Below are 56,209 nucleotides of genomic sequence, written 5' to 3'. Positions count from 1 at the left end.
CGTCCCGGCGGCCATCGCCTCCATGGCCTCCGGCCGGACGCCGGGGTCGAGTCGCGCCGTCATCGCAAGACTCCGCCCTGATCGTGCCGGGCGGAGGATATGCCCAGCTCGACCTTGCCCTTGGGGCGCAGCGAGGCGGCCCACCCCGTGACGAACGGCCCCGGCGTGCGCACCGACATCCGGAACCGGCTGAGGATGCCCGCGACCACGAGCGGCGCCTCGACGTAGAACAGGGGTTCGCCCAGGCACCTGTGCGGCCCGCCGCCGAAGGGGAAGTAGGCGTACCTGTGCCTGCGCTCCTCGCTCTCGGCCCTGCCGGGCGCGAACCGCTCGGGGTCGAACTCGTCCGGACGCTCCCAGAACTCCGCAAGCCGCTGGGTGGCGTACGGGGTTACCAGCACCGTCGAGCCGGCCTTGATCCGCACGCCGCCGATCTCCGCGTCCTCCATGACCATGCGGGGGAGCAGCCAGCCCGCCGGGTACAGGCGCAGGGTCTCCTGAAGGACCATGCGGGTGTAGGTGAGGTGGGGGATGTGCTCCGGACGGGCCGGCCCCGCGCCCACCACCGCGTCGATCTCCGCCTGGAGCCTGGCCTCGACGTCCGGGTGCTCGTCCAGCAGCAGCCACAGCCAGGTGAGGACCATCGCGGTGGTCTCCGACGACGCGGCGTACACGCTGACCAGGGCGTCGCGGATCTGTTTCTCGGTGAGCCTGCCGCCGTTCTCGTCGACGGACCGGCAGAGCACGGAGATGACGTCGACGTTGTCGTCGGGGTCGGTCATCGCCTTTCTCGCCACGGGGAAGACCACGTCGTCGATCGCCCTGACGGCCTTCAGGAAGGCCCGGTCACCGGGTATCCGCATGAAATACGGCATGAACGGCATGAGAATCCGGTAGACGAGCGAGTGGGATGCCTGTTCGAAGGCGGGGATGATGCGCTCCCCGTCCTCCCGGTTCAGCTTGTCCCCGAACAGCACCCGGTTGACGATGTAGCTGAGGATCCTGGACATCTCCGTGGCCGCGTCGAAGTTGCGCCCCGACTGGACATACCCGTCCCACTCCTGGACGCGCCCGGCGACGCGCCTGGACACCTCCTCGGCGATCGTGGCGACGTACCGCGTGGTGAACAGCGGCTGCAGGACCTTCCGGCTGTTCTGCCAGTGCTCGCCGTCGCTCATGATGCTGTGCCCGAAGAGCCGCTCCAGCGGGCGCCAGAACATCCCCAGGCGCTGGTAGTTCGTCCATCCGACGCGCATCACCTGCTGGACGTGGTCGGGATGGGTGACCAGGTAGGGGCGGAACGGCCCCAACTCCAGCCGGACGACCTCCCCGCCGGCCTCCCGGGCGAACTCGGCGAGCGCGCCCGCCGGTTCGCGGACCAGCTTCGGCAGAGCTCGGTGTATCGGGATGGACCTCGCTCGGCGACCGGGATGCACGTCGATGGACATAGGCAAACGTCTCCCACCTCACGTGATGTGAATTCGCGCAGCATGAGACAACCGCCCGCGCGGGTGAGCGCGGCGGTGTTCGGAAACGGGGACGTCCCACATGTCCCGTTCCCGCCCGGTGCGCGGATAACTACTGGTCAACCAACAGATCAGGATCGGCCGACCGACAATCCCTCTAGGGCGCTCCGGGTCTCCTCACCTGTCCCATTACCTGATTTACACACTAAAGCGCATCACATCACAGCATTAGTAAATCTTCACATGAAGTATCACATGACCTACCAGAAGTGATCAAGCTCGTATTCGACATAAACCTTACCGGTTCCGGACACAGGCCTCGTTAACCTGCGCTTAACACGGTTGCGTAAATGGTGGATCGGCCTCTCGTCAACGCTGTCACCCGAGGTCACCCAGGGTTACCAGAGGCCCGTGCCCGGAGCCGTCAGTTGCCCCTGCCGAAGGCCGCGAGGATGCGGTCGGCGGCCAGCGAGGGAGTGACCTCACCCTCGGCGACCTCGCGTTCCAGCTCGGTGATGATCGCCGCGACCTCGGGGTGCTCGCGGAGCCGGGCGAGCAGCCGGTCGGTGACCATGGCCCAGGTCCAGCGGACCTGCTGGCGGCGGCGGCGCTCGGCCAGCTCCCCCGAGGCCTCCAGCGCGTCACGGTGCCTGACGACCTGGTGCCAGACCTCCTCCAGGCCGTTACCGGTCATCCCGCTGCAGGTGAGCACCGGAGGCGTCCGCTCCGCGCCCAGCAGGCGGAGCGCTCCGGCGAGTTCCCTGGCGGCCCTGCGCGCGTCCAGCTCGTGGGAGCTGCCCTCGGCACCGTCGGCCTTGTTGATCGCGATCACGTCGGCCAGCTCCAGCACGCCCTTCTTGATGCCCTGGAGCTGGTCGCCCGTCCTGGCCAGGGTGAGCAGCAGGAAGGTGTCGACCATGTCGGCGACGGTGGTCTCCGACTGGCCGACGCCGACGGTCTCCACCAGGACGACGTCGTACCCGGCCGCCTCCACCACGACCATCGCCTCGCGGGTCGCCCTGGCCACCCCGCCCAGGGTGCCCGAGGTGGGCGAGGGGCGGATGAAGGCGGCCGGGTCGACCGCCAGGCGGGACATCCTGGTCTTGTCGCCCAGGATGCTCCCGCCGGTACGGGTCGAGGACGGGTCGACGGCGAGCACCGCCACCCGGTGGCCCTCCCCGGTCAGCCGCGTGCCGAGCGCGTCGACGAACGTGGACTTGCCGACGCCGGGCACGCCGGTGATGCCGACCCTGCGCGCCGCGCCGGCCAGCGGGGTCAGCTCGACCAGCAGCCGCTGGGCCAGCTCCCTGTGGTCGGCCCTGGAGGACTCCACCAGTGTGATCGCCCGCGCGATCCACACCCTGGAGCCCTCCTTCACCCCCTGGACGTACTCGTCAAGCGTTCGCGTCATGACCCAGCCGGGTGAGCAGGTCCGCCAGCAGGCCCCTGGCCGCGTCGGCGATGACGGTGCCGGGCGGGAAGATCGCGCTCGCGCCCGCGGCGCGCAGCTCGTCGAAGTCGCCCGGCGGGATGACACCGCCGACCACGATCATGACGTCCTCCGCGCCCAGCTCGGCCAGCGCCTCGCGGAGCGCCGGTACGAGCGTGAGGTGGCCGGCGGCCAGTGAGTTCACGCCGACCACGTGCACGTCCGCCTCGACCGCCTGCCGGGCGACCTCCTCGGGCGTCTGGAACAGCGGGCCGACGTCCACGTCGAAGCCGAGGTCGGCGAAGGCCGTGGCGATCACCTTCTGGCCCCGGTCGTGACCGTCCTGGCCCATCTTCGCCACCAGGATTCGGGGGCGGCGGCCCTCCAGCCGCTCGAACTCGGCGCACGCCTCGCGGACCGTGTCCACGCCGGATCCCACCTCCTCGCGATACACGCCGGTGATCGTACGGATCTGTGCCGCGTGCCGCCCGAACACCCGCTCCAGGGCGTCGGAGATCTCCCCGACCGTGGCCATGGCACGGGCCGCCTCGATCGCCAGCGCGAGCAGGTTCCCGTCGCCCGCGGCCCCCTTGGTGAGTGCCGTCAGTGCCTCCTCCACCCGCCCGGGGTCGCGCTCGGCGCGCAGGCGGCGCAGCTTGTCGAGCTGCTGGGCGCGTACGGAGGTGTTGTCGACCTTGAGCACCTCGATGGGCTCGTCGGCGTCGGGCCGGTACTTGTTGACGCCGATGACCGGCTGGCGCCCGGAGTCGATGCGCGCCTGGGTACGGGCGGCGGCCTCCTCGATGCGGAGCTTGGGCAGCCCGGCGTCGATGGCCTTCGCCATGCCCCCGGCGGCCTCCACCTCCTCGATGTGGGCCCATGCCCTGGCCGCCAGCTCGTGGGTGAGCCGCTCGACGTAGTAGGAACCGCCCCAGGGGTCGATCACCCGGCAGGTGCCCGACTCCTGCTGGAGCAGCAGCTGGGTGTTGCGGGCGATCCGCGCGGAGAAGTCGGTGGGCAGGGCCAGTGCCTCGTCCAGCGCGTTGGTGTGCAGCGACTGGGTGTGGCCCTGGGTTGCGGCCATCGCCTCGACGCAGGTGCGGACGACGTTGTTGTAGACGTCCTGGGCGGTGAGCGACCAGCCGGAGGTCTGCGAGTGGGTCCGCAGCGAGAGCGACTTGGGGTTCTTGGCTCCGAACCCGGACACCAGCCGCGACCAGAGCAGCCGGGCGGCCCGCAGCTTGGCGACCTCCATGAAGAAGTTCATGCCGATGCACCAGAAGAACGACAGGCGCGGCGCGAACCTGTCGATGTCCATACCCGCCTCGACACCCGCCCGCAGGTACTCCACCCCGTCGGCGAGGGTGTAGGCGAGCTCCAGGTCACACGTGGCCCCGGCCTCTTGGATGTGGTATCCGGAGATCGAGATCGAGTTGAACTTCGGCATCCTCTCGCTGGTGTACGCGAAGATGTCGGAGATGATCCGCATCGAGGGGACCGGCGGGTAGATGTAGGTGTTGCGGACCATGAACTCCTTGAGGATGTCGTTCTGGATGGTCCCGGCGAGCTGCTCGGGCGCCACCCCCTGCTCCTCGGCGGCCACGACGTAGAGCGCGAGCACCGGCAGCACCGCGCCGTTCATGGTCATCGACACGCTCATCTTGTCGAGGGGGATGCCGTCGAACAGCTGCCGCATGTCGTAGATGGAGTCGATGGCCACGCCTGCCATACCGACGTCCCCGGCGACGCGCGGGTGGTCGGAGTCGTAGCCCCGGTGGGTCGCCAGGTCGAAGGCGACCGACAGTCCCTTCTGCCCGGCTGCCAGGTTACGCCGGTAGAAGGCGTTGGACTCGGCCGCGGTGGAGAAACCGGCGTACTGCCGGATGGTCCACGGCTGGTTGACGTACATGGTCGGGTACGGGCCGCGCAGATAGGGCGCGGCGCCCGGGTAGGTCTCCAGGAAGTCGAGACCGTCGGTGTCAGCGGCGGTGTAGAGCGGCTTGACGTCGATCCCCTCGGGCGTCTCCCACACCGGGCCACGAGGTCCGTCCCCCGCGGCGGGGCCGGGCACCGCCGGTCGCGCACCGAGTTCGATCTCGGAGAAGTCGGGAATCATCGAGCCACCCCCAGGTCGTCGAAGGTCGTCCGGAGCGCGCCGAGCGCGTCGCACCCGGTGTAGAGGTTGGCGTCCACGCCCTCGAACCCGCCCTTTCCTGCCAGCCAGATCCTGCGCGCCCCCGCACCCCTCAGCGCGGCGGCCACCGCCTCGGCGTGTTCGGCGTACAGCCGGTCGCTGGAGCACAGGCACGCGACCTCGGTGCCGGAGGCGGAGAACGCGGCGGCGATCTCCGCGGGGTCCGTCATGGCGCCACCGGCCACGGTGGCGATGCCGCCCGCCTGGAACAGGTTGGCCGCGAACGACGCCCTGGCGGTGTGCGCGGCCACCGGGCCGATGGTCGCCAGGAAGACCTTCGGCCGGCTCGCCTGGGCGTCGGCCAGGTCGCGCAACGCCTCGAACTCCTGCGCGTAGTGCACCCCGGTACTCCCGGTGGACCGGGCCTGCCTGACCAGGGGCCGCTCGGCGAGGTCGGGGAACTCGCTGACGCCGGTGATCGGGTCGAGGCGCCTGGCGATGTCGGCCGAGCGTCGCTCCCAGGTGGCGGCGAGCCGTCCGGCGACGAGCGCGGAGCCTTCGGCCGCCCCGACGCCCCCGGCGCGCTCGATCTCCTGGAACCACTCCCAGGCTCTGGAGGCCAGGTCCTCGGTGAGCCGTTCGACGTACCAGGAGCCGCCGGCCGGGTCGATCACCCGGGCCACACCGGCCTCCTCGACGAGCAGCGACTGGGTGTTGCGCGCGATACGGCGGGCGAAGGCGTCCGGCAGGCCGAGGCGGGCGTCGAAGGGCTGGACGGTCACCGCGTCGGCCCCGCCGGTCCCGGCCGCGAAACAGGCGAGCGTGGTGCGGAGCATGTTCACCCACGGATCGCGGGCGGTCATCATGACCGAGCTGGTCACCGCGTGCTGCCGCTGTCCCTCGTCGGGGGCGCCGCACACCTCGGCGACACGCGCCCAGAGCCTGCGGGCGGCCCGGAGCTTGGCGATGGTGAGGAACTGGTCGGCGGTGGCCGCGTACCGGAACTCCAGCTGCCCGAACGCCTCGGGCACGGTCAGGCCAGCGCCGGTCAGGGTACGCAGCGCGGCGACTCCGGCGGCGAGGGAGCAACCGAGCTCCTCGGCGTCACCGCCTCCCGCGTCGTGATAGACGGTGGCGTCCACCGTGACGGCCCTGAGGCCGGGGTGGTCCCGAACGCAGCGGCGGGCCAGCTCGATCGCGGTCTCCGCGTCGGCGAGCGCGTCGGCTCCCAGGTTCCCCTTCAGCGTGCCGGCCTTCTCACCCGCCAGCCCGAGGAGCACCTCGGCCGCCTCGCGGGTCCGCTTGCCCGCGTCGAGCGTGACCGAGATCAGCTCCAGGTGGACCCGCTCCAGGGCCCGCGGCAGGTCCTCGGGGTCGAGGGTGAGCCACAGTGAGGTGACGCCGTTCTCCAGGTCCGTGAGGATCGCCTCGGAATCGGGCACCTCGTGGCGCTGCCGCACCTCCCAGCCCCCCTCGGGGGCGGAGCCCCTGATGTAGGGGGCGGAGCCGGGAAGGCCGGGATCGCCGGGCAGATCGGACGCGTCGTAGAGCGGTGCGATCGTCACACCGTCATAGGTGGTGGAGGCCAACGCCTCCTCCGGGGAACCGGTCTCGACCCCGGACTTGCGCAATACCCCGAGCGCCAGCTCCCGCCACCGCTCACGCGTGGTCGGTGGGAACTCGGCGGCCGGTCGGGGTTCCTCAGGCGACACCGTCATGCACCGGATACTAAAGGTTGCCGTTTTTCGAACTCCCATCGGGCTCCGGACAAACATCAACAGGAGGGCCGTCGGAAGGAGCCGAAGGGGGATTCCCGGACCATGCGGAAGAATCCTTACGCAGCAGCCCGAGGTAGCCGTACGAGAAGGCGACCAGCACGTCGACCGCCTCCTCCAGGTCGGGGTAGCGCCCGTCGATGTGGCCGATCGCCATCGCGTTGGTCAGCGCGCCGATCCCGTCGGCGATCATCTCCAGGCGGCGCCTGTCGCTCTCCCGCTCGATCGGGAAGCCGAACGAGGCCAGGTCCGCGACCAGGTGTGCCCGGTAGGCGGCGGCGGTCTCGACGGCGAACTCCTGGAGCGGCGACGACGGGTCGTGCCGGGTGCGCAGGCCGAGGCGGAAGAGCGCGGGGTGCCCGCAGATGGCCTCCAGCGGTATCCGGAAGGCCTCGCGGTGGCGCTCCCTGTCGTCGGGTGCCTCACGGGCCCTGCGCCGCGCCTCGCGCATCGCCCCCCGCAGCCGCTCCCCCGCCTGTTCTCCGAGCGCCCGCAGCAACTCCTGCCTGTCCTTGAAGTGCACGTAGAAGCTGGACTGGGCGATCCCCGCCGCCTTTGAGACCTTGACGGTGGTCAGCCCTGCCTCACCCTCCTTGTCGAGGATCGCGAACGCGGCGCGGATGAGGCGACGCCTGGTCAGATCCTTGGCCTCGCTCCTGCTCAGGGGTGTGCTCGCCACTGTCGCCTCAACTGCCGCCTCGCTTTCCACTCACCGATAATCCTACCGGCGAACCTCCACTCACACCCAGCGCAAACAATCCCCCTCAGAGGCTTGTGCGATTTTTCACCGATAGCGCTATCGGTGAATCACTCTTGGGAGCCTACCTGGAGGAGATGCGCGTGAAACGCCTGACGCTTTCCACGGCGTGGCTCGCCTCGCTGACACCGGCGCTGACACCGGTGCCGGCCGCCTGTAGCGGCGAGCGGCCCCCGCACCCTCGGACAAGGCTCCGGCGGCGGATCGGTCCCGGCCAGTGGGTGGCCTGTCACTATCCGCAGGCCCCCGTGCGGCAGGAGCCACTGGTCAGCTGACGGGTTCCTGCCAGGCCGCGTCCCAGGTGGCGCGGTCGACGGCACCGGTGACGGGCAGCCCCTTCTCCTTCTGGAACTTCTTGCAGACATCACTGGAGGCGGGACCGTACAGACCGTCGACGTCGATGTTCCAGCCCCGGTCGCGCATCCGCCGCTGCCAGGTGCGGACGTCCGCACCCTCCATGATCGGCGGCTGCTTGAGCGTGCGGCCGGGAAAGGAGGGGTGCGGTTCCGGCGGGTTGGTGGTCCCGCCGCCGGGACGGGGGGCGCCCCGCTTGACCCACGCGTACAGGGGCTCGCCGGGGCAGCTGGTCGAGTAGCCGTCCCGGTGGCCCTTGATCTCCTTACCCGCCCCGCCCTTGTCCCTGAGGTATTCGACGGCGTCGAGGATGCCGTGCAGGATGCCGTCGGTCGGCTTGGTGAGCCCCGACGAGCCGACCAGGCCGAGCACCGCGTAATGGTCGCTGTTGAGACCGGCGCCGTTGGCGGCCGGCACACGATTCGGCCCCCGGCCCTCGAAGACCTTCCGATGCGGACAGACCAGCATGGAATAACCAACGTCAATCCAGCCATTGCCGTCCATGTGGTGATTCTGGATGGATTTCACCAGGGCAACGCATTTGGCGTGGTCGTTCACGATATCCGGGCTGACCTGGCCGCCCGTGTAGTGGACCTTCACTCCCCGGGTGGAACTGAGCCTGCTGTAGGAACCGCGCGGCTGGCGAGCGCCCCACTCTCGGCGAGTAACAAGATCGATGGCCACGGAACGTCTCCACTGTCTGAGTGATACTGCCCTACCGGAGCGTAATGGTTGATACGACACCGTATGGTGCTGTTAATCAACTGATCTATCGTCGTATCGTCATCTGGGAACGTTCCGGTTGGTCGTCGGGCAGCGAAACAGCCATCCCCCTGACCGCAGCCGGGCACCCTAAACCAGAAAAGCGCCCGCGGGCCTCTCCTCCCCGCGGCACCTCCCGCTCCGGGCGGGCATGGATGGCCTTGCCCTCATCGTCGCGGCCTCCTCACCCCTGATCGCCCTCGGCTTCGACACCGGCCGCGTTCCCGGCACCGTGTGGCCCAGGCCCAAGGACAACGCCCTGACCTGCACCTCGAAGGACGTTCCCGGCCTGGTCACCGAGACCGGCGACCGGGCCGGGAACCGAACACGCCCTGGCCGGTCATGATGCCGACCACGACCACCACCGCTCCCAGCGGCTGGTTCCACGTCAGCGCCTCGCCCAGGACGAGCACCCCGAGGACGACACCCACCAGCGGGGTCAGGTACGTCACCGTCGAGGCGGCCGTCGCCCCCCAACGGGCGATGACCGTGGTGTTCCAGATGTAGGCGAGCCCCGTGCCCAGGATGCCCAGGGCGGCCATGCTCGCCACGACGGGCAGGTCCAGGCGCACGGGACCGCCTGCCAGCAGCGGGCTCAGCGCGAGCATGACCAGGGCCGCCACGCTGATCTGGGCGGCGGCGATCGTGGGGGCGTCGTAGCCGTAGGAGACCACGAAGCGCCGCGTGTAGGCGAAGGCCAGGCCGTAGCAGAACGTCGCCCCCAGGCAGGCCGCCTGCGCCCACCCGGGGCCGGCGGCCCCGGTCAGGTTCCACGGGGCCAGGACGACGACGACACCGGCCGCACCCAGCAGCAGACCGAGCACCCCCGCCGCCCCCAGGCGCTCCTGCCGGAGCGCGGCCAGGGTCACGAACATCGTCATCAGCGGCGTCGTGGCGTTGTAGATGCTGGAGAGTCCCGAGGGGATGTACTGCCCGGCCCAGGCGAACAGCAGGAACGGCACCACGCACAGCAGCAGTGCGACCACCCCCAGATGCGCCCAGAGCCTCGCCTGCCTCGGCCACCGCCGGCGGGTGACCAACATGATCACGTTGAGCGTGAGCGCTCCCAGCGCGAGACGGCCCAGCACCGTCTGAACGGGAGACAGCCCGGTGAGAGCGACCTTGATGAACAGGAAGCTGGCCCCCCAGGTCAGGGCCAGCGCGAGGTATTGGGCAAGCACGGACCGGCTCGCCGGGGACGGTACGGCGTCGATCGCCCGCACCTGTGGAGATGCTGAGGAGGTTCCTTCACGGGTCACCGGAGCAGTCTCACCAGGCCCAGGTCATGTGTCCAATGAGTTATCCCGGCAGTGTGATGAGATGTCCTCATGAGTGCCACGGTCGCGCAGCTCCGAGTCTTCACCGCCGTGATCACGAACGGCGGATTCGGCGTGGCCGCCGAGGAGCTGGGCATGTCCCAGTCGGCGGTCTCCCACGCGCTCGCCGCGCTCGAGCGCGCTCTCGGCGCACCGCTGGTGCTGCGGCACGGAGGCGTGGGGCCCACGGCCCTGGGGGCGACGATCCTGCCGCACGCCCAGGCGGCGCTCGCCTCGGTCGCCGCCATCGACGAGGCCGTCTCCGCACATCTGGGGCAGCACACCGGAATCGTCCGCGTCGCCGCCCCGCCCACGGTCTGCTGCGGGCTGCTCCCCCAGCTCATGCGGACGTGGCGCGCGGAGCTCCCCGGTGTCGAGGTGCAGGTCTTCGAGGGCGACGACGACGAGCTGTCCCCCTGGCTGGAGACCGGAGTCGTCGACGCCGCGATCCTCGTCGATCCGGTGCCCCCGCCTCCCGCGCATGTGGTGGTGGGCCGCGACGCCTTCCACGCGGTGGTCCGCGCCGACCACCCCCTGGCCGGTCAGGAACACATCACGATGGCCGAGCTGGTGGAGGATCCGCTGCTCGTCTCCAAGGGGGGCTGCGAGCCGCAGACCCGCATCCTGTGTTCCCTGGCGGGCGTCCCCTACGCTCCGGCCCAGCATGTGCGCGAGCTCGGCACGCTCATCGGCATGATCGCCGCGGGTATCGGCGTCTCGACGGTTCCCGACCTCGGCCGCGGTCTTCTCACCCCCGGGCTCATCATGATCCCGCTGAAGCCGTCCCTGACCCGCGCCCTCGTCCTCACCGGCCCGCTGACCCGCCCGCCGAGCCCCCTGGTCGACGCCCTGCTCCGCACCGCCCCCGAGGCTCCCGCGCCGCCGGCGGCCCCCTGAGCCGGCCCCCTTGCGAAAACCCATCGACCGGCGGACGCCCCAAGAGGATCATTACCGCCATGTCCGTACTCAAGGAGGTCCACTTCTCCCCGGAGCCCCGCCCGGTGGAGCTGCCGATGAGGATCTGGCTCGACGACGCCGACTCCGCGGTGGATGTGATCGACGCCCTCGCGCTGTCGCCGTTCGCCACCGGGGTCCAGCCGTGGTCGTGCACCGCGAACCTGGAGCGGGTCCGCCCCGACGCCTCCCTCGCCCCCTCCTCCGGGACGCTCCTCCGGGCGGCGACGGAGAAGGACGGCCGTGACTCGCGGCTGCTGTGCGGGGAGGGCTGGACGCTGCGCGTGGTCCGCCACCGCAACCGCGCCGCCACGGTCAGCGTGACCGCGGTCGACGAGGAACTGGCCCGCTCGGTGATCGACGAGATCATCAAGGACGCCGAGGAGCCCGCTCCCGAGAGCGACCACGTCGAGATGGGCTTCTGGTGGCAGGGACCCCACGGCAGCCGCCGCTCGGAGAAGCCGATCACCGCCTCCCCCTGGGCGGAGATCTCCGGCAACTACGCCAGGTCGGTCGGCGAGCGGCTGTCGCGGCTGATGTCCGTCACCGCCTCCGACGCGCACGGCAGGCTGGTCCTGCTGCACGGCCCGCCGGGCACCGGCAAGACAACGCTGCTGCGCACGCTCGCCCACGAGTGGCGGTCGTGGTGCCAGGTCGACTGCGTACTCGACCCGGAACGGCTGTTCCACTCCCCCGGCTACCTCATGGAGGTCGCGGTCGGCTTTGACGACGACGACGGTAAGCGGTGGCGGCTTCTGGTGCTGGAGGACTGCGACGAGCTGATCAGATCCGGCGCCAAGGAGGCCACGGGACAGGGCCTGTCACGCCTGCTCAACCTGACCGACGGGCTCCTCGGCCAGGGCCGTGACGTCCTGGTGGCCATCACCACCAACGAGGACCTGGCCCGTCTCCACCCGGCCGTCACCCGCCCGGGCCGCTGCCTCGCCCAGATCGAGATCGGTCCTCTCCCCTACGACGAGGCCGCCCACTGGCTCGGCGGCACCGAAGGGCTCTCTCCGGCCGGTGCGACCCTCGCCGAGCTCTTCGCGCTCCGCGACGGCGCGTTCAGCCGCACGGCCGTCCCCGAGAACACCGGCCTCTACCTCTGACCTCCCGCCGTGCGGGAGGTCAGAGGTAGACCGGCGGGCCCGGCACGTCCATCCGTAACCAGACGACGTGACAGGCCGCGGCGGCGCACCGCCCCGTCCGTCCGGGGCGAGACGGTGTGAGGCTCGGCGGCGCACGGTTCCCACCCGTGCGGAACGGAACGGGACGAGCCGCGACGACACGCCCGCCCCTGAGGGAACGGGCAATGCCCGCATCACTCTCCGGCCGTTACGCGAACAATTCGGGGAACACCGCTTGTTGGTCCGCCCGGACGATGGAACGGGCCAATGGCGGTCAAGGGGCAAACGGGGTCCGCGGCTCCCGCTCGCTCACAATGCGAGACGCCCGAAATCATGCGGTCCGCGCGGCACGCCTTGCCTCACCCGAGAGTGTCGGGACCACGCCCCAATGTGATCGACCATGTGTCGGTGACCACCTTCGAACGCATCCGGATCTAGCCGGCCGGCAAAACCGGGGACACCCGGCCCGCATTCCAGAGCGCGAGGAAGTCATTTGTCCTACGGAAATCCTGCAACACGTTCGGTGACAGACACCGGGCATGCGTGAATTGTCCGACGAACCTCCGGAGCGGGTCCCACAGCGCCCCTCCGCCGCCGTCCCCCTCCCGGCGGACCCGGTCCGCTCGCCGCTCCCTGCCGGGATCTCATCCCGGCAGCTGCCCCGACCAGCGAAAACGGGACGGAGGACACACCCGCACACCGGGAGGACAGCACGGCCGACACGATGGAGCCCTCGAAACGAACGACAGTGGAACGATGGCCCCGAACGCCCCCAAGTGGCCGAAGTCGATTTTTTCACGGCGACCAGGGTGGAAACCACCCGGAGGTCACGAAACTCCAAAGCGCTCGGACACCTCCATCCAGAAAACCCGCCGGGGCAACCGACAGATCCCGGGATACAAGACACCAAGGGGATCCCGGCGCCGCCGTCGTTTTTAATCCCTCGCCGGCGGGAAGCATTTCCCAATGACGTGGAGACGCCGGAGTTCAGCCTTGGGTAATTAACCTGAGCAAGTGGATCTCCGGCGGACAGGGTTTCCCGGCGCGACAGCGAAAGGAGAGGCTAGAGTTTTACTACCGGGGAAGAGACGCGGGAGCCATCGTCGGCCGGGTTCACAGCCGCACACTCTGGCGCCAAGATTAAGGAGTGACACAATGGCACGTCAGCAAGTCGTCACGTTCACCGATGACATCACCGGGAAGCGGGCGGACGAGACCGTCTCGTTCGGCCTGGACGGGACCGCCTACGAGATCGACCTGAGCGCGAAGAACGCCACAAAACTCCGCGAGGCCCTTAAGCCCTTCCAGTCCGCCGCCCGCAAGGCGAGCACCTCCCTGGGCCGCAAGGGCCGGGCGAAGGGTTCCGGCGGCAGCCGCGAGCGGAGCGCCGAGATCCGGGCGTGGGCGAAGTCCCACGGAATCGAGGTGAGTGAGCGCGGGCGCATCGGGGGAAAGGTCGCCGCGGCCTTCGCGGCGGGCGACCCCAGCGTGGCCAAGGCGGCGACCAAGAAGGCCCCGCAGACCACATCCGGCCAGTAGCGGCCAGGCTCCCGGCCCCTCCTGGAGGTAGCGGCGTCACAGCCGACCGGGAGTACATGAAGCGAACCTCGAGGTGCCCCTCCCGCTCCGGAGGGGTATGCACCCTTGGTCCTGTATTTGGGCCATAGTCTCCGGGGGGCGTTCTTCGATGAGTGAGGTCACACAGATCTGCTCGGACCTGATCAGATTCGACACCACCAATCCCGGCCCCGGCGAACGTCCGGCGGCCGAGCACGTCGCCACCCTGTTGTCGGAGGCCGGCATCGAACCGGTGGTGTTCGAGTCGGCCAGGCACAGGACCAGCGTGGTCGCCAGGATCCCCGGCGACTCACCCGACGCCCTGCTGATCCACGGCCATCTCGACGTGGTCCCCGCCCACGCCTCCGACTGGCAGGTTCATCCGTTCTCCGGGGAGGTCTCCGGCGGCTGCGTCTGGGGCCGGGGCGCGGTCGACATGAAGGGCACCCTGGCCATGACGCTCACCCTGGTCCGCGAGTGGGCACGGCGCGGGGTACGGCCTGGGCGGGACGTGGTGCTGGCGTTCCTCGCCGACGAGGAGGCCACCGGCGAGTACGGCGCGCGATACGCGGTGCGACACCACCGCGAGCTGTTCGACGGCTGTACCGAGGCGATCAGCGAGTCCGGCGGTTACAGCGTCGAGGCTCCCGGAGCACGGATCTACCCGGTCGCGGTGGGCGAGCGCGGCACCGCCTGGATGAGACTCACCGCGACCGGCGTCGCGGGCCACGGCTCCCGCCCGCCGGTGGACAACGCGGTGGCCGAGCTCTGCCACGCCATGTCCCGGATCGCCTCTCACCGCTGGCCGGTGCGGCTGACGCCCGAGGTGGCGACGCTGATCGAGAGCCTGTCGGACATCCTCGGCGAGCGCATCGACCTCGACCGGCTGGAGGAGGAGGCCGAACGGCTCGGCCGGATCGGCTCCCTGTTCGGGGCACAGATCCGGAACTCGGCGAACCCGACGATGCTCCAGGCGGGCTACAAGGTCAACGTGGTTCCCGGAACCGCCGTGGGCCACGTCGACGGGCGGTTCCTGCCGGGGGGCCGGGAGGAGTTCCTGGAGACGATCGACCGCCTGCTCGGCCCCCGGGTGAGGAGGGAGTTCGTCAACCTGGAGGAGGCCCCCTCCGCCCCGATGGACTCGCCCTTCTTCGAGCGGCTCGGCGCGGCCCTGGTGGCCGAGGACCCGGCGGCGCGACCGGTGCCGTACGTGATGTCCGGCGGCACGGACGCCAAGTCCTTCGCGAGGCTCGGCATCAGGGGTTACGGCTTCGCCCCGCTGATGCTCACCCCGGAACTCGACTACTTCGGCATGTTCCACGGCGTGGACGAGCGCGTTCCCGTCGAGGGCCTGGAGTTCGGCGTCCGCGTCCTGGATCGCCTCCTCGCCTCCCCCGCGGCTGGCAGCACCAATACCGGATAAAACAGGGCGCTCCCCATCACGATCGAGCCCTGCCGGGTACTTCCGAATACATGCCGGACACGGCCCGCCTGAAACTGGGGCATCATGGCTCACGTGCCGACTCTCATATACCCCTCGGTGACCGGCCGATCTCCTGACGAGACGCGAACGCTGGTGCGGCGCCATCCCACTCCCCTCGGGAATGCCATCGAACCATCCCGCGCGAGCGATGGGCGGGCATCCGGCACCGCCCCGGAAAGTGGTGCGGATCGGGAGCGTCGAGGTGAATGAGAACGGCACGGGGCTGCCCGCCTGGCACGAGGGCGGCACCCCCCCGTCGGGCACCCGGCCGGACCTGCCGGGGACGCGACCGGACTCGGCCACCGGCCTGCGTGCAGCCGACGGCAAGGTCGCTGCAAGCGCTCCACCCGATGATGACGAGGTGACGCGCGACGGAGGCGACCAGGCGATGGGCCGGACAGTGACCGAGGAGCGCAGGACCGGACTGATGGACCGCCTGCGCAAGGATCTGAGAAACCCCCTGTTCCTACAGGGCTACGCATTGATGATCAATACCGGGATCACCGCCGTGCTGGGCCTCGGCTACTGGTTCCTCGCCACGCACCTGTACACCGCCGCCGCGTTCGGTGAGGGCCAGGCCGTGATCAGCGCGATGCGGCTGTTCGCCTCTCTGACCGGGCTCGCCTTCGCGGGCGCGCTGGCCAGGTTCATCCCGGTGGCCGGCCGCCGCACCGCCGAGTTCGTCCTGCGCGGCTACGCGATCGCCGGGGCCACCGGCCTGGTGGCGGCGTTGGGGTTCCTGCTGACGTTGCCGGTGTGGGGGGCGGTCTACGCCGACCTCGCCGGGTTCGGCCCCGGACTGTTCTTCCTCGTCTCGGTTCTCGTCTGGACGATCTTCACCCTCCAGGACGTGACCCTGGCCGGGCTGCGCAAGGCCGTCTGGGTGCCGGTCAACAGCCTGGCGTTCGGCCTGGTCAAAATGGGCATGCTCGCCGCGCTCGCGGTCGCGCTGCCGGAGGGCGGCCTCTTCGGCGGGATCTTCGTCTCGTGGATCGTGCCGACGGCCATGGCGCTGATCCCGATCAGCTGGTTCATCTTCGGCGTCATCATCCCCAAGCACGTCAAGAACACCGAGGAGAGCGCCGCGAACCCGCCGCGCCTGCGCGAGGTGGGGCGTTTCCTGGCCGGAGACTTCCCCGGCGCGTTCTCCATCCTGCTGATCCTCTATCTGGTCCCGGTCATCATCGCGGGCTGGCTCGACGACGCGCCGACGTTCGGCTACTTCTCGATAGCCCACACGCTGGGCTCCATGATCGGGCTGCTGGCGGCCAACATGGCGGTGTCTCTGACGGTCGAGGGGTCCTTCAACGCCGCCCGGCTGGCGCAGAGCGTGCGCAACGCGCTGCGCCGCACCTTCCTGATCGTCGGACCGGTCATCACGGTGGTCGTGGTCGGCGCGCCCCTGATCCTGAGCGTGTTCGGCCCCGGGTTCGCCGAGGCGGGCACGCCGCTGCTCCGCCTGATGGCGATCGCCGTGCTCCCCCAGACGGTGATCGAGATCTGCCTCAGCATGCTGCGCGCGCAGAGCGAGGCCCGCAAGCTCGCACTCATCCAAGTCGGAATGGCGGTGCTGGTCCTCACCTCAATCGCCCTGCTGTTCCCCCTCTTCGGGATCGCCGCGGTGGGCTACGCGATGCTCGGCAGCCAGCTCCTGGTCGCGCTACTGATCCTCCCGAACATCCGCAGAGTGATCAACCACGGCAAGGCGTCCCAGGTTGTCGCAGGTTAGGGACGGCGTGGCTCTGTTTGCAGTCTTGATCTCGCACGTGATAAACGGTCTCCAGTGACTCCTGAGCACATTGTGGCGAAGCGGACAGGCCGCCGCTGTCTTCCACTGCCCTCCAACCGTCTGGGCCTGTATCTGGCCCTGCGGCACTGGTGCAGCCCCGGCCAGCGGTTGCTGATGTCGCCGCTGTCGGCCGACGAGATCCTCTTTCTCGTGCTCGCCGCCGGGCTGCGCCCGGTCATCGCCCCGCTCTCCTCCGACGACGGCAACATCGATGCGGGCGCCGTCGACCTCGACACGGTCGACGCGGTGCTGACCACCAACCTGTACGGCCTGCCGGACCGGGTGACGGCGTTCACGGGCAAGATCCTGATCGAGGACGTCGCGCACGCGATGGAGACGAGCGTGCACGGCAGGCCGCTGGGCACCTTCGGGGTGGCGGGCGTGTTCAGCCTGTCCAAGCACGCCGGAGCGGGTTCCGGCGGGGTGATCGCGGTCGAGCACCTGGAGGACCTGCGCACCCTGGAGCGCGACCGTGACCGGCTGCTGCAGCCGGGTGCCTTCAGGAAGGAGATCCACAGCGTGCTGACCTCGGTGGGCCGGCACGCCGCGCTGCGCCTGAACATGGTCCGCCCGGCGCTGAGGGCGATGCGCGCGTTCGGCATGGAGGAGGAGCGCGAGGGCTACCGGATCGCCCCGCGCCCGGCGGATCTGGTCAGGGCGCTGGAGTACGCACCGCAGCTACCGGCGTTCGACTCCTGGGTCCAGGCCGACCTGCACGACTACCGGGCCAGGCGCGGCCACCTCTCAAGCTGGTACCAGTCGAGGCGCCTGCGGACGCTGCCCAGGCAGCGGTCGCGGCGGATCGCCGGCGTCTCGGCGCTGGCCGCGCTGCCCAGCGTGGCGCCGGCCGTCCACCGGCACCTGGATCAACCGCTGTTCCGGGTCCCGCTGCTGGTCTCGGGCCGGGACGAGGCCATCGCCGAGCTGGAGCGACACGGGGTCGCCACCGGATACCTCTACGACCCGCCGTACGACAGCTACCTGCCGGGGTTCACCAGTCCCTCGCCGGAGCCCGAGATCGCGCACTGGTGGGGCCGGCACGTGCTGCCGGTCGATCCGCTCTACGCCCACCGCGCCCTGCCGGTCGTCGAACGGCTCGTCCCGGCCATCCCACCCACCCCTCCCCGGGTTCCCCCGGTGCTGCCGAGTCCGACCGTCTCCGATATCGCTTAGTAGGTAAGTCAATATTTAGGTAGATTTACTGCATTGGGCGGCGGCAGGGGGATCGCTGCCCGGTTCCAGGACGGTTCCCGCGCTCCGTGACACACGCCACCCATGTCCATGGGCCGGTCGGATCGCGCGTGCTCCACCCCGAGGACGACGTTCAGTTCCTCAGCCCGGGCTTCGAGAAAGGATCACCTCCTCGTGAACGGTAGGTTGACGCGCACTGTAGGCACGGTCGCCGGTCACCCCGGCGCGGCGGGAGGGGCTGCATGAGGGTCAACGTCATCCGGCCGGCGGAGCTGGGCCCGGATGAGGTCGCGGCCTGGCGCGAGATGCAACGCTCCAGCGCGCACCTTGCCAACCCCTTCCTCAGCCCGGACTTCACGATCGCGATGGGTGAGGTCCACACCGAAGCGCGGGTGGCGGTGATCACCGAGTCGGACGGGCCCGTCGGGTTCTTCCCCTTCGAGCGGCACGGCGGCGGGGTGGGCGCCGCCCTGGGCGGATGGGTCTCGCTCTCCCAGGGCGTGGTCCACGTGCCCGGCGCCGAATTCGACTCCAACACCCTGCTCAAGGAGTGCGGGCTGAGCGTGTGGGAGTTCGGCTGCATGGTCGATCACCAGCCCTGGTTCCAGCCGTTCGAGACGCTCAGGCAGGAGGCCGTGGTCCTCGACTTCACCGACGGCTACCCGGCCTTCCTCGACGAGCTGCGCGAACGCTCTCCGAAGTTCGTCAAGAGCACCCTGTACAAGAAACGGAAGCTGGGCCGCGACACGGGCGAGATCACCTCCGAGTTCGCGGTGCGCGACGCGGAGCAGTTCCGGCTGCTGCGGGAGTGGAAATCGGCCCAGTACCAGCGGATGGGCCGCCCCGACCGCTTCGCCAAGTCATGGGTCGTGGAGCTGACCGAGCGCCTGCACGCCGTCGACACCCCCGACTTCGCCGGGCCGCTGTCCATGCTGTACGCGGACGGCAGGCCCGTCGCGGGCCACTTCGGGCTGCGCACCGGCACGATGATGATCGGCTGGTTCCCCGCGTACGACCCCGACTACGCCAAGTACTCCCCCGGCCTGATCCAGCACCTGCATATGGTCGAGGCCGCCGCGAAGATCGGTGTCAGCTCGCTGGACCTCGGCATCAGTAACGGCTCGGAGTACAAGGACGCACTGTGCAGCAGGACGGTTCCAGTCACCGAGGGCATCGCGCGCCGCCGTTCGGCCGGCGCGGCGGCGCACTGGCTACGCACCACACCGGTCCGCCGCGTGCGGCGGTTCATCCTTGACAGCCCGGCCCTGTACGGCGCCGCCGACAGGGCCATGAAACGGTACGGGCGGCTGCGCACCCGGGGGAAGGCCCAGTGAGCGGGCAGAACGGCGGCCGCGAGCTTGAGGCGGCCATGCGAGACCGGATCGGCCAGGAGTGCCTGCACGTGCCCTCCGCCAGGTTCGGTCTGCTCCTGGCGCTGCGTCACTGGTTCGAACGCGGCGACCGGGTGCTCATCTCACCGACGAACTGCGAGACCGTGCTGTTCGTCGTGCTGGCCGCCGGGCTGGAACCGGTGATGGCGCCGGTCTCCTGGCGCGACGGCAACATCGACGTCCCCAACATCGACTGGAGCGGCCTGGCCGGTGTCGTCACCACGCACCTGTACGGCCAGCCCGACCGGGTGACCGAGCTGCGGGCCGAGTGCGACCGGCGCGGCGTGATCCTCCTCGACGACGCGGCACACGCCATGCAGACGACGGTGGACGGCCGCCCCGCGGGCACGTTCGGCACCGCCGGGGTGTTCAGCCTCGCCAAGCACGGACGGGCGATGTCCGGCGGGTTCCTCACCGCGCGGGACCCGGCCGCGCTGCCCGAGCTGGCCCGGGCCAGGGACGAGTCGCTGCTCCCCGGCGGGGCGCGCGCCCAGCTGCTCGGCACGCTGCGGCCCGTGCTGCGCGAGACGATCTACCGCACCGGGCTGGTCCGGCCGATGTGGCACGCCCTTAAAGCGCTCGGCCTCGTCCAGTGGACCGGCCACCGCTGCCCGCCCCGCGAGAAGGAACTGCGCGCGGCCCTCGCCGGCGATCCGGTAGACCTGCGCGCCATGGACCACTGGCTGCGGATCGACCTCGACGACTGGCGGATCCGCCAGGGGCCGCTGCTCCGCCGCTACCAGCGCTCCCGCTTCCGGGTGATCGACCGCGAGCGCGACCGGCGGGTGGCCGGGGTCGAACTGCTGCGTACCCTGCCCTGGGCGGCCGAGGGTGTCCGCGACGCGGCGCCGCAGCCGCTGCTGCGGGTGCCCCTGCTGGTCGAGAACCGCGACGAGGTGGTCGCCCGGCTGGAGAGCCGGGGCGTGGTGCCCGGCTTCATCTACGACCCTCCGCTGGACGACTACCTGGAACTGGTGCCCGAGGGGCCGTCCTCGGAGATCGCCCGCTGGTGGACCGGCCACGTCCTGCCCGTCGATCCGCTCCGCGCCACCCGCATGGCCGGCTTGCTGACCGAACTCGACGTCCGCCCCGCCACGCGCCCGTTCACGGCGTCGCAACAGCCCGCCTGAGCAGGTCGCGAGCCTCCTCCCTCGGGGGGAGCCGGGGGTCTCCACGATGCGGGCGGCCAGCAGGGTGCCGAGGGCGGCTGCGCCGCCGGGGGAGCCGCCGGACAGGCGGGCGGCGAGATAGCCGCCGAGGAACGCGTCGCCGGCGCCGACGGGATCCCGCACGACCCGGGCGGCGCCGGCCAGGTCGCCCTGCGTCATCTCGGCTCCTACCTGGTCTACGACCCGGCCGACGGCTCCTTCCGCGACGTGACCGGTGCCGTACGGACAGTGCCCGTCACCCCCGGAGCGGGCGAGCCCATAGGGGTCATCGGCTGACGCGAGGGCATCCCGGCGGGGTGCCCCTCGCGGCGACCGGCCGAGCCCCGAACTCTCACCTGGCGCCGGCCAGGCTGCCCGCGCGCACCCCGGCCAGTTCGAGCACCAGCTCGAACCAGACCTTGTTGGCCCCCGCCTCCCTGACCAGGCCCCAGCGGTGGGCCAGGGCCTCCAGCAGGGGCAGGCCGCGGCCCCCCGTCGCGTCCGCCGAGGCGTGGCAGACGCAGGGAGCCTGTGAGGAGCCCTCGTCCTGGACGCAGACCCGCACGCCCGTCGCCGAGTAGGCCACGGTGACCGTGAACGCCCCACCGTCCCCGGACCGGGAGTGGATCACCGCGTTGGTGGCGATCTCACTGGTCAGCAGGACACAGTCGTCGTGGAGGGGATGGTCTCGCCCCAGGGTCATCGAGACCAGGCGGCGGGCTCTGACCACCTGGTCCGGGGAACCCGCAAGGCGGAGAACCCATTCGCTTCCGTCGTGCTCCGACGAGTCCATATGTCCCCTCCGATACCGTTCCTGCCTTTGGGAAGACGCGGAGCTCGGAAGGGAAGATGTCTCGGAAAAGTAGGAATGCGATCACTTACCGGATAGACAGGTGGGGCTTGCCAGACGGGCCTTCAGCTGCATGCCCGCACCTGCCGTACCGTGCGGTTTCACCCGTCACATCCGGTGCCAGCGGGCCTCGAAGAAACAGTAGACCGCGAACAGCAGCAGGCCGATCGCGACGACCCCGAGCAGCCACGGACCGGCCGGGGTGTCGGCCAGCGAGCGCAGCGTCGAGTCGATGCCCTTGGCCTTGTCGGGGTCGTAGGTGATCGCGGCCTGGATGACGAAGACACCGGCGACCGCGGCGATCACACCGCGGGCGAGGTAGCCGGCCATGCCGAGTTTCTCGGCGAGGTCACGCGCCTTCGGCGGCATCTCGCCGGTGCGCAGGTCCTGGAGGAACCTCTTCTTCCAGCCCTTGTGGATCCAGTAGGCCCCCAGGGCGATAACCCCCAGACCGACCAGGCCCACGATGAACTGCCCGGCGGGCAGCTCCATCAGCTTGGCCGTGAGGTCCTTGGACTGACTGTCCGTTGAGCTTCCCGAGTCTCCGCGCAGCACGACACCGAGCAGCGTGGCCACGATCAGCCCGTAGACCACCGCGCGCGCCGCCGACTCCACCCGGTCCTTGGTCTGTCCCCGGCCGATGACGGCCTCCGACAGCTGCCAGAGGACCAGGGCCGTGAAACCGACGACCATGAGCCAGAGCAGCGCCATGCCGAACGGCTGCTCGGCCACCGTCTCGATGGCCCCGGTCTTGTCGGCCTCCTTACCACCGCTTCCACCGCCGAAGGCGATCTGCAAGGCCAGAAAACCAATCAGCCCGTAGAGGACTCCCCTGCAGGCCATACCGACCCGTGCCAACCTGTCCAGCGTCTGACTGTTGGCCGCTCTGTGAGCGGCACCTGCCACCTGAGTCTGAGGGCTGTTCATGGCTATGCGCACTAACCCGCGGACGGCCGGATAAACCTTACTGCTCGGGCATGGCGTCCAGCCTGCGCAGGATGACCCCCTCGCGCAGCGCCCACGGGCACACCTCCAGCTGGGCCACGCCGAACAGGTCCATGGTGGCGTCGGCGACGATGGCTCCGGCGGGCAGTTGCGGCGCCCGCCCCTCCGACACCCCGGGCAGCTCGGCCCTCTCCCCCGTGCTCATCCTGGCCAGCCGGTCGGTCCACCCGACCAGGTCCGCATGCCCGAGCACCCGGCGTACGTTCGCCCCCTCGTGCGAGGGCGCCGCGCCGGCGATCCTCGCGAGCTGCCTGAACGTCTTGGACGTCGCCACCGCGTGATCGGCCTGGCCGTACCGCGACACCTTGCCCACCACGCGGGCGATCTCGGCCCGCACGTACCTGCGCAGTGCCCGCACCTCGTCGGCCGGCGGCGGGTCGGCGGTGAAGCGGTCGCGGGTGAGACGGCCGGCCCCCAGCGGCAGCGACACCGCCACGTCGGGCTGCTCGTCGATCCCCGAGGCGATCTCCAGCGACCCGCCGCCGATGTCCAGCACCAGCAGCCGCCCGGAGGACCACCCGAACCAGCGGCGCACCGCCAGGAACGTCAACCTCGCCTCGTCCTGGCCGGACAGCACCTCGATGTCGACCTGCGTGTCGGCCTTGATCCCGGTGAGGACCTCCTCACCGTTCACCGACTCCCTGATCGCGGAGGTCGCGAAGGCCATGAGGTCCTCGACCCCCTTGTCCTCGGCGATCCGCAGCGCCTCCTCGACGAACTCCCGCAACCGCGTCGCGCCCTGTGCCGACAGGCGGTTGCCCTCGTCCATGTGCTCGGAGAGCCTCAGCTCCTCCTTGTGGGAGTACGCTGGCAGCGGCCGGGCCCCCCGATGTGCGTCCATCACCAGCAGGTGGACCGTGTTGGAACCGATGTCGAGAACGCCCAGTCGCATGGGATGAAGCTACTACCCCTCGAAGCCTCGCCCGCCGGGGGTTCGTACATGAACACTCACCGCGTATCCACCGCCGTCGTAGGGTGCGCCGTCCCATGTCGCCAGGCGCCGCAGCGGGGCGAGCCCCGAGGCCTGGCACCAGGCGTCGTAGTCGGCCAGGGTGACCGTGGCGGAGGCGAGTGGGAGGTGCGCGGCGTCCAGCCCGAACCCGCTCACCAGCAGCCCGCCGGGGCGCAGCAGTGCCGCGAGCCCGGCGACGGTCCGCGCCTCGGTCCCGGGGGCCAGCAGGGGGATGACGTTGCCCGCGGCGACGACCATGTCGAAGCGCTCGCCCTGCCCACGCCGCTCGCCGGACACGGCCCGTTCCGCGAACTCCGCGGAGCCGCCGAGGTCACCGAGGTCACCGAGGTCGCTGAGGTCGGCCAGGATCCAGGGCAGCTCCGGCGCGGTCCGCCGGGCGACCTCCAGCATGGACGCGTCGAGGTCGACGCCCACGCAGTCGTATCCCAGCTCCGCCAGCCGGATCGCCACCCGCCCGGTGCCGCACCCGGCGTCCAGCACCCGCGCGCCCGGCGGCAGCAGCCCCGCGCACAACCGCGCCTCACCGTGCGTGTCCGCCCCCGACTCGGCCAGCCTGGCGAACCTCGCCGCGTACCGCTCCCCGGCGTCATCTCCCGCGATGTCCGCCCAGCGGCTTCTCTGTTCCATCGGATCAGGGTCCCATCCCCCGTGGGAGCCGCTCACAGCGGCCAGGCCGAACATGGGCCCGCGAAGGCGTTCGTGGATTCGTGGATACCACCACACGCCACCTGTCCATAGGGCTGTCCGGATGCGGCCACTATAAGAAATAGATCTTGTCAATATGGGCGATTACTGCGAATACTTGCGATTTGTTCTTATTCGCGAGAGAGGCCTGTAATGAAGCGCGTTATCGTTCACAAACCTGGCACCGTCACGCTCAGTGGTACCGCAAGTGCCAAGCATGTCGGCTGAGACGAATCGCAGCACCGGCGTCCAGCAGTGGGCGCCGGCCCCCAGCACAACATAGCCATATATCATCGAATATCATCTAAATCGACTTAGAGGAGTCCGGTGAGTCGGGGAGCCCAACCGCCAGAAAGCCCGTCTCTTCCCGTGCCGCCACCGCTCGTGGTGGACGCTGACCGGTACCTGCGCGGACCCTACACCGCGGGAGGCGCGCTCGTCGCCGCCCTGGTGCCCACGGCCCGGCCCGAGCTCGTCGCCCGCTACGACATCGAGCTGCGCGCGGCGGCCCCCGACCTGCAGGACCTGGTTCCCGACCGGCGCCGCTCCGTGGCCGCGAGCCTGCCCAGCGCGGAGCGGATCCTGGTGCACGCGCCGCGGCGCACGCTGCGCCTGGCTAACGGCCTGGCCGAGTTCGTCCGCGAGCACCTGGCCGAAACCGGCCCACGGACGCTGGTCGTCGAGAACGTCGACCGGGCCGACCCCACCGACCTAGAACTCCTGACGGTACTGCGGCGCCGCGTCCCCGCGGAGTCGCTGACCGTGGTGACCCGCCGGGGGACCACCGTCGAGGACCAGCTCAGCGAGGAGGAGCACGGCGCCCTCGCCGACGAGCTGGAGCGGGAGGGGACGATCGGCCCGCGGCTTGGAGCGGTCCCCTACCACCGCGAGCGCGGCGGCGACACGTCGAAGGCGCTGGAGGCGTTCCTGTTCGCGGTGCAGTGGTGCCTGGATGCGGGCTGCCATGACGCCGTGGTGGATCTCGGCAGGCGCGCCCTGCGCCTCGCCGACCCCGAAGGCGACACCGGGACCTGGTGGCGGCTCCTGCACAGCACCGCGACCGCGCTGGCCGCGCTGGGCAGGGGGGACGAGTCCGAGGACCTGTTCGACCTGGCCAGGCGGGAGAGCATCTCCCCCGCCGTCCACGCCTCGGTCGCCTACGCCACCGGAATGCTGAAGGTACGCCACCATGACCAGGCCCGGCGCGATCCGGATGCCGCGCTCGCGCTGGTGAACCAGGCGATCGCCATCTCCTCGCTGCTGCCCGACCCGCGCGAGCGGGCGTTCAAGCTGGGGTTCGACCTCAACGGCCGGGCACTGGTGGAGGTACGGCGAGGCCGCCCCGCCAAGGCACTGGAGCTGGTCTCCGAGGCCGTCGCCCTGGCCGACCGCGACCTGCGTCCCGGCGAGCACCCGATACACCGGCTGGTGCTGCTGGCCAACAGGGCGCAGCTCACCGTGATGCTGGGCCGCCCCGAGGAGGCACTGGAGGATCTGGACGCGGTGATCGCAGCCGACCCCGTCTACCCCGACTACTACATCGACCGGGGCAACCTGCTGCACCGGCTGGGCCGGATGGACGCGGCGATCAACGACTACGAGACGGCCATGCGGGTCGGCCCGCCCTTCCCCGAGCCCTACTACAACCGGGCCGAGATCCGCTTCTCCAGGGGCGACCACCGGGGTGCGCTCAGCGACCTGGACCACGCGCTGGAGCTGGACCCGGAGTTCGTGGACGGCCTGGCCAACCGGGCCGGGCTGCTGGCCGCCCTCGGTGAGTACGGCAAGGCCAGGGCGGACGCGGAGGCCGGGCTCGCCATCGATCCGGCCAACCCGTACCTGCTGTGCGCGCTGGGCCAGGTGGAGACGGCGGAGGGGCGCTACGACAGGGCGCGTACCGCCTTCGACAGGGCGCTGGAGCTCGCCCCCTCGCTGGCGGCCGCCTGGGCGAACCGAGGACTGCTGGCGTTCGAGACCGGTGACCCCGAGGGCGCCGTCGCGGACTTCACCCGGGCTCTCGAACCCGGAGCGGACCCCGCGCTGCTGTTCAACCGGGCGATGGCGCTGCGTGCCGCCGGGCGGGAGACGGAGGCGGTCGCCGACCTCACCCGGGCGCTGGAACTGGCGCCGGACGACGAGGACATCAGGCGCGAGCTGAAATCCTGACCCCACCGGACCGCCGCCCGCGGCGACGGAGACGAAGGCGGCCGGAAAACACCCCGGATTCGGCGAAGCGGGTCGGAAAACAGGGGCCGGGAAGACGGAATCCCTTCGCGAAAATCTCATTATCGGATTACGCGTTACACGCACGGTGATGTGGACGCCGGCGCGTATTCGCCATCACGGACCCGTCGCGCCCCAGGGGTGGGTAGGGACGATTTCCCGATGCGCGATCACGGCGCGCCACTTTGCCGAACGGCCCCTACGGGAACGCCGTGGGTACCACGGGACGGACCGGGTCAGCGGAGCGAGCCGCCGAGATAGCGCTCGGCCAGCTCGCAGGTGCCCTCGGTGTAACCGGAGCCCAGCTCGGTGGCGATGTCCGCGCCGGTATGGGTACCGATCCAGGCGACCAGCAGCAGGCGGCGGAACATGACGAACGTCCAGATCTCCGCCTCGTCCTCGGCCGGAAGGTCCAGGACGGTCCGGTAACCCCGCACCCACGCGTCGACCAGTTCGGGAACCTCGGGGAGATGCTCGATGAAGCTGACCGCCGCGGCCAGGTCGTAGAGGTGCCAGCCGAAGCCGCAGTCGTCGAAGTCGATGACGCTGGGCGGTCCCTCACCCGCCACGAGCAGGTTCGCGGAACGCAGGTCGGCGTGGATCAGGCCGTAGCGCTCCGGCCCCCGGCCGAAGCGGTGGAGCCGCTCGCGCAGTTCCTTGTCCAGCCGCCCCAGCACGGTCCGCGCCTCGGCCCCCATGCCCAGGCCGTCCTGCCAGCGGCCCCACCGCGCCCCGGCGCCGAGGGCCGCCTCGTAGTCCCAGTGGAAGCGGGTGAACCACTCGGGCCGTGACCAGCGGCGCGCGTGCCGGTGCATCCGCGCCGTGAGCGCGCCGAGCCGCTCGAAACCGGGCACCGGGTTCTCCAGGGACGGCTCGGCACCGGGCAGCAACTCGAACATGACGCACTCTCGGGGCTCCGCGCCGGGGACGGTCAGCACCCGGGAACCGCCGGGAGCCTGGAGCACCCGGGGGGTGCGGATCCCCTCCTGCTCGCGGAGCGCCTCCAGCCAGGCCAGCTCGGACAGGATCGCCGGGACGGAGTGGTAGCCGAGGCGGTGCACCCGCAGGATGGAGCGCCTCCCCGTGGCCGGGTCGTCCACCCGGTACGTGGCGTTCTCCGACACGTTGATCAGCGTGACCTCGGCGTCGGGCAGGCCGTGGATCCGCGCCGCCGCACGTGCCACGTCATGCGCACGGGCCAGCACGCCGCCCCCGGCGGACAGGTCGTGGGCCCGCATCGGTTCCTCCAGCTCGGTCGCACAGGGCGCCAGATCCTATCCGAGATCCGACATCGCCTGCCCGGCTGCGCGGTCCAGGTCGCCCCGGTCCTGGTCACGTACGACGTGCCCCGTCGAAGGCCCGGGGCCGGGAAACCTGATGCGGATCTTGGACTCCCGCTGCGGAAGGCGCTCCCAGTCATCCATGAGGGTCGCCTGGAGGCCGCATCCGGCGGCCAGGTCGAGCAGGGTCTCGGTCCGGTAGTAGAAGGTCTCGCCCAGGACCTGGTGCTCCCTGCCCTCGGTGCGCTCGAAGGTGAAGTCGAACCAGCCCCCCGGCCTCACGATCCGGCCGACGTTTTGCAGGCACTCCTCGATCACCTGCGGCGGGGAGTGGGAGAAGACGCCGTGGGCGTGGACGACGTCGAACGCCCCGCCGGGCAGCGCGGCGAAGCGCAGGTCGGCGACCGGCAGAAGATGGGGGAGTTTGTCGCGCAGGTCGTAGGTGACCAGGGTCTCCTGGGCGGCGATCAGGATCTCCGGGGAGATGTCGAGACCGTAGTAGTTTCCGGTGTCGAGGTAGCCGATGAACAGGCGCCCGGCCCGCAGGTTGCCGCAGCCGATCTCCAGCATGCGGTGCTCGGGTTTCAGACCGTGCCGCACCAGATAGTCGAACTGCGCCTTCCCCAGGGCGACCCAGCGCCGGTAGGACCTACTGCCCACGGCCCCGCGAGGACTGCGCGCGGTCTCGGACCTCATGACGGCCCGGTAGTAGGCGACGTGGTCGCGGGTGCTCAGGCGCAGCCACGTGTTCCTGGTCACCCGTCGCAGGTGCCGGGGGACTCTTCCCGGATGGCCGAGGGCATGCCTGAGCCGGTGAACGATGCGCGCGCGGCTGTGACCGTGCATGTCTCTCCCCCACGTCTGGACGACATCTCGATATCCCACCGGTGACGAGATCGTAGCCTGAAGTAAGATGAACGTCACTCTTGGTAAGTGTCGTCGGAATGTCGCCTCGTGGTCTCTCCCGTCTCACCGGGCGACGGTCCCGGCCCGTGCCGGTCCTCCGGAAGGCTCGCGTAAGCGTCGGATCGTTATGACACCTCGGATCGCCCGACCGGCGACGCCCGCACACCCGGCGGTCGGAGCCGGCGGTCTTCGAAACGGTGAGGAGCCCGGTGAACCTGGAACTCGCGCTGCGCATGTGTGAGGCCGCGGTGCGGCAGGCCGTGCGGGAGGGGGCGCTCATCTCGGTCGCGGTGGTCGACGCGGGCGGGCATCTGGTGGCGTTCCAGCGGATGGACGGCGCGCGGATCTCCGGCCCCGTCCTCGCCTCCGGCAAGGCCCACACCGCGGTGGCCCACCACATGCCGACCGCCGACCTCGCGCCGCTGGTCCTGCCGGGAGGTGAACTGCACGGGCTGGCCGGCGACCGGTACGTGTGCTTCGGCGGCGGCATCCCGCTCGGGGAGCCCGGCAACGGCCGCGGGGTGGTGGGCGCGGTCGGCGTCAGCGGCGGCACCATCGGCCAGGACGTGGCATGCGCCGAGGCCGCCGCCGCCCTCTGGGAAGGGTCATAGCGGGATATATTCGGAGACCTACCTCATCAGCGGCTAGTGCTCCCGCGCCCGAGGTCGGCCGGGAAATCCCCGCCGGATGTCAGGCACCGGCCGTGGAAAGGCTCCGGTCGATCTCGGCGCGGGTGGGCATCGAACTGCTGGCACCCGCGCGCTGGACGGACAGGCCCGCCGCCGCGGTGGCGAAGCGGACGGCCCGGTCGGCGGGCTGCTCCTCGAGGTGGGCCACGGCGAGGGCGCCCACGAAGGTGTCGCCCGCGGCCGTGGTGTCCACCGCGTTCACCCTGGGCGCCTCGACCCACACGGCTGCCTCGTCGCCAGCGGAAGTGAGCGCGCCGCGCGCCCCCAGCGTGATGATCACCCAGCCGACCGTGCCCCTCAGCTCCTCCAGGGCGCGCTCGTGGTCAGCCTGACCGGTGATCGCGACGGCCTCGTGCTCGTTGGCCACCAGGATGTCCACCGCCTCCAGCAGCTCAGCGGGCAGGGGCTGGACGGGTGCGGGGGTGAGGACCACCGTGGTCCCGGCGGCGCGGGCGGCCCTGGCGGCGGCGGTGACCGCCTCGATGGGGAGCTCCAGCTGCAGCAGGAGCACGTCGGAGCGGGAGATGACCTCGATCTCGGCCTCGGTGGGAGCGGTCACGGTCCCGTTGGCACCGGGAACCACGATGATCGAGTTGCCGCCGCCGCCGTCCACCACGATCTGGGCGATGCCCGAGGGGCCGGGGACCGTGCGCAGGTCCGTCACATCGACGCCCGCCTCGGCGAGCGTCCTGCGCATCTCGGTCCCGAAGTCGTCGTCACCCACGGCCCCGAGGAAGGCCACCTTGGCACCCGCCCGCGCGGCGGCGATGGCCTGGTTGGCGCCCTTGCCGCCGGGAACCGTGCTGAAGGCGCGACCGGTCACGGTCTCGCCGAGCGCGGGTACGACATCGACATAGGCCACCAGGTCCATGTTGACGCTGCCGAACACCGAGATCATGATTCCTCCGCCCCCAGGGCCAGCGTACGGCGGGCCAGCTCGTCCAGACCGATGCCGTCGAACCCGCTGATGCTACTGGACAGCCGGTTCTTCAACGACCACCCCTCCGGGATTCCCGACGCGCCGCGCAGCGCGCCGACGATCGAACCCACGGTCGCCCCCGCCGAGTCGGTGTCCCAGCCGCCCGCCACGGCGCCGGCGATCGAGGCGGTGAAGTCACCCCGGCCGTGGACCAGTGCCGCCGTGATCAGTGCGGCGTTGTTGATCGTGTGGACCCAGTGCAGTTCCCCGTGGCGTGCGTGGAGCCGGTCGACGACCCGTTCGAAGTCCGGTTCCCGGCGCGCGTCCTCGGCGGCCTGCCGTACGGCGGCGGCCAGGCGGGAGTCCGGCGGGATCACGGCGAGTCCGGCGGCGACCACCTCCTCGACGGAGGAGGCCGTCAGCGCCGTGGCGCACATCGCCGCCACGAACATGGAACCGTAGATCCCGTTGGCGGTGTGGCTGAGCCGCGCGTCGCGCCAGGCGAACTCCGCGGCCGTGGCCGGATCGCCGGGGTTGGCCCAGCCGTAGACGTCGGCCCTGATCAGCGCACCGATCCACTCCCGGAACGGGTTGCGGAAGGTCGCCGTGGAGAGAGCCCGCGGGTCGTGGGGGGCGGGCGGTTCCAGGCCGGCCAGCAGGTTGCGGTAGGCGGCGCGCTCGGCGGTGAAGACCCGGCCGCCGGGCAACTCGTCCAGCCAGAGCCGCGCGACGTCGTCGGTGCCGAACCCCCGGCCGTGCCGCTCCAGCAGGGCCAGGGCGAGCAGCGCGAAGTTGAGGTCGTCGTCCTCGGGGACGCCGTCGATGTTCTCGGCGAGGCTGTTGACGGCGCTGCGACGGTTCCACGGCCAGCGCCGGCCGATCTCGGCGGGAAGCCCCCTGGCGGTGAACCATCCTCGGATCGGCCAGTTCCCTGTCGCCTCGGCGATCGCCCTGATCCCCTCCCGGGGGATCTTCTCCACCGGCTTGCCCAGCACGCAGCCCGCCGCCCGGCCGAGCCACGCGCCGAGCATCCGGTCCATGACCTGTGTGCCCGAGGTGGCCGTGCCCCTTTGTGACGGCCACCTCGGGCAGGCTGTGACGATCTCGGCCAGGGTGGAGGGCTCGGCGAGCGGGGACGGGATCGCGGCCAGCTCGTCGAGCAGGTCCTCGGCCAGGCGGCGCAGCCGTACCGGAGGGGCCTCTGGCGAGGCTCCCGCCCGGGTCGGGGCGTCGTGTCCTCCCGCGGCCTGCCAGCGCGCGGCGATCTCCGTCACCTCGCGGCCGTCCTCGGCGGCCTGGCGCAGCTCGTGGCCGACCAGGTCCTCCGGCTGTACCCAGGTCAGCCTGATCATCCGGCGTCCCCGGCGAGGGCGGCGAAGGCGGACTCGTGGGCGCGGCGGCGTTCCAGGTCCGCGCCGTGGATGCGGCGGGCGACGCGGGCCAGGCTCAGGCCGGGGGTGAGAAGGTCGATGCGGCTGGCGGTGGAGATCTGCTCCACCCAGTCGGCCGGGACGGCCTCGCGCCCGCCGAGGGCTCCGGCGACGGCGCCGCCCATGGAGGCGATGGAGTCGGCGTCGCGGCCGTAGTTGACGCCGCCGAGGACGGTGTCGCGGTAGTCGCCCTTGGCGATCAGCAGGAAGGCCAGGGCGAGCGGGAGTTCCTCGATGCTGTGCAGGCGGCTCGGGCGGCGGGCGCCGAGACCCTGGTCACGGTAGGTGTCGGCGACCGTGTCGTAGGGCTTCATGGCGGCGCGCAGCGCCTCGAAGGAGCCGTCCCAGTGGCCGAGGCCGCTGGCCACCGAACACACCGCGTCGATGGCCGCCTTGGTCCCGTCCCGTGCCAGCCGCAGGCAGGCGGCGACCACCGAGTCAGGCGTCGCCCCCGGGCGCATGGCCTCGGCCACCGCGGCGGCGAGCACCCCGGCCGCCTCCCGGCCGTAACTGGACTGGTGGGCGCCGGCAAGCTCGATCGCCTCGGCGTAGGCGGCGTCGGGGTCGGCGGCGTTCACCACGCCGACCGGTGCCATGTACATCGCGGCACCGCAGTTGACGATGTTGCCCACGCCCGCCTCACGCGGGTCCGCATGACCGTAGTGCAGCCGCAGCACCAGCCACTTCTCCGCCAGGAAGACCCGCTGCAGTAGCAGCGTCTCGGCCTCCAGTTCCGGGATCCAGCGCTTCTCCCCCATCATCTCCGGTACCAGGTGCTCGGCCGCCGCGTAGGCGTCCAGGTGGCCCCCGACCCGCTCGTAGACCCGGATCAGCGCGTGGGTCATCAGGGTGTCGTCGGTGATGTGGCCGTCACCCTTGTGGTAGGGCGCGATGGGGCGGGCGTTCCGCCAGTCCTCGAAGTACGGCGGGACCAGGCCCTCGACGTACCCGCCGTAACGCTCGTGGATCTGTTCGGGCGTCCAGCCCTCGGTGGCGCCGCCGAGGGCGTCGCCGACCGCGGCACCCGCCACGCATCCCACGGCCTTGTCCTCAAGCGTGCCCCTGCCCGTTGTACTCATCCGATCCGTCCCCTCGCGATGTCCAGTAGATCGATTCCCGCCAGTTCGGGTAGGCAGCAACCCGTCAGGGTGGTGCTCCACCCTCGCGGCAGCGCGTCGTGGCCGGTGAACGCGCCGGTCAGCGCACCGGTCAGCGCGGGCGCGGAGTCCGCCGCGGCGGCCAGGCAGGCGGCGGCCGGTACGGCGGTGCGTATCGAGCCGCCGGAGACCTCCGCCAGCGCGAGGGCCACCGGGAGCGTCTCGGCGGCGGCTACCCCGTAGCTGTAGACGTGGTCGAACAGCGCCGCGTCCAGCGCGGGCACCGCCGTGAACGGATCGCCCGCCTCACGCGCGACCGCGAGCGCGACGCGGGTCGCGCGGCCGATGACGGTGTCATCGGGAAGCGCCTCCAACGCGGCCCGCACGGCTTCGCCCATCGGACCGCCGTCCACCAGGACGCCGATCGCGCGGGCCATCGCGACGGCTCCGAGCACGCCGTCGCCGGCGTTGGTGACCTGGGCGTCGGCCGTGGGGTCCAGCCCGGCGGCCCCGAAGGCGACCGCCCGCACGGTCGCGGCGTCGTCGAAGAAGTGCGGGTTGTCGTGCCCACTGGCGGGAGGGCCGAGGCCGCGCGCGAGGTTGTCCAGCGCGGTCCGCACCGAGATCCGCGCCCTGACGTCGTCCCTGCCGGTCAGACCGGCGAACGCCTCCGCGCGATCCTCGTCGATGGTGAGCACGGTCCAGGCGAGCCATTCGGCGTCGTCGGACGGCCCCATCACCAGCGGCGCGACCGGCTGGTTGAGCGCGAACGGCACCGGCAGAGTGGTCACCCGATGCTCCTCGGCGAAGGCGTCGAGCTCGCGGTGGAGGCGTCTGCTCCACGGTGCGTGCACCCCCGCCCGGTGCCGTGACGACGGCCATCCCGCCGCGTCGCCCATCGCCAGACCGGCGAACGCCCCCAGGATCCTGTCCCCCGACATCATCGCCCTACCTCCCTTCCACGAGCTGATCGGCCACGTCGAGTACGTGCCGTCCCGCGGTCACCGGCAGGCAGCGCCCCTCGACCGGGCCGATCTGCCGTGCCCACCGCTCCGGCACCGCCGCCTCGCCGCGTCCCGCCCCGGCGAGGGCGCCGGCGATGGCCGCGGTGGTGTCGGCGTCCCGTCCCAGATTCGCCGCGATCACCACGGACTCCTCGACCTCTCCCTCGCCCATCAGGTAGGCGGCGAAGGCGAGGGCGACGGCTTCGGGAGCCAGGTCCGTCCACGGGTAGTGCCGGACCACGACCGCCTCGTGCAGCCGCCCGGCGACGTCGCCGGATCCGGGGCCGAGGGCCTCGCGGGCGCGGTTGACGCTGCGGGCGGTCCACGAGTCCTCAGGGATCACGCCGAGGCCGGCCGTGACCGCCTCGTCCGGGGAGGCGCCCGCCATCGCGGCGGCCACTGCCCCGGCGACCGCACGGCCGCCGAGGATGCCCTCCCCCGCGTTGCTCACGCTGCCGTCGACCTCCACCAGACGGGCGGCCTCGCCGGGGTCACCCGCGGCGAAGATCCCGTACGGTGCGGCGCGCATGGCCAGGCCGTCCGACCAGCCGTGGCGGTGCCACTGGCCGGTCAGCGGTGGCCGGAGTCCCTGCCGGAGTGCCTGGATGGCACCGAGCTCGGAGAAGCCCGCGCCCTTCATCGGTCCGTCGATCAGCGGGATGATCTCCTGGTGGTAGGCCTGGGCGACGTCCTGGGAGGTCAGCGCGTGTCCGTGCCGTATGAGCAGGGAGGCCGCGAAGATGGTGTACTCGGTGTCGTCGGTGCCGCCGCCGTCGATCTCGGTCAGCCTCCCCCAGCGGGCGGCGATCTGTTCGGGCGAGAGGTTCTCCGCCGGCCGCCCGAGGGCGTCGCCGGCCGCGAGGCCGAGCAGACACCCCCGGGCGCGCCCCCGATGTGTCAACGTCACTGGTTGTACCGCTCCAGCACCTTGTTGCCCTCGTCGACCAGCTTCTTCGCCGTCTCGTCGAGGGTGATCTTGTTGGCGAAGTACTGCTGCAGGGCCGGCGTGGCCACCTTGCTCTTCCACTCGTCGAAGCCGTTGACCTTCAGGAACGGCGCGACCACGAGGTTCTTGGCCGACGCGGTCGCCACGTTCCAGCCGTTCTCCTCGGTCGTCATGGCGGGGTCGCCCGCGGCCTTGACGGAGGTCGGCAGCAGCCAGTCGCCCTTGGCGAGCTTGACCTGGTTGGAGCCGTTGAGGAAGAAGGAGATGAACTTCAGTGACTGCTCGGGATACTTGCTGTCCGCGGCGACCGACAACGTCTGCGAGACGGCGCCCTGTTCGGCGGTGACACCCTTCAGCGGCGGGAGGGTGATCCACTCGAAGCCGTCCGGCGCCTGCTCCACGACCTGCTGGCGCAGGTAGACACCGGCGGGCAGCATCGCGTACTTGCCGGCGTAGAAGCCGGGCAACGGGTCGGCGGAGCCCATGCCGAGCGCGGACGGGTCGGCGGACCTGTCCTTGTGGAGCTGGTCGTGGATGCGCTGGAGCACCTCGCGCTCCTCGGCGCCCACCTTCACCGTCGTCTTGCCGCCGGCGTCGGTCTGGAAGAAGGTGCCGCCGAAGTTCAGGCCCAGGTTGAGCACCTTGTTGACCGGCGACTTCATCGGCCAGGCGACACCGTAGGCGTCGCCCTTGGTGAGCTTCTTGGAGATCTCGGCGAACTCGTCCCACGTCCACGGGCTGTCCGGGGCCGGGATCCGCACGCCGGCCTTGTCGAGCAGCTTCTTGTTTCCGATGATGACCTGCGACTCCTGCAGGAACGGCACGCCGTACACGCCCTCCCCGCCCTTGCCGTCGCCGAAGGTGACGGTGTCCCAGGCGCTCTGCGGGATGTCGCCCTTCAGCTCGGCCGGAACCTTGTCCTTGAGGTCCAGCAGGTAGCCGCGGTTGGCGAAGCCGGCCAGGGCCGGGGAGTCGTCATGGATGACGTCCGGGGGGTCGCCCGCCTCGAAGGAGGTGACGAGCTGGTCGTTGACGTTGTCCCAGCTTCCCTGGATGTACTCGACCTGGATCTTGGGGTTGGCCTTGTTCCACTCCTCGACGAGCTGCTTGTTGGCGGCGATCGACTCCTTCTGCCAGGCGAGGCTCTGGAATTTGATCGTCACCGGCTCATCGGGGGCGGCCGCGGGCGATTCCGAACCGCATCCGGCGGCCAGGACGAGGAGGCCTGCGGCCAGCACGACCCTCATGCGCATATGACTTCTCCTATCGGGGGGTGGGGCTATCCCTTGACGGCCCCGGCCATCAGGCCGGACTTCAGCCGTCGCTGGATGAATGCGAAGAACACCAGGCTCGGGATCGTCGCCAGAAGCGAGGCTGCGGCGAGCGGCCCGAGGCGCACGACCCCCTCCGCGCCGGTGAACTTCACCAGCGTCAGCGGCAGGGTCGCCACATCCGGGTCCTTGAGGACGATCAAGGCGAACAGGAACTCGTTCCAGGAGGAGATGAACGAGAACAGCAGGGTCGCGACCACGCCGGGGGCCAGCAGCGGGGCGACGACGCTCAGCAGCGAGCGCACCCGCCCGGCCCCGTCCACCGCGGCGGCCTCCTCCAGCTCACGCGGTACGGCACGCACGTATCCCTGGAGCATCCACAGCGCGAACGGCAGCGTGAAGGTGACGTGCACGACGGTCAGGCCGGGCAGCGTGTTCACCAGGTCCAGCCTGCGCAGCACCATGAACAGCGGGATGATGATCAGGATGAACGGGAAGACCTGGCTGACCAGCACCCATCCGATCGCGATCCGGTTGACCAGCGAGCGGTAGCGGGCCAGCGCGTAGGCGGCGGGCAGCGCCAGGACCACGGTGAGCACCGCGCTGGCCACCGCGACGACGAGGCTGCGCACCCCGCTGCCGACCAGGTCCTGCTCGGCGAAGGCGTCGGCGAAGTTGGCCGGCGTCGGTGAGCGCGGGATCCACGTCGGGTCCAGGCTCGCCATCTCCTGCGGCGTCTTCAGTGCCGTGGACAGCAGCCAGACCAGCGGGAACGCCAGGAAGACGAGGTAACCGGCCAGGGCCAGATAACGCAACGCCTTGCCCATGTCAGCTCGCCTCCCGCATCTGCCGCCAGAGGTAGGCGCCCAGCACGGCCAGCACGACGATCACGATCGCCACGCCCAGGGTGGCCGCGTAGCCGAAGAAGCCGTAGCGGAAGGCCTCCTCGTAGGCGAACAGCATGGGCAGGCGGGTCTGGCCTCCCGGGCCGCCCTGCGTGAGAACGTAGACCAGCCCGAACTGGTTGATGTTCCAGACGAAGTCCAGTGAGGTGATGGCCACGATGACCGGGCGGAGCTGGGGCAGCGTGATGTTCCAGAACCTGCGCCAGACACCCGCGCCGTCCACCTCGACCGCCTCGTACAGCTCCTTGGGAACGCCCTGCAGCCCGGCCAGCAGCACCACCGTGGTCTGCGGCATGCCGGTCCAGATCCCGACGACGATCACCGCGGGCAGCGCGATGGAGAAGTCGTTGAGCCAGTCGATCTCGGTGCCCAGCATGCCGTTGAGGATCCCGGCGTCCGGATGGTAGACCAGCCGCCACATCAGCCCGATGACCACCGGCGGCATCGCCCACGGCACCATGGCCAGCACCCGGGCGAACCCCCGGAACCGCAGATCCTGGTTGAGCAGCAGGGCCAGCCCCAGCGAGGCCAGGAACTGCAGCACCGTCACCGAGACCGCCCAGATCATCCCGATCCGGAACGACGCCCAGAAGTCCCCGTCGGAGAGCAGGTCTCCGAAGTTCGACAGCCCGACGAACGAGGTGACCGAGTTGCGCCCGGAGCGCGCGTCGGTGAACGCCAGGAAGATCCCGTAGAGCAGCGGCCCCACGCTGAACACCAGCACGGGCACCAGCGCTGGCAGCATCAGCAGCAGCGCCTCACGCCCCTGCCGCCCGCCCTTCCGGGGTTTCCTCGGGCTCGCCGTCCTGACCGGCCGGTCGGCGGTGAGGGTCACGGCGTCTCCTCTCCTGTGGTCGAGGCCCTGACCACCAGGCGGGGCGGCACGGTGACCACTCTGGGCTCCCGCTCGCCGTTGCCCAGCCGGTCCAGAAGCAGTTCCGCCGCCGCCCTGCCCCGCTCGGCCGAGCCGAGGGAGACGCTGGTCAGGGCGGGCCAGGCGACCGCGGCCATGTCGATGTCGTCCATGCCGGCCACCGCCACGTCCTCGGGCACCCGGCGGCCGGTCCGGCGCAGGACGTCCAGGGCGCCGAGCGCGATCAGATCGTTGGCACACATGATCGCGTCCAGGTCGGGTGCCCTGGCCAGCAACCGGCTCACCGCGGCCGCGCCCTCGGCGCGGTAGAAGTCACCGATCTCCACCAGGTTCTCGTCATACGGCAGGCCGAGGGCGGTGAGCGCCTCGGCGTAGGCGGTGGACCGGGCCGAACCGGGGACCGTGTCCAGCGGGCCGTTGACGAACCCGATCCGGCGGCGTCCCAGGGAGTGGAGGTGGTCCAGCGCCAGCCGTACGCCGGTGCGGGAGTCGGTGCGGATGTTGTCCACCCGCGTGCCTTCCGGCACCGAGCCGATGATGACGACGGGGGCGCGGGCCGCCTCGACGGCCTTCAGATGCGCCTCACTCACTCTGAGCGGGATCATGATCAGCCCGTCCACGTAGCGCTCGCCGAGGCTGCGGAGCACGTCGATCTCGTCGGCGACGTCCGCGTCCGTGGAGTGCAGCACGAGACGGTATCCGGCGGCCTTCAGCACCGGCTGGATCTCACGGACCATCGCCAGGTAGACCGGGTTGCCGATGTCCGCCATCGCGAAGGCCACCTGGTTGGTCCGGCGCGACTTCAGCGACCGGGCCACCGAGTTGGGGACGTACCCCAGTTCCTCAGCCGCGCTGAGCACCCGGCGCACGGTGTTCTCACGGGTCGGCAAACCGTTGAGGACGCGGGAGACCGAGGCGATCGAGACGCCCGCCCGCTCCGCGATCGTGGTGATCGTCGGCCCGTCGCTCACAGAGACCACGCCTTTCTGTAAACGATTACGATGACCTTGATGACTTACTGAAAACGTTTACGGAGTTAGAGGAATGTAACTCGCACGCAACAGAGGACGTCAAGTCACGATCAAGTAACAGCACGCACGGTGGACGGCGGCCCGGCTGTCGCGGCGTTCCAGCCGGCGGGCAGCGGGCAGCGGCACCACCTGGTCGGCGGATACGTCCCGGCGCTCCCGGACGTCCCCGGAAGTGCCGGTGGCGTGGCTCGTCGCCAACGGATATCCGGAACGGACGAACTGACCGTCGTCCGATGGCAGGTGGCCGGGCCCAAGTCGTGGGCGACGGTCACGAACTGGGCCCGGTCGCGTGCCCGGAGCCTGTCGAGCGGGCATCCGACGTGACCGTACCGACGCCGAGGTGCGCCGGGCGGGACCGGCGAGGTCAGGAACGCAGGTAGGCCAGGACCGCGAGGACGCGGCGATGCTGGTCGCCGTCCTCGGCGTACAGGCCGAGCTTGGCGAAGATGCTGCGGATGTGCTTCTCCACGGCCCCGTCGCTGATCACCAGCTGACGGCCGATGGCGGGATTGGATCTGCCCTCGGCCATCAGGCCGAGCACCTCGCGCTCGCGCGGGGTGAGCTGGGCGAGAGGGTCGTCACGACGGCGCCGCACCATCAGCTGTGCCACCACCTGGGGGTCGAAGACCGTACCACCGGACGCGACGGTGCGCAGGCCCGCCATGAAGTCGTCCACATCCACGACGCGGTCCTTGAGCAGGTATCCCACCGCGCCCCTGGCGTCGGCGAGCAGGTCGTCGGCATAGGAGACCTCCACGTACTGGGACAGGATCAGCACCGGCGCGCCCGGCACCCTCCGGCGCGCCTCCACCGCCGCCCGCAGCCCCTCGTCCGTGAAGCCGGGCGGCATCCGCACGTCCACCACCGAGACGTCGGGCCTGTGCTCGGCGACGGCGGCCACCAGCCGGTCACCGTCCCCCACCGCGGCGACCACCTGGCAGCCGAACTCCTCCAGGAGCCTGATCAGGCCCTCCCTGATGAGCACCGCGTCATCGGCCACGACTACCCGCACGGAACCTCCGCCACTATGACCGTCGGCCCGCCGACGGGTGAATCGACCACCAGCTCGCCGTCGACCGCCTTCAGGCGGTCACCGAGACCGGACAGGCCATGCCCCTTGGCGACATGTGCGCCGCCGACCCCATCATCCCCGATTGTCAGCATCAGGAAGCCACCTGTCCTGGTCAGCGTCACGGTGCAGATCGTGGCGTGGCTGTGCTTGGCGACGTTGGTGAGGGACTCCGCGACGACGAAGTAGACGCTGTTCTCCACGGCGGCGGGGAATCGTCCCTCCACCTGGACGTCCAGCTCGACGGGGACGGTGCAGCGCCCGGCGAGCGCGGCGAGCGCGGGGGCCAGGCCGCGGTCGCTGAGGATCGGAGGGGCGATGCCGCGCGAGAGGGCACGCAGCTCGTCCAGCGTCTCGCGGGTGGAGGTGATGGCCTGGCCGAGCATCTGCTCGACTCCCGCCGGATCGCGCTTGAGCTGGCGCTGTGCCCGTGACAGGTCCATGGCCAGGGAGACCAGGCGCTGCTGCGGCCCGTCATGGATGTCACGCTCCAGCCGGCGCAGCGCGTTGGCCTCGGCCGACACCGCGGCGGCCCGGCCCTCGGCCAGGTCGTCGATGCGATCGTGCAGCTCGGCCACCCCGGTCAGCATGGCCCTGCCGAGCCCGGCCTGGACGAGCGCCGCGCTCCGCACGACCGGCGAGAGAGTGATCGCGAACAGCACGCCGATGACGGTGTTGATCACCACCTCGACCCAGAGACCGCCGCCCAGGCCGAGGAGCAGGCCGAGCCCGCCGTCGTTGCCGGGGATGGCGTAGACGATCCACCCGTAGAGCGGGTAGGTGAGGCCGAGGATCGTCCCGGCCCACCAGACCACCGTGAAGACGAAGGTCACGATGGAGATCGGGAAGGCCACGATGCCGTAGAGCAGGTCGAGCCAGGACTGGCCGTTGGTCAACGGATTGATCATCCTGCGGAACCATCCGGCGCTCTGCGGAGCGGGCCGGTACCTCGGCCTGGCGACGGGGCGGCCGAGCACCTCGGGCAGCCAGCGCCGCTCGACGTCCGCGAGGCCCCGGGCGACCAGGAGTGTCGTCGCCAGGATGGGCAGGCCCACGAACACCACGGCCAGGCCTGTCCCTGCGGCGAACCCGGCCACCATGATGACGAACCAGATGACGGAGAGGGGGAAACCCACGAGCAGGTAGCGGGTGTCGGTGCCGATGCGGCTGAGAAGGGTTCTCATGCCGTCAACGCTATGAGGCCGGACCACCGCAGGCGACCCTGCACACCCGTTTGTCGGGGTGGGGCCAGCACTACCTTCGGTGGTGGGGGGATCCGGCGCGAAGACTGATGCATACGTCACTGCGCCGCGGCGGTCCCGGCGGGAGGCTTTTCACACAGCCTTTCCTGAGGTTTTCGCTCCCCCTCCCCGAGAATCGAGACCCCTTTGACCGCCGTGATCCCCAGCCCGGCAACGCGTCCGGCAGCCCGCACGGCACCGGCGCCCGCCGGTCGCGACCCGTTCATCGACGTGCTCCGCGTGTTCGGCATGGCCCTGGTGGTGCTCCAGCACTGGAGCATTCCGGTGCTCTCCTTCGCCGACGGCCGGATCACCACCGGCAACGCGCTGGCCACCGGGAACGGCTGGATGATCACGTGGATCAGTCAGGTGATGCCGCTGGTCTTCTTCGCCGGGGGCGCGGCGGGCGCGATCAGCAGGCGCGCCGCCGTACGGCGCGGTGACGCCACTCCCGCCTGGCTGGCGACGCGCCTGCGCCGCCTGGCCTGGCCGGTGGTACCACTGGCGGCGGTCTGGCTGCCCCTCCCCCATCTGCTCCTGACGCTCGGCGTGCCGGAGCAGCCGGTCATGACCGCCTCGCGGCTGGCCGGACAGCTTCTCTGGTTCCTGGTGATCTATCTTGTCGCGGTGGCGCTGACCCCGCCGATGCTCAGGCTCAACATGGCGTACGGCTGGCGGGTGCCGGCCGCGCTGGCGGCGGGGGCGGTGGCGGTGGATCTCCTGCGCTTCACCAGCGGCCTGGAGGTGGCAGGTCTCCCCAACATCGTGCTGATCTGGCTGGCGGTGCACCAGCTCGGCTTCCTGTACGCCGACGGGCGGCTGGGCCGCCCCTGGATCCTGGCGCTGGCCGGGTACGGTCTGGCCGCGGCGCTGGTGACCTTCGGCCCCTACCCGCTCAGCATGATCGGGATGCCGGGTGCCGCCGTCTCCAACATGGCACCGCCCACGCTCGCGCTGCTCTCGGTCGGGGTCGGCCAGATCGGGCTGGCGCTGGCGCTGCGCCGCTGGATCGTCTCATTCGCGGAGTGGCCCGGGGTGTCGAGGGCGCTCGGCTGGGCCGGCGGCCGGATGATGACCCTCTATCTGTGGCACATGAGCGCGCTGTTCGTCATCGTCTCGATGGTCGTGGTGGGCCTGGGAGTCTCCACCCCCGAGCCGGGCACCTCGGCCTGGGTCTCCGGCTGGCCGCACTGGCTGCTCATGCTCACCCTGGCGATGTGGCCGCTGCTGCGAGGGCTCGCGCGGTTCGAGACGCCCCCCTCGGGCAGGCCGTACACCGGGGGGATGGCCAGGATCGTCGTGGCCACCGTGCTGGTGGGACTGGGGCTGCTCACGCTCACCGCGATCGGCTTCGTCCCGGGGACGGCTCCCCTGCTCGGGGCGGGCGCGATCGTGGCGGGCCTGGCGCTCACCGGCCCGTCCTTTCGCACCTCACCCGCCTCACGGGCGGGCGTTCCCGGGCCGCGTCCGGCCTCGGATCACCCGCGGCACGTCTGACGGCTCCGGCGCTCCAGCCGACGCCAAGTCCTTTTACTAGCTGTTTATGCCGAAAAAAGTGATCATAACTACATAATGTTACACACTTTACGCGAAATGTAATGTCATCCATTGCCGCAGCCGGTTCGACCACCACAAGTTCTTCGGCAGTATTGGACTGTGAGCCTTGTAGACCGCCTGCCAGAAGAGATCGACGCCGATCCCGATGCCATCTTCGACGCCTTCGTCGAATGGAACTCCGAGCGAGGGCTGACCCTCTACCCCGCGCAGGAGGAGGCGCTGATTGAGGTGGTCTCGGGAAACAACCTGATCCTGGCCACCCCAACCGGCTCGGGCAAGAGCCTGGTCGCCGCCGGAGCCCACTTCACCGCGCTGACCAAGGACGTCCGCACCTTCTACACCGCCCCGATCAAGGCACTGGTGTCCGAGAAGTTCTTCGACCTGTGCGAGGTCTTCGGCACCGAGAACGTCGGGATGATGACCGGCGACGCGAGCGTGAACCCCGGGGCGCCGATCATCTGCTGCACCGCGGAGATCCTCGCCAACGTCGCGCTGCGCGACGGCGCCCAGGCCGACATCGGCCAGGTGGTGATGGACGAGTTCCACTTCTACTCCGAGCCCGACCGCGGTTGGGCCTGGCAGGTGCCACTCCTGGAGCTGCCGAACGTTCAGTTCATCCTGATGTCGGCGACACTGGGCGACGTCACCAGGTTCGAGGAGGACCTCACCCGGCGAACCGGCAGGCCCACCGCGGTGGTGAAGAACACCGAGCGCCCGGTCCCGCTGGTCTACTCCTACCGGATGACCCCCCTCCACGAGACGCTGGAGGAGATGCTCACCACCAACCAGTACCCGGTCTACGTCGTCCACTTCACCCAGGCCTCGGCCATGGAGCGGGCACAGGCGCTGATGAGCATCAACATGTCGACCAAGGCCGAGAAGGAGGCGATCGCCTCCATGATCGGCAACTTCCGGTTCACCACCCGGTTCGGCAAGGCGCTCTCCCGCCTGGTGCGGCACGGCATCGGCGTACACCACGCCGGGATGCTCCCGAAGTACCGCCGCCTGGTGGAGCGGCTCGCCCAGGCGGGCCTGCTGAAAGTCATCTGCGGCACCGACACGCTCGGCGTCGGCGTCAACGTCCCGATCAGGACCGTGCTCTTCACCGCGCTGTCGAAGTACGACGGCAACAAGGTGCGGCGGCTGCGCGCCCGCGAGTTCCACCAGATCGCCGGGCGGGCCGGGCGGGCCGGATTCGACACCATCGGCTACGTCGTCTGCCAGGCCCCCGACCACGTGGTGGAGAACGAGAAGGCACTGGCCAAGATCGGCGACGACCCCAAGAGGCGGCGCGGGTTCGCCCGCAAGAAGCCCCCGGAGGGCTTCGTGGGCTGGAGCGAGGAGACCTTCGAGAAGCTGCAGAGCGCCGAACCGGAGCCGCTGAACTCCCGGTTCAAGGTCAGCAACGCCATGCTCCTCGCGGTGATCAACCGGCCCGGCGACTGCTACGCGGCCATGCGCCACCTGCTCACCGACAACCACGAGGACCGCAAGTGGCAGCGGCGGCACATCAGCCAGGCCATCGCGATCTACCGGTCGCTGCTGGCCGGCGGCGTGGTGGAGAAGCTGGACGAGCCCGACGAGCACGGCCGGATGGCCCGCCTGACCGTTGACCTGCAGGAGGACTTCGCGCTGAACCAGGCGCTCTCCACCTTCGCGCTGGCCACCCTCGAACTGCTCGACATCCAGGCGCCGAACTACGCCCTGGACATGGTCTCGATCATCGAATCGATTCTCGACGACCCCCGCCAGATCCTGTCCGCGCAGCTCAACAAGGCGCGCGGCGAGGCGGTGGCGCAGATGAAGGCCGACGGCATCGAGTACGAGGAGCGGATGGAGCTCCTCAACGAAGTGACCTATCCGATGCCGCTGGCCGACATGCTGCTGGGCGCGTACGAGACCTACCGGCGCGGCCACCCCTGGGTGGGCGACTACACGGTGAGTCCCAAGAGCGTCATCCGCGACATGTACGAGCGGGCGATGACCTTCGCCGACTACGTGCAGTTCTACGAGCTGACCCGGTCCGAGGGCACGGTCCTTCGCTATCTCGCCGACGCCTACCGCACCCTGTCGCGGACCATCCCCGAGCACCTCAAGACCGAGGACCTGGTCGACCTCATCGAGTGGCTCGGCGAACTGGTCCGGCAGGTCGACTCCAGCCTTCTGGACGAGTGGGAGCAGCTGCAGAATCCGACCGGGGAACTGGAGGCGCCCTCCCTGGAGGAGAGCACCAAGCCGGTCACCGCCAACACCCGCGCGTTCCGCGTGCTGGTCCGCAACGCGATGTTCCGCCTGATCGAACTGGCCGCTCTGGAGAACGAGCAGGAGCTGGAGCAACTGGCCCCCGACGTCGACTGGGGCGCCGCGCTCGACGCCTACTACGAGGACCACGAGGAGATCGGCACCGGCCCGGACGCCCGGGGCCCCGGCCTGCTCCGCATCGAGGAGGAGAAGGAGTTCTGGCGGGTCCGCCAGGTCGTCTCCGACCCGGCCGGCGACGGCGACTGGGGCATCGACGCCCAGGTCGACCTGGCCGCCTCCGACGAGGAGGGCCGCGCCGTGGTCCACGTCATCGGCCTGAACCGCCTCTGACACCCCCGATTCCGGCCCGCTGCCCGCCGTACTCGTTCGGGGGGCGGCCGCGTTCCGGCCCCCCCGAATCGGCGCCGGCTCGCAGCTTCTCCGTGACCTCTCACCAGTGGCTTCCAAGTCTGTTACCAATGCCATGCAGAAGATTTGGGGGGTTACGACGGCGTGGGGTCGTCGTCCGATGAGCAAGGGGCACGATGAACGGCAAGAAGACGATGCTGGCGGTCGGGGCGCTGGCGGGACTGATCGTGGGAGGTTCGGGTGTGGCGGTCGCCGGGGTGGTGGCCTCCAGCGATGTGATCACGGCGTGCGTTACGGCGAGCGGCACGCTACGCGTTCCCACCACCACGCAGCCCACACCCTTCCCCTCGCCGACCTCGACGGCGCAGACGGAGCTGGCGCCTACCGGTGAGCCCGGGCAGGGAGGGTGCCTGGCCGGGGAGAAGGTCATCACGTGGAACCAGATGGGTCCCACGGGACCGGCAGGATCCACGGGACCGGCAGGTCCGGCGGGACCTGAGGGACCGAACCCGTTTGACGGACAGTTCCAGGGCGGCCTGAGCACGCTCATTCAGCCGCACACCGAGGGCTCCTACGTTGGCAAGTGTCTCAGCGGGCAGATCGCGGTGAGCGGGGGCTACGAGATCTTTGACCTTGCGAACCGGACGATCGTGCCGGATGTCATCGTGTCCAAGGCAAGCCTGGTGTTCACCCAGGAAACGTCCCGAAGCTACGAGGTCAAGGCCAAGAATCCCACTGACAGGCTGCTCAACATCATGATCCGCGTTCTCTGCGTCCCGGAGTGACGATCTGAGCACGGCCCGCCTACCTGGAGGAAGGCGGGCCGGTGTGAGGAGCCTCTGGTTGTAGAGCGTGCCCGGCGAGACCTCCAGCGGCTTCGCGATGTTCCGGCCGTTCCCCTTCGGCGCGGAAGGGGAACGGCCGGAACATCGCTCTCCGGCTGTTCGTGAACGCGGAAACATCAGGCTCGACCGACGAGAATGGCGGGATGAGCGACGAAGCGATCAGGCAGGTGCTCGGCCTGCTCTACCAGGAGGACACGCTGCGGGTGCTGGCGACTCTGGCACTGGGCGGCAAGCCCGAGGAGGAGTCCGGCCTCGACAGGGAGGCGGTCAGGCGCGCGCTGGACCGCCTGGAACGCGGCGGGCTCGCCGTGCGGGGGGAGGGCGGCGAGTGGCAGGTGCGGCGCGAGCGGTTCCGCGAGCTGCTGCACACCACGGCCAAGCCCGCGCCCCCGGTCTCTCCCGAGGAGAAGGTGCTGCGCTCCTTCCTCGTCGAGGGGCGGCTGCGGGCGATCCCCAGCAAGCGGGACAAGCAGTTGGTCGTGCTCGACTACGTGGCCCAGGTCTTCGAGCCGGGGAACCGCTACCCGGAGAAGGAGGTCAACGTCGCGCTGCGCGCCTTCCACGACGACTACGCGGCGCTGCGCCGTTACCTGGTCGACGAGGGCATGCTCAGCAGGGAGAACAACGTCTACTGGCGCAGCGGCGGCTCCGTCGAGGCCTGAATCAGCCGTAGTACTTCCTCGCGCCGTCGTGCAGGGGCACCGGCTCGGTCTTCCGCGCGTGGTCGCGGTGGAGACCCGCTTGCCCCTGAGGTCGGCGACCGGCCTCACTCCGGAGCCGGTGGTGGCGACCACCTGCGTGTGGTTGTCTTGAACTCCTCCCCGGCTTGGGGGCCGGAGGTTCTCCCGTCGCGTCGCGGTTAAGCGGCGCGCGGGGGTTGACGCTTCACAGACCGGGTAACCCCGAGGTCTCCACGTCCTGACACCGCTGTTCCGTCGGCGTTGTTGATATTGATCGCGGCGTTGGTGTCGGCATGCCCGCCCCATCCGCACGCGGGGCTTGTGCAGGTGAACACGGCTTTGACGCGGCTGGCCGGGTCGCGGTGCCCGCACTGGTGGCAGGTCTGCGACGTGCCCGGGGCGGGCACCTTCACCACCATCCCGCCGCGATCACGGGTTTTGTACTCCAGCAGGGTGACCGTGCGAGCCCAGGCCTCCCCGGCGATCGAGCGGTTCAGTCCGGCCTTTTGTGCGACGTTCACGCCGGGGTTCTCGACTGTGCCCTTGGCAGAGCGGAGCATGTTCGTAATCTTCAGGTCTTCCACCTTGATCACGCTGAAGGTGTCGGCGAGTTCGGTGGTGGTCTGGTGCTGCCAGTCCACGGCTCGGCGCTTGGCTGTCGCGCGGGCCCTGGCGATCTGGTCGTAGGTGCAGGTCAGCCGTTTGGACGTGGGCCGGCCGAAAGTGCGTGTGCGGCGCTGGCGTGCGGACTTCTTCTCCAAGCGGCGCAGGTGTTCCTTCTCGCCGCTGGTGAGCCAGGGCCCGTGCTCACGCATGGTGGTGTCCGACAGGGCCAGGGCGACGTTGATTCCCCGGTCGATCCCGACCTGCGGGCCAGGGTGGCAGACCGGGGCAGGCACCTGGCGTTCGGTCCGGAACACGATGTGCCAGCCGTCGGCTTCTTTGACCAGGCGAGCTCCGGTGATCCGCCCGGCAGGGCCGCCCTTGGTGAGGCCGGGCAGGTCCTTGGTCCACCGAAACCGCACCCGCCCGACCTTGGGGAGATTGATCGCGCCCCAGCGCCGGTTGATCCGCTTGATCTGCAGATCGCGGGCTTGGGGGACGTCCACGGCCAACCGGGTCCGCAGGCGGCCCTTGAACGTGGGCCGCTTGGCCGGATGGTCGGGGTTGAAGAAATTCGCCCACGCCTGCCGATACGTTCTCAGCACTGCTTGTGCCGCCTGGGCGGGTAGTTGTCTCATCCAGTCGATCTCGTGGCGGGCTGTGCGGATCGCCGCGTCGCAGTCCTTCAACGTCGCGAACCGGCCCTGGCGGAAGGTGAAGTACTCGTGCAGCAGGTTCCACAGCGCGCGGGCGGTGTGCGCCTGAGCGTCCAGCACGGCCACCTGGCCTGCGCCGAGGTCGAGTCGCGCCACGTGCGCACGAACCTGCCTCACCAACTCCATACCGTGATCGTATCGTTTGGTTTACGTCACCGCGGTGGAATCCAAATCCCGCCGATGTACGCACCGGACGCCATGTTGTTCACAACCTTCATGCGCACTTGGTGCTCGTGACGAAGTACCGGCGTGGGGGGTTCACCGACCCGATGCCGGTCCGCTGTGAGGAACTCATGGGCGAGGTTCGCGCCGACTTCGAGGTCGAACTTCGCGAGCTCAACGGCGACCACGACCACGTCCACCCGCTGGTCCACTACCCGCCAAAGGTCGCTCTGTCCAAGCTCGCCGGCTCATTGAAGGGCGTCTCGGCGCGGATGCTCGGCAAGGAGTACGGCGCTCACGTCCGCCGCCTCCTGTGGGGCGGGCATTTCTGGTCCGGCTCCTACGTCGCCGCAAGCGTGGGCGGCACACCGCTCACGGTCCTCAAGCACTACATCGAACAGCAGAAAAGACCCGTGTGAGCCGGCCTGCTCATGGGCACGGAAGGCCAGGACAGGCTCGCGCCCTGGCGGGCCCTCCCGCGTGGGCCTTCACCCTCGGAGTGAACGCCGGAGCACTGGCCCACAGTTCAATAGATCACTGACAGCCGTCCGTCAGGACGTGGTCACATTCGTGTCACACCCGTTGCGCGAGACGCACCGGCCCGAGAGAAACGTACGAGAGGAACGGCCGGGGTCTGGATGTCCGTGAGCGAACGGCCTGAGCGGGAACGAGCAGAACCGGGGCGAATCGCCAGGGCGGAGGGAGCCAGGACCGCACCGGCCGCCCGAGGTGGCCGTCAGCCGCCCGAGGTGTCGGTCTCGGCGTCGAGGCAGGGGACCGCGAGGTCGTACGGGTCGTCGAGCCAGCCGGCGGGCAGGTGAACGCGGTCGCGCGGATTGGTCTTGCCCCGGGGGACGTCCACCCCCTCGGGCCAGGACTGGTCGGCGTCGAGTTCGGCGAGCCCCTCCCGCAGGCCGGCCAGGGTCTCGGAGGTGGCCAGGCGGCGACGGAGGGCGGAGCCGACGGTGAAACCCTTGAGATACCAGCCGACGTGCTTGCGGAAGTCGGCCACGGCGTGCGGCTCGCTCTCGAAGCACTCGGTCAGCAGGGTGGCGTGCCGGTCCATGGTCGCGGCGACCTCGCCCAGCCGGGGACGGCGCCGCTCGCCGCCGCCCTCGCACATGGCCGCCAGGTCGGCGAAGAGCCACGGGCGCCCCAGGCATCCCCGGCCGACGACGACGCCGTCGCACCCGGTCTCGTCCATCATGCGGCGCGCGTCGTCGGCGCTCCAGATGTCGCCGTTGCCGAGCACCGGGATCTCCGGCACGCTCTCCTTGAGCCGCGCGATCGCCTCCCAGTCGGCGGTTCCGCCGTAGTGCTGGATCGCGGTGCGGCCGTGCAGCGCGATCGCGGAGACGCCCTCCTCCACGGCGATCCGCCCGGCGTCCAGATAGGTCAGGTGGTCGTCGTCGATGCCCTTGCGCATCTTCATGGTCACCGGCAGCGTCCCGGCGTTGCGCACCGCCTCACGCAGGATCGCCCGGAGCAGGTTCCGCTTGTACGGCAGGGCGGAGCCGCCGCCCTTGCGGGTCACCTTGGGCACCGGGCAGCCGAAGTTGAGATCGACGTGATCGGCCAGGTCCTCCTCGGCGATCATGCGGACGGCCCTGCCGACCGTCACCGGGTCGATCCCGTAGAGCTGGAGGCTGCGGGGACGCTCGTCGGGCTCGAACCGGATCATCTTCAACGTCTTCGGGCTACGCTCCACCAGCGCCCGCGTCGTGATCATTTCGCAGACGAACAGACCGCCGCCCTGTTCCCGGCAGAGGGCACGGAACGCCGTGTTGGTTATCCCGGCCATCGGGGCGAGGACGACCGGCGGCCACACCTCCAGCGATCCCAGTTTCAACGACTCCACCTGGCTTTTCTACCGCACCGCGACGAGCGGGACGAATCATCCGCTGGATATGGTGTACCTGGTGTAACCCGACGTGACATGGGAGGCCGCGGATGCTGCTGCGACTGCGGATCGCACTGCCCGACCGGCCGGGCTCCCTGGGGAAGGTCACCCGCGTCCTCGGCGTCGCGGGCGCGGACATCACCCAGGTGGTCGTCCTGGAGCGCGGCGAGGGCCGGGCGCTGGACGACATCACCGTCTACTGGCCCGACTCCGCCCCCAGGGAAACCCTGGTCGAGGGGTTGGAGAGCGTGCCGGGGGTGACGATCGAGGGTGTCTGGAGCACGCGCGAGGCACCGGGCACCTACCCGGAGCTGGAGATCCTCAAATACATCACCACGGCCGGCGATCGGGCGCTGGCCACCCTGATCGACTCCATGCCCGTGCTGTTCAGCGCCGACTGGGCCGCGGCGGCGACCGAGAAGATCCCTCGCGTGACCGTCCACTCCAGCTGGCGGGCTCCCGAGCAGGTCCCCTTCCCCACCGAGACCCCCGCCCGCCCGACCTCCTTCACCCTCGACTCCGGCCTGCACGTGATCGCCGCCCCGCTGCCCCCGCTGGCCCTGACCTTCCTGCTGGCCCGCGCCGACGGCCCCGCCTTCCACCGCATCGAGGTGCACCGCCTCACCCGCATCCTGGAGATCTTCCTCACCCTGCCCGCGGTGGAACGCGCCGTCGTCCGTCAGTTGCGCCACCAGACCGGCCAGACCGGCTGAGCCGCCCGCCCTACGGGCACCGGACGGGCGGCTGAACGCACGGTTACGCAACCGCGCGGAAAACCCGCTAGAGTTCTCTCGTCGCCACCGGGAGCGAAACCCGGAGGAAACACGCGGAAGTGGCTCAGTGGTAGAGCATCACCTTGCCAAGGTGAGGGTCGCGGGTTCGAATCCCGTCTTCCGCTCGAAGGGTCTTCGGGCTCTCACTCCGGTGGAGTGGCCGAGAGGCGAGGCAACGGCCTGCAAAGCCGTCTACACGGGTTCAAATCCCGTCTCCACCTCTGGTCCTTCCCCATGCGGACGATTAGCTCAGCGGGAGAGCGCTTCCCTGACACGGAAGAGGTCACAGGTTCAATCCCTGTATCGTCCACCCACATCAAAGGCCGTTTCCCCCAGCGGGAAACGGCCTTTTTGATTCTCCGAGCGACCAGGCCGCCCTGCCCTCAGCGGCGAAGGCCAGATCCAGTCGCCGCGCCCCCACGGACGCTCCCCGGTCATGCCCGGTGAAGCGTCCGTGCTCGACGAGCAGTGCGGCGACCTCGGCCCGCGCCACACCGGAGGGCACGGCCCGCAACCGAGACGGCGAAGTCGCTTCTCGCCCCGGTTCGATCGCTGAGATGTCCCTGACCCGATCGGCCGATCTCCTCCTCACCGCTCACGCACTGTGACCGTCCACGTGATCGGCTTTTGCGCCACGGCACCGGCGTGCTCGCCGAAAGCGAGTCCTTCCGCGTCCCTCAGCCCGCGTCCCTCGGCCCGCATGCGTCAGCCCGCGGCGTCAGCCTGGACACGGGCGAGTGGACGCCTCAGCAGGCTCTGAGAGTCCCCCGGCAGCGGGGACCTCCGGCCGCCCACCGGAGGCGACGCGCACCTTACCGATGGCACCGGTCAACAGCGCCATGCCCGCTTACCTGGGAATCTTCATGCCAGTTGACATGCCGATGCAGTCGCCCACAAGTCACTTTCAAGGCGATAAGGACACGCTCACCCCGAGTTGACCACGAAGACCGAGGACGAGTCCGGAACGGATCTTCGCCGTCATCCCGACGAACGTGGTCGCGTCCAGATGTCCGTTCCACTTACGGGGAGACAGAATCATGCGCAGGAGACACTGCGACAAAGAGGGCGGCCTCCATCTGGCCGCCGATAAGATCACCGGCACCGGGCCGCGCCACGCCTCAGGTTTCGAGGCCGACGATGACGGTGCGTGAACGGCCGAAGCTGGCCCCGGTGCCGCTCGACCAGGTTCCCGAGGTCGCGGAGTTCCTCACGAGGCTCGATCTGGGGACCCTGCGGCAGGACGCGGTCTCCACGTTCCTCGGTCGCAACGACATCTGGGCCGGCGTGACCAGTACGGGACTTCCGGTCTTCGTCAAGCGGGTCAACGGGCCGGCGGACATGGTCCGCCGGCAGGTGGACCGGATCAGCGCGATGGGCGTGCTGCTCGACGCGCATGCGGTGATCAACGCTCCCCGTTTCCTGGGCGGCGACGGCGAGTCCGGCCTGGTGGCCTTCACCCTGCTTGAGGGTGCCACCAGCGGAGCCGACCTCGCCACCGAAGACGGCTTCACCTGGGAACTCGCCAACTCGGCGGGGATCCAGATCGGAACGCTCCACACCCTCCAGGCGCCGGGCCCCGTGGCCGAGGACACCTCGGAACCGCCGCTCCCGCCGCTCGGCGGCCTGTCCGCTATCCCGCTGGAGGTCTACGCGGCCGCGAGCGGGGCGGAACTGGAAGGGTGGGGGATCCTGCACAACGATCCCGTGGTCGTCGAGGCGATCAGGAACCTTTCCCAGTGGGAGAAAGGCAGTTCCCGCGTCCTGGTCCACGGTGACCTCCGGATCGACCAGTTCCTGTACCACGAAGGCACGCTGTATCTGGCCGACTGGGAGGAGGCCAGAGTGGCCGACCCCGCGCGGGACGTGGGCGCCTTCGTCGGTGAATGGCTCTTCCGTGGCGTGCTCGGCATGGCCACCCATGAGGACGCCGTGAGCGACCGGGAGGTCGTGGCCAACGGCGCCCGGCGGTTCGAGACCCTGCGGCCGTACATCGAGTCGTTCTGGTCGGGCTATCTCGATGCCAGGCCGGCGGCCCGCGCCGACCAGGAGCTGGCGGTCAGGGCAGCGGCCTTCGCCGGCTGGCACATGTTCGACCGGCTCCTCGCCGCCGGCCTCCAGCGCCCGCGGTTGACGCCCCTGCAACGTGCGGCGGCGGGCGTCGGGCGCAAGGTCCTGCTCAGTCCCGCCGACTTCACCACCACGTTGGGCATTGGAGGTTGAAGGTGAAGCAGTCACTCGACCGGGTGCAGATCAGCGCGGATCTGATGTCCGCCACGGTGGACGATCGCGAGGTCACCGCCGGCAGTCCCAAGGCGTTGCGCGGTGCGCTGGCGGACGCGCTGTACGACGTGTTCCACGCCGGCCGGGAGCTCAGGGAGGGGCCGCGTCCCAAGTCGCTGCGTGACTCCGGCTTCGAGCAGGCTCTGCGCGCGATGGTTCCGCACCGTGTCTCCCCTGTCCTGGCCCCGATGGAGCCCGGCTCGCCCGCCGTCGTCCGCCTGCACGGCGTGCGTGTGCTGATCCCTGAGCCGCAACTCGGCGCCGAGGTCGAGACGCCCGGCGGGCCGTCGCGATGGGTCAGTCTGCCGGCCGTCCTGCCGGCGCTGTCGCCCGGCTTTCTACTCGTCAACGGCTCGCTGGGGCACGACATCGAGCAGGGCGCGTGCGTGCGGCTGTACGTCGGAGCCGACGCGGCCGACGCGGCCCCCGGGTTGTGGGGCGCGGTGATCGGACGGCTGGAGGAGCTTCAGGTTCCCTATCGGGCCAAGGTGCTCTCCGCTCGCGACCTCTATCCGCGTCGCGACGCCATCGTGGTCTACCTGGGGTCACGTTCCTGGCATGCCGTACCGGAGATCGCCCGGGCGGCCTCCGCGGCCGGCGGGCTCCGACAGGACATGTCCAGCTATGTCGCCGAGCTGGATCGCGGCATCGGCTGGGCCTGGGAGCCGCAGGACTCCCGGCCCGGGATGCGCGGCCTGAGCTTCGGCGAGCACCGCTCCCAGGCCGTCACCGCCGGCCTGCTGGCGCACGCCGAGCACGGCGGCGACCGGGACCAGGCGGTCGCCGAGGCACTGCGGGCCGCCGGGATCGTCCCCGACGCGGTCCACCGCAACCTCGACTCACCGACGCTCCCCTTCGAGACCACCGACCCCGAACCCGGGTCCGGATCTTGAGAGAGGTACCGGAGGAGGTGAACACATGCCCACCGAGTTCCTGATGGAGGGTGCCGAGGCCTACACCTCACTCGCCGAGGTCGCGGCGGGCCCCGAAACCGACGCTCCTGAGGCCACCCCGATCGTCAGCATGACCATCACCCTCATCAACGTCACCGTCTACCTCGGCTGCTGACGCCCTGAAACCAGCACACCCACCGCACAACATCGCGAAAGGAGAAACACATGCCCACCGAACTCCTCATGCAAGGCGCCAACGCCTACACCTCCCTCACCGAAGTCGCCACCACCCCCGAAACCGACATCCCCGAGATCACCCCCGCCGTCTCCTTCAGCATTGGCGTCAGCGTCAGCGTCGCACTCACACTCGGCGGCGGCTGCTGACGTTTTGAAACCGGGAAGTTCATCGCACAACGTTTCAAAAGAAAGATCGCATACCTGCTGAGCTTCTGACGGAAGGCGCCGTCGCGTACACCTCGCTTGCCAGGGTGTACGCGACGCCCCCCGGAGCCGACGCCCCGAGGCTGCCTCGATCACCACCAGCACCGCCACTCTCTCCGTTTCTTTCACCATTGTCTTCGGCTGCTGACTCTCCTACCTCTCAAAACCCATCGCAAGACACCTCAAAAGGAGAAAACACATGACCGCCGAACTCCTCATGCAAGGCGCCGACGCCTACACCTCACTCACCGAGGTCACCGCAGCCACCGAAATCGACACCCCCGAGGCCACCCCCGTCATCTTCAGCTTCACCCTCGGCTTGAGCTACGGCGCCACCATCGTCGTCAACTGCTGACGCCCTGAAACCAGCACACCCACCGCACAACACCGCGAAAAGGAGAAACACATGCCCACCGAACTCCTCATGCAAGGCGCCGACGCCTACACCTCCCTCACCGAGGTCACCACCACCCCCGAAACCGACACCCCCGAGGCCACCCCCTACATCATCTCCTTGACCTTGGGCTACTCGATCGCCGCCACAGTCGCCGGCAGCTGCTGACGCCCTGAACCAGCACACCCACCGCACAACACCGCGAAAAGGAGAAACACATGCCCACCGAACTCCTCATGCAAGGCGCCGACGCCTACACCTCCCTCACCGAGGTCACCACCACCCCCGAAACCGACACCCCCGAGGCCACTCCCATTGTGAGCATCTTTTTCAGCATCGGCGTCACAATCGCCACATTCGAACACAGCTGCTGATGCTCTGAAACCAGGAAGCCCATCACACGGCATCTCGAAAGGAGAAACACATGTCCACAGAACTCCTGCTCGAAGGCGCCAACGCCTACACCTCACTCGCCGAAATCGCCACAGCCTCCGAAACCAGCACCCCCGAGGCCATTCCCACTTCCACCATCAGCGTCAGCATCTCCCTCACCTTTTACCTCGAGTGCTGATCACCTGACCTCCGAAATCCGCAACACAACACCCCGAAGGGAAAACACATGTCCGCAGAACTCCTGCTCGAAGGCGCCAACGCCTACACCTCACTCGCCGAAATCGCCACCACCCCCGAAACCGACACCCCCGAAGCCACCCCCATCACGCTCATCCTGACCCCCGGCGCCATCGCCTTCACCGTCGCCATCGAGTGCTAACCACCTGACCCCCAAACCCACAACACAAAACCCCGAAAGGAAAAACACATGACCACCGAACTCCTACTCGAAGGCGCCAACACCTACACCTCCCTCGCCGAGGTCGCGTCTGGCCCTGAAATCGACGTCCCCGAAATCAGCCCCGCAACCATAAGCATCCTCAGCCTCGGCTGGGCCACCTCCATCGCCGTCACCAACGCCCTCGAGTGCTAACCACCTGACCCCCAAACCCGCAACACAAAACCCCGAAAGGAAAAACACATGACCACCGAACTCCTGCTCGAAGGCGCCAACACCTACACCACCCTCGCCGAAATCGCCACCACCCCCGAAACCGATGCCCTCGAGGCCGCTTCGCTGACCACCACCACCGCCACCCTCGACGTCTCTTTCACCATCGTCTTCAACTGCTGACTTTCCGACCTCTCGAAACCCACCACACAACACCCGAAAGGAAGAACACATGACCACCGAACTCCTGCTCGAAGGCGCCAACACCTACACCACCCTCGCCGAAATCGCCACCACCCCCGAAACCGACACCCCCGAAGCC

55 protein-coding genes, 3 tRNA genes and 1 pseudogene (1 of these 59 running past the window's edge) are annotated in these 56,209 nt (G+C 69.8%); 31 read left to right on the top strand and 28 right to left on the bottom strand.

Going from position 1 to position 56,209, the window contains the following annotated elements; translation table 11 throughout:
• The 6 genes from ABZU75_RS02525 to ABZU75_RS02500 form a co-directional block, all read right to left on the bottom strand.
• Positions 1–63: the 5' portion of a terpene synthase family protein gene (locus tag ABZU75_RS02525; protein ID WP_355548555.1), read on the bottom strand. 831 nt of this gene lie to the left of the window's left edge; 63 of the gene's 894 nt are visible here — the first part of the coding sequence; the start codon lies at positions 61–63; its stop codon lies off the left edge, out of view.
• Positions 60–1,448 (bottom strand): cytochrome P450, encoded by a 1,389-nt coding sequence (locus tag ABZU75_RS02520; RefSeq protein WP_355548552.1) that lies wholly within the window; start codon positions 1,446–1,448, stop codon positions 60–62. Before ABZU75_RS02520 ends, ABZU75_RS02525 begins: the two co-directional genes overlap by 4 nt.
• Positions 1,449–1,890: 442 nt before the next feature.
• On the bottom strand, positions 1,891–2,877 hold the full coding sequence (gene meaB, locus ABZU75_RS02515) for a methylmalonyl Co-A mutase-associated GTPase MeaB (RefSeq protein ID WP_355548549.1): 987 nt from the start codon (positions 2,875–2,877) through the stop codon (positions 1,891–1,893).
• Positions 2,861–5,011, bottom strand: coding sequence for a methylmalonyl-CoA mutase (gene scpA / locus ABZU75_RS02510; RefSeq protein ID WP_355548546.1), 2,151 nt, complete (start codon positions 5,009–5,011; stop codon positions 2,861–2,863). Before scpA ends, meaB begins: the two co-directional genes overlap by 17 nt.
• Positions 5,008–6,747, bottom strand: a complete 1,740-nt coding sequence (locus ABZU75_RS02505; RefSeq protein ID WP_355548543.1) for a methylmalonyl-CoA mutase family protein — start codon at positions 6,745–6,747, stop codon at positions 5,008–5,010. Before ABZU75_RS02505 ends, scpA begins: the two co-directional genes overlap by 4 nt.
• 10 nt (positions 6,748–6,757) lie before the next feature.
• On the bottom strand, positions 6,758–7,483 hold the full coding sequence (locus tag ABZU75_RS02500) for a TetR/AcrR family transcriptional regulator (RefSeq protein WP_355548540.1): 726 nt from the start codon (positions 7,481–7,483) through the stop codon (positions 6,758–6,760).
• 161 nt (positions 7,484–7,644) lie between these two features.
• Here ABZU75_RS02500 and ABZU75_RS02495 point away from each other — a divergent pair, with 161 nt between their 5' ends.
• Positions 7,645–7,836, top strand: a complete 192-nt coding sequence (locus tag ABZU75_RS02495) for a hypothetical protein (RefSeq protein ID WP_355548537.1) — start codon at positions 7,645–7,647, stop codon at positions 7,834–7,836.
• On the opposite strand, the gene ABZU75_RS02490 is transcribed toward ABZU75_RS02495, so the two are convergent.
• Both ABZU75_RS02490 and ABZU75_RS02485 read right to left on the bottom strand, forming a co-directional pair.
• Positions 7,829–8,419: an N-acetylmuramoyl-L-alanine amidase gene (locus ABZU75_RS02490; RefSeq protein WP_350959852.1), complete on the bottom strand. Its 591-nt coding sequence runs from the start codon at positions 8,417–8,419 to the stop codon at positions 7,829–7,831. The genes ABZU75_RS02495 and ABZU75_RS02490 overlap by 8 nt on opposite strands.
• A gap of 551 nt (positions 8,420–8,970) precedes the next feature.
• Positions 8,971–9,900, bottom strand: coding sequence for a DMT family transporter (locus ABZU75_RS02485; RefSeq protein WP_355548533.1), 930 nt, complete (start codon positions 9,898–9,900; stop codon positions 8,971–8,973).
• A 105-nt stretch (positions 9,901–10,005) separates the two neighbouring features.
• Here ABZU75_RS02485 and ABZU75_RS02480 point away from each other — a divergent pair, with 105 nt between their 5' ends.
• The 8 genes from ABZU75_RS02480 to ABZU75_RS02445 all read left to right on the top strand — a co-directional run bounded on the left by ABZU75_RS02480 (position 10,006) and on the right by ABZU75_RS02445 (position 20,615).
• The gene (locus ABZU75_RS02480; protein WP_355548530.1) at positions 10,006–10,890 is read left to right on the top strand and encodes a LysR family transcriptional regulator; all 885 of its coding nucleotides are present in this window, start codon (positions 10,006–10,008) and stop codon (positions 10,888–10,890) included.
• Positions 10,891–10,949: 59 nt separating this feature from the next.
• Positions 10,950–12,056, top strand: coding sequence for a DUF5925 domain-containing protein (locus ABZU75_RS02475; protein ID WP_355548527.1), 1,107 nt, complete (start codon positions 10,950–10,952; stop codon positions 12,054–12,056).
• A gap of 1,173 nt (positions 12,057–13,229) precedes the next feature.
• A complete protein-coding gene (locus ABZU75_RS02470) occupies positions 13,230–13,613 on the top strand; it encodes an Lsr2 family protein (protein WP_355548525.1) in 384 nt (127 codons plus the stop codon).
• 148 nt (positions 13,614–13,761) lie between these two features.
• The gene (locus tag ABZU75_RS02465) at positions 13,762–15,054 is read left to right on the top strand and encodes a M20/M25/M40 family metallo-hydrolase (RefSeq protein WP_355548522.1); all 1,293 of its coding nucleotides are present in this window, start codon (positions 13,762–13,764) and stop codon (positions 15,052–15,054) included.
• 262 nt (positions 15,055–15,316) lie between these two features.
• Positions 15,317–16,843 carry a hypothetical protein gene (locus ABZU75_RS02460; protein WP_355548519.1) on the top strand — a complete coding sequence of 509 codons (1,527 nt, stop codon included), beginning with the start codon at positions 15,317–15,319 and terminating at the stop codon, positions 16,841–16,843.
• Between the two features lie 72 nt (positions 16,844–16,915).
• Positions 16,916–18,076: a DegT/DnrJ/EryC1/StrS family aminotransferase gene (locus ABZU75_RS02455; protein ID WP_355548516.1), complete on the top strand. Its 1,161-nt coding sequence runs from the start codon at positions 16,916–16,918 to the stop codon at positions 18,074–18,076.
• 260 nt (positions 18,077–18,336) lie between these two features.
• Positions 18,337–19,428, top strand: a complete 1,092-nt coding sequence (locus ABZU75_RS02450; protein ID WP_355548513.1) for a GNAT family N-acetyltransferase — start codon at positions 18,337–18,339, stop codon at positions 19,426–19,428.
• Positions 19,425–20,615: a DegT/DnrJ/EryC1/StrS family aminotransferase gene (locus tag ABZU75_RS02445; protein ID WP_355548510.1), complete on the top strand. Its 1,191-nt coding sequence runs from the start codon at positions 19,425–19,427 to the stop codon at positions 20,613–20,615. The genes ABZU75_RS02450 and ABZU75_RS02445 overlap by 4 nt, the downstream gene beginning before the upstream one ends.
• A 39-nt stretch (positions 20,616–20,654) precedes the next feature.
• On the opposite strand, the pseudogene ABZU75_RS02440 reads toward ABZU75_RS02445, so the two are convergent.
• The 5 genes and pseudogenes from ABZU75_RS02440 to ABZU75_RS02420 form a co-directional block, all read right to left on the bottom strand.
• A pseudogene (locus ABZU75_RS02440) lies at positions 20,655–20,813 on the bottom strand (PfkB family carbohydrate kinase); the annotation flags it as partial.
• Positions 20,814–20,985: 172 nt separating this feature from the next.
• A complete protein-coding gene (locus ABZU75_RS02435; RefSeq protein ID WP_355548507.1) occupies positions 20,986–21,426 on the bottom strand; it encodes an ATP-binding protein in 441 nt (146 codons plus the stop codon).
• Between the two features lie 165 nt (positions 21,427–21,591).
• Positions 21,592–22,341: a DUF1206 domain-containing protein gene (locus ABZU75_RS02430; RefSeq protein ID WP_355548504.1), complete on the bottom strand. Its 750-nt coding sequence runs from the start codon at positions 22,339–22,341 to the stop codon at positions 21,592–21,594.
• 106 nt (positions 22,342–22,447) lie between these two features.
• Positions 22,448–23,380 (bottom strand): Ppx/GppA phosphatase family protein, encoded by a 933-nt coding sequence (locus tag ABZU75_RS02425; protein WP_355548501.1) that lies wholly within the window; start codon positions 23,378–23,380, stop codon positions 22,448–22,450.
• Positions 23,381–23,392: 12 nt separating this feature from the next.
• Positions 23,393–24,088: a methyltransferase domain-containing protein gene (locus tag ABZU75_RS02420; protein ID WP_355548498.1), complete on the bottom strand. Its 696-nt coding sequence runs from the start codon at positions 24,086–24,088 to the stop codon at positions 23,393–23,395.
• Between the two features lie 444 nt (positions 24,089–24,532).
• Between ABZU75_RS02420 and ABZU75_RS02415 the strand changes: the two genes are divergently transcribed.
• Entirely contained in the window at positions 24,533–26,311 is a 1,779-nt protein-coding gene (locus ABZU75_RS02415) for a tetratricopeptide repeat protein (protein WP_355548495.1), read from the top strand.
• A gap of 293 nt (positions 26,312–26,604) precedes the next feature.
• Here the strand turns inward: ABZU75_RS02415 and ABZU75_RS02410 are convergent, their stop codons facing one another.
• Both ABZU75_RS02410 and ABZU75_RS02405 read right to left on the bottom strand, forming a co-directional pair.
• Positions 26,605–27,606 carry a phosphotransferase gene (locus ABZU75_RS02410; RefSeq protein WP_355548492.1) on the bottom strand — a complete coding sequence of 334 codons (1,002 nt, stop codon included), beginning with the start codon at positions 27,604–27,606 and terminating at the stop codon, positions 26,605–26,607.
• Between the two features lie 36 nt (positions 27,607–27,642).
• A complete protein-coding gene (locus ABZU75_RS02405; RefSeq protein WP_355548489.1) occupies positions 27,643–28,494 on the bottom strand; it encodes a class I SAM-dependent methyltransferase in 852 nt (283 codons plus the stop codon).
• Positions 28,495–28,763: 269 nt separating this feature from the next.
• Between ABZU75_RS02405 and ABZU75_RS02400 the strand changes: the two genes are divergently transcribed.
• Positions 28,764–29,165 (top strand): heme-binding protein, encoded by a 402-nt coding sequence (locus ABZU75_RS02400; RefSeq protein ID WP_355548486.1) that lies wholly within the window; start codon positions 28,764–28,766, stop codon positions 29,163–29,165.
• Between the two features lie 79 nt (positions 29,166–29,244).
• On the opposite strand, the gene rbsK is transcribed toward ABZU75_RS02400, so the two are convergent.
• The 11 genes from rbsK to ABZU75_RS02345 all read right to left on the bottom strand — a co-directional run bounded on the left by rbsK (position 29,245) and on the right by ABZU75_RS02345 (position 40,973).
• A complete protein-coding gene (rbsK, locus tag ABZU75_RS02395) occupies positions 29,245–30,141 on the bottom strand; it encodes a ribokinase (RefSeq protein WP_355548483.1) in 897 nt (298 codons plus the stop codon).
• Positions 30,138–31,514, bottom strand: coding sequence for an ADP-ribosylglycohydrolase family protein (locus ABZU75_RS02390; RefSeq protein WP_355548480.1), 1,377 nt, complete (start codon positions 31,512–31,514; stop codon positions 30,138–30,140). The genes rbsK and ABZU75_RS02390 overlap by 4 nt, the downstream gene beginning before the upstream one ends.
• The gene (locus tag ABZU75_RS02385; RefSeq protein ID WP_355548477.1) at positions 31,511–32,671 is read right to left on the bottom strand and encodes an ADP-ribosylglycohydrolase family protein; all 1,161 of its coding nucleotides are present in this window, start codon (positions 32,669–32,671) and stop codon (positions 31,511–31,513) included. The genes ABZU75_RS02390 and ABZU75_RS02385 overlap by 4 nt, the downstream gene beginning before the upstream one ends.
• Positions 32,668–33,633 (bottom strand): ADP-ribosylglycohydrolase family protein, encoded by a 966-nt coding sequence (locus tag ABZU75_RS02380; protein ID WP_355548474.1) that lies wholly within the window; start codon positions 33,631–33,633, stop codon positions 32,668–32,670. Before ABZU75_RS02380 ends, ABZU75_RS02385 begins: the two co-directional genes overlap by 4 nt.
• Before the next feature lie 4 nt (positions 33,634–33,637).
• Positions 33,638–34,600, bottom strand: a complete 963-nt coding sequence (locus tag ABZU75_RS02375; protein ID WP_355548471.1) for an ADP-ribosylglycohydrolase family protein — start codon at positions 34,598–34,600, stop codon at positions 33,638–33,640.
• Positions 34,597–35,892 (bottom strand): sugar ABC transporter substrate-binding protein, encoded by a 1,296-nt coding sequence (locus ABZU75_RS02370; RefSeq protein WP_355548468.1) that lies wholly within the window; start codon positions 35,890–35,892, stop codon positions 34,597–34,599. Before ABZU75_RS02370 ends, ABZU75_RS02375 begins: the two co-directional genes overlap by 4 nt.
• A gap of 26 nt (positions 35,893–35,918) precedes the next feature.
• Entirely contained in the window at positions 35,919–36,737 is an 819-nt protein-coding gene (locus ABZU75_RS02365) for a carbohydrate ABC transporter permease (protein ID WP_355548465.1), read from the bottom strand.
• 1 nt (position 36,738) lies between these two features.
• The gene (locus tag ABZU75_RS02360; protein ID WP_355548462.1) at positions 36,739–37,650 is read right to left on the bottom strand and encodes a sugar ABC transporter permease; all 912 of its coding nucleotides are present in this window, start codon (positions 37,648–37,650) and stop codon (positions 36,739–36,741) included.
• The gene (locus tag ABZU75_RS02355) at positions 37,647–38,660 is read right to left on the bottom strand and encodes a LacI family DNA-binding transcriptional regulator (RefSeq protein ID WP_355548459.1); all 1,014 of its coding nucleotides are present in this window, start codon (positions 38,658–38,660) and stop codon (positions 37,647–37,649) included. The genes ABZU75_RS02360 and ABZU75_RS02355 overlap by 4 nt, the downstream gene beginning before the upstream one ends.
• A 424-nt stretch (positions 38,661–39,084) precedes the next feature.
• Positions 39,085–39,732, bottom strand: coding sequence for a response regulator transcription factor (locus tag ABZU75_RS02350; RefSeq protein WP_355548456.1), 648 nt, complete (start codon positions 39,730–39,732; stop codon positions 39,085–39,087).
• Entirely contained in the window at positions 39,723–40,973 is a 1,251-nt protein-coding gene (locus tag ABZU75_RS02345) for a sensor domain-containing protein (protein ID WP_355548453.1), read from the bottom strand. Before ABZU75_RS02345 ends, ABZU75_RS02350 begins: the two co-directional genes overlap by 10 nt.
• Positions 40,974–41,186: 213 nt before the next feature.
• On the opposite strand from ABZU75_RS02345, the gene ABZU75_RS02340 reads away from it, so the two are divergent.
• The 4 genes from ABZU75_RS02340 to ABZU75_RS02325 all read left to right on the top strand — a co-directional run bounded on the left by ABZU75_RS02340 (position 41,187) and on the right by ABZU75_RS02325 (position 46,704).
• Positions 41,187–42,527 carry an acyltransferase family protein gene (locus ABZU75_RS02340; protein WP_355548660.1) on the top strand — a complete coding sequence of 447 codons (1,341 nt, stop codon included), beginning with the start codon at positions 41,187–41,189 and terminating at the stop codon, positions 42,525–42,527.
• A gap of 159 nt (positions 42,528–42,686) precedes the next feature.
• Positions 42,687–45,179: a DUF3516 domain-containing protein gene (locus ABZU75_RS02335; protein WP_355548450.1), complete on the top strand. Its 2,493-nt coding sequence runs from the start codon at positions 42,687–42,689 to the stop codon at positions 45,177–45,179.
• 194 nt (positions 45,180–45,373) lie between these two features.
• Entirely contained in the window at positions 45,374–45,982 is a 609-nt protein-coding gene (locus tag ABZU75_RS02330) for a hypothetical protein (RefSeq protein ID WP_355548447.1), read from the top strand.
• Between the two features lie 203 nt (positions 45,983–46,185).
• Positions 46,186–46,704, top strand: coding sequence for a DUF2087 domain-containing protein (locus ABZU75_RS02325; protein ID WP_355548444.1), 519 nt, complete (start codon positions 46,186–46,188; stop codon positions 46,702–46,704).
• A 197-nt stretch (positions 46,705–46,901) separates the two neighbouring features.
• On the opposite strand, the gene ABZU75_RS02320 is transcribed toward ABZU75_RS02325, so the two are convergent.
• The gene (locus ABZU75_RS02320; RefSeq protein ID WP_355548441.1) at positions 46,902–48,167 is read right to left on the bottom strand and encodes a transposase; all 1,266 of its coding nucleotides are present in this window, start codon (positions 48,165–48,167) and stop codon (positions 46,902–46,904) included.
• An 11-nt stretch (positions 48,168–48,178) separates the two neighbouring features.
• On the opposite strand from ABZU75_RS02320, the gene tnpA reads away from it, so the two are divergent.
• Positions 48,179–48,622 (top strand): IS200/IS605 family transposase, encoded by a 444-nt coding sequence (gene tnpA / locus ABZU75_RS02315; protein WP_355548657.1) that lies wholly within the window; start codon positions 48,179–48,181, stop codon positions 48,620–48,622.
• A 317-nt stretch (positions 48,623–48,939) separates the two neighbouring features.
• Here the strand turns inward: tnpA and dusB are convergent, their stop codons facing one another.
• Positions 48,940–50,061 carry a tRNA dihydrouridine synthase DusB gene (gene dusB / locus ABZU75_RS02310; RefSeq protein WP_355548438.1) on the bottom strand — a complete coding sequence of 374 codons (1,122 nt, stop codon included), beginning with the start codon at positions 50,059–50,061 and terminating at the stop codon, positions 48,940–48,942.
• Between the two features lie 92 nt (positions 50,062–50,153).
• Here dusB and ABZU75_RS02305 point away from each other — a divergent pair, with 92 nt between their 5' ends.
• The 15 genes from ABZU75_RS02305 (at position 50,154) to ABZU75_RS02235 (ending at position 56,070) form a co-directional block, all read left to right on the top strand.
• On the top strand, positions 50,154–50,816 hold the full coding sequence (locus ABZU75_RS02305; RefSeq protein ID WP_355548435.1) for an amino acid-binding protein: 663 nt from the start codon (positions 50,154–50,156) through the stop codon (positions 50,814–50,816).
• Between the two features lie 113 nt (positions 50,817–50,929).
• A tRNA-Gly gene (locus ABZU75_RS02300) sits at positions 50,930–51,001 on the top strand.
• Positions 51,002–51,026: 25 nt separating this feature from the next.
• Positions 51,027–51,097, top strand: a tRNA-Cys gene (locus ABZU75_RS02295).
• A gap of 17 nt (positions 51,098–51,114) precedes the next feature.
• Positions 51,115–51,186, top strand: a tRNA-Val gene (locus tag ABZU75_RS02290).
• Between the two features lie 827 nt (positions 51,187–52,013).
• The gene (lxmK, locus tag ABZU75_RS02285) at positions 52,014–53,096 is read left to right on the top strand and encodes a class V lanthionine synthetase subunit LxmK (RefSeq protein WP_355548432.1); all 1,083 of its coding nucleotides are present in this window, start codon (positions 52,014–52,016) and stop codon (positions 53,094–53,096) included.
• Positions 53,097–53,098: 2 nt separating this feature from the next.
• Positions 53,099–54,049, top strand: coding sequence for a T3SS effector HopA1 family protein (locus ABZU75_RS02280; RefSeq protein WP_355548429.1), 951 nt, complete (start codon positions 53,099–53,101; stop codon positions 54,047–54,049).
• A gap of 25 nt (positions 54,050–54,074) precedes the next feature.
• Positions 54,075–54,224 carry an LxmA leader domain family RiPP gene (locus tag ABZU75_RS02275; RefSeq protein ID WP_355548426.1) on the top strand — a complete coding sequence of 50 codons (150 nt, stop codon included), beginning with the start codon at positions 54,075–54,077 and terminating at the stop codon, positions 54,222–54,224.
• A gap of 50 nt (positions 54,225–54,274) precedes the next feature.
• Complete coding sequence (locus ABZU75_RS02270) at positions 54,275–54,433, top strand: hypothetical protein (RefSeq protein ID WP_355548423.1); 159 nt, start codon at positions 54,275–54,277, stop codon at positions 54,431–54,433.
• A 256-nt stretch (positions 54,434–54,689) separates the two neighbouring features.
• On the top strand, positions 54,690–54,845 hold the full coding sequence (locus tag ABZU75_RS02265) for a hypothetical protein (protein ID WP_355548420.1): 156 nt from the start codon (positions 54,690–54,692) through the stop codon (positions 54,843–54,845).
• A 51-nt stretch (positions 54,846–54,896) separates the two neighbouring features.
• The gene (locus tag ABZU75_RS02260; protein WP_355548417.1) at positions 54,897–55,052 is read left to right on the top strand and encodes a hypothetical protein; all 156 of its coding nucleotides are present in this window, start codon (positions 54,897–54,899) and stop codon (positions 55,050–55,052) included.
• 50 nt (positions 55,053–55,102) lie between these two features.
• Positions 55,103–55,258, top strand: a complete 156-nt coding sequence (locus ABZU75_RS02255; RefSeq protein ID WP_355548414.1) for a hypothetical protein — start codon at positions 55,103–55,105, stop codon at positions 55,256–55,258.
• A 50-nt stretch (positions 55,259–55,308) separates the two neighbouring features.
• Entirely contained in the window at positions 55,309–55,455 is a 147-nt protein-coding gene (locus ABZU75_RS02250; protein ID WP_355548411.1) for a hypothetical protein, read from the top strand.
• 48 nt (positions 55,456–55,503) lie between these two features.
• The gene (locus tag ABZU75_RS02245; RefSeq protein ID WP_355548408.1) at positions 55,504–55,656 is read left to right on the top strand and encodes an LxmA leader domain family RiPP; all 153 of its coding nucleotides are present in this window, start codon (positions 55,504–55,506) and stop codon (positions 55,654–55,656) included.
• 48 nt (positions 55,657–55,704) lie between these two features.
• Positions 55,705–55,869 carry a hypothetical protein gene (locus tag ABZU75_RS02240; RefSeq protein WP_355548405.1) on the top strand — a complete coding sequence of 55 codons (165 nt, stop codon included), beginning with the start codon at positions 55,705–55,707 and terminating at the stop codon, positions 55,867–55,869.
• 48 nt (positions 55,870–55,917) lie between these two features.
• Entirely contained in the window at positions 55,918–56,070 is a 153-nt protein-coding gene (locus tag ABZU75_RS02235) for a hypothetical protein (RefSeq protein ID WP_355548402.1), read from the top strand.
• The last annotated feature ends 139 nt before the right edge of the window (positions 56,071–56,209 follow it).

Source organism: Streptosporangium sp. NPDC005286 (genome assembly GCF_040607515.1).
Taxonomy (GTDB): Bacteria; Actinomycetota; Actinomycetes; order Streptosporangiales; family Streptosporangiaceae; genus Streptosporangium.
Note: the sequence above shows the minus strand (reverse complement) of the source record. Positions and strands in the feature narration are given on the sequence as shown.

Bases quoted from the DNA above. Each gene is read 5' to 3' on its own strand.
- ABZU75_RS02420 (WP_355548498.1), bottom strand. From the start codon at position 24,088: ATGGAACAGAGAAGCCGCTGGGCGGACATCGCGGGAGATGACGCCGGG.
- ABZU75_RS02365 (WP_355548465.1), bottom strand. From the start codon at position 36,737: ATGGGCAAGGCGTTGCGTTATCTGGCCCTGGCCGGTTACCTCGTCTTC.
- ABZU75_RS02265 (WP_355548420.1), top strand. From the start codon at position 54,690: ATGACCGCCGAACTCCTCATGCAAGGCGCCGACGCCTACACCTCACTC.
- ABZU75_RS02245 (WP_355548408.1), top strand. From the start codon at position 55,504: ATGTCCGCAGAACTCCTGCTCGAAGGCGCCAACGCCTACACCTCACTC.
- ABZU75_RS02255 (WP_355548414.1), top strand. From the start codon at position 55,103: ATGCCCACCGAACTCCTCATGCAAGGCGCCGACGCCTACACCTCCCTC.
- lxmK (WP_355548432.1), top strand. From the start codon at position 52,014: ATGACGGTGCGTGAACGGCCGAAGCTGGCCCCGGTGCCGCTCGACCAG.
- ABZU75_RS02405 (WP_355548489.1), bottom strand. From the start codon at position 28,494: ATGCACGGTCACAGCCGCGCGCGCATCGTTCACCGGCTCAGGCATGCC.
- ABZU75_RS02490 (WP_350959852.1), bottom strand. From the start codon at position 8,419: ATGGACGGCAATGGCTGGATTGACGTTGGTTATTCCATGCTGGTCTGT.
- ABZU75_RS02275 (WP_355548426.1), top strand. From the start codon at position 54,075: ATGCCCACCGAGTTCCTGATGGAGGGTGCCGAGGCCTACACCTCACTC.
- ABZU75_RS02470 (WP_355548525.1), top strand. From the start codon at position 13,230: ATGGCACGTCAGCAAGTCGTCACGTTCACCGATGACATCACCGGGAAG.
- meaB (WP_355548549.1), bottom strand. From the start codon at position 2,877: ATGACGCGAACGCTTGACGAGTACGTCCAGGGGGTGAAGGAGGGCTCC.
- ABZU75_RS02465 (WP_355548522.1), top strand. From the start codon at position 13,762: ATGAGTGAGGTCACACAGATCTGCTCGGACCTGATCAGATTCGACACC.
- ABZU75_RS02390 (WP_355548480.1), bottom strand. From the start codon at position 31,514: ATGATCAGGCTGACCTGGGTACAGCCGGAGGACCTGGTCGGCCACGAG.
- ABZU75_RS02235 (WP_355548402.1), top strand. From the start codon at position 55,918: ATGACCACCGAACTCCTGCTCGAAGGCGCCAACACCTACACCACCCTC.
- ABZU75_RS02480 (WP_355548530.1), top strand. From the start codon at position 10,006: ATGAGTGCCACGGTCGCGCAGCTCCGAGTCTTCACCGCCGTGATCACG.
- rbsK (WP_355548483.1), bottom strand. From the start codon at position 30,141: ATGATCTCGGTGTTCGGCAGCGTCAACATGGACCTGGTGGCCTATGTC.
- ABZU75_RS02345 (WP_355548453.1), bottom strand. From the start codon at position 40,973: ATGAGAACCCTTCTCAGCCGCATCGGCACCGACACCCGCTACCTGCTC.
- ABZU75_RS02370 (WP_355548468.1), bottom strand. From the start codon at position 35,892: ATGCGCATGAGGGTCGTGCTGGCCGCAGGCCTCCTCGTCCTGGCCGCC.
- ABZU75_RS02425 (WP_355548501.1), bottom strand. From the start codon at position 23,380: ATGCGACTGGGCGTTCTCGACATCGGTTCCAACACGGTCCACCTGCTG.
- ABZU75_RS02325 (WP_355548444.1), top strand. From the start codon at position 46,186: ATGAGCGACGAAGCGATCAGGCAGGTGCTCGGCCTGCTCTACCAGGAG.
- ABZU75_RS02505 (WP_355548543.1), bottom strand. From the start codon at position 6,747: ATGACGGTGTCGCCTGAGGAACCCCGACCGGCCGCCGAGTTCCCACCG.
- ABZU75_RS02435 (WP_355548507.1), bottom strand. From the start codon at position 21,426: ATGGACTCGTCGGAGCACGACGGAAGCGAATGGGTTCTCCGCCTTGCG.
- ABZU75_RS02330 (WP_355548447.1), top strand. From the start codon at position 45,374: ATGAACGGCAAGAAGACGATGCTGGCGGTCGGGGCGCTGGCGGGACTG.
- ABZU75_RS02240 (WP_355548405.1), top strand. From the start codon at position 55,705: ATGACCACCGAACTCCTACTCGAAGGCGCCAACACCTACACCTCCCTC.
- scpA (WP_355548546.1), bottom strand. From the start codon at position 5,011: ATGATTCCCGACTTCTCCGAGATCGAACTCGGTGCGCGACCGGCGGTG.
- ABZU75_RS02475 (WP_355548527.1), top strand. From the start codon at position 10,950: ATGTCCGTACTCAAGGAGGTCCACTTCTCCCCGGAGCCCCGCCCGGTG.
- ABZU75_RS02410 (WP_355548492.1), bottom strand. From the start codon at position 27,606: ATGCGGGCCCACGACCTGTCCGCCGGGGGCGGCGTGCTGGCCCGTGCG.
- ABZU75_RS02260 (WP_355548417.1), top strand. From the start codon at position 54,897: ATGCCCACCGAACTCCTCATGCAAGGCGCCGACGCCTACACCTCCCTC.
- ABZU75_RS02385 (WP_355548477.1), bottom strand. From the start codon at position 32,671: ATGAGTACAACGGGCAGGGGCACGCTTGAGGACAAGGCCGTGGGATGC.
- ABZU75_RS02320 (WP_355548441.1), bottom strand. From the start codon at position 48,167: ATGGAGTTGGTGAGGCAGGTTCGTGCGCACGTGGCGCGACTCGACCTC.
- ABZU75_RS02305 (WP_355548435.1), top strand. From the start codon at position 50,154: ATGCTGCTGCGACTGCGGATCGCACTGCCCGACCGGCCGGGCTCCCTG.
- ABZU75_RS02450 (WP_355548513.1), top strand. From the start codon at position 18,337: ATGAGGGTCAACGTCATCCGGCCGGCGGAGCTGGGCCCGGATGAGGTC.
- ABZU75_RS02380 (WP_355548474.1), bottom strand. From the start codon at position 33,633: ATGATGTCGGGGGACAGGATCCTGGGGGCGTTCGCCGGTCTGGCGATG.
- ABZU75_RS02250 (WP_355548411.1), top strand. From the start codon at position 55,309: ATGTCCACAGAACTCCTGCTCGAAGGCGCCAACGCCTACACCTCACTC.
- ABZU75_RS02270 (WP_355548423.1), top strand. From the start codon at position 54,275: ATGCCCACCGAACTCCTCATGCAAGGCGCCAACGCCTACACCTCCCTC.
- ABZU75_RS02520 (WP_355548552.1), bottom strand. From the start codon at position 1,448: ATGTCCATCGACGTGCATCCCGGTCGCCGAGCGAGGTCCATCCCGATA.